Source organism: Sphingomonas sp. 1185 (assembly GCF_040544655.1).
In the GTDB taxonomy this organism is placed as follows: domain Bacteria; phylum Pseudomonadota; class Alphaproteobacteria; order Sphingomonadales; family Sphingomonadaceae; genus Sphingomonas.
This window is the reverse complement of the sequence record NZ_JBEPKL010000023.1, coordinates 1-56,863: the sequence shown is the minus strand read 5'-3', so window position 1 is coordinate 56,863 and position 56,863 is coordinate 1. Positions and strand designations below refer to the sequence as shown.

The 56,863-nt window shown below is 66.9% G+C and carries 51 protein-coding genes and 1 tRNA gene (1 of these 52 cut by a window edge); 28 read left to right on the top strand and 24 right to left on the bottom strand.

Annotated features, from left to right (window positions below; genetic code table 11):
* The 4 genes in view from egtB to gluQRS are tightly spaced (at most 40 nt apart) and all read right to left on the bottom strand, a layout consistent with a single transcriptional unit that may run on beyond the window.
* Positions 1-807, bottom strand: the 5' portion of a protein-coding gene (gene egtB, locus ABIC44_RS14480; RefSeq protein ID WP_354296247.1) for an ergothioneine biosynthesis protein EgtB. The gene continues 465 nt to the left of window position 1, outside the view; 807 of the gene's 1,272 nt are visible here — the first part of the coding sequence; it begins with the start codon at positions 805-807; its stop codon lies off the left edge, out of view.
* A gap of 40 nt (positions 808-847) precedes the next feature.
* The gene (locus ABIC44_RS14475; protein ID WP_354296246.1) at positions 848-1,411 is read right to left on the bottom strand and encodes a cob(I)yrinic acid a,c-diamide adenosyltransferase; all 564 of its coding nucleotides are present in this window, start codon (positions 1,409-1,411) and stop codon (positions 848-850) included.
* Positions 1,412-1,415: 4 nt separating this feature from the next.
* Positions 1,416-1,643, bottom strand: coding sequence for a twin transmembrane helix small protein (locus ABIC44_RS14470; RefSeq protein ID WP_307101213.1), 228 nt, complete (start codon positions 1,641-1,643; stop codon positions 1,416-1,418).
* A 10-nt stretch (positions 1,644-1,653) separates the two neighbouring features.
* Positions 1,654-2,520: a tRNA glutamyl-Q(34) synthetase GluQRS gene (gene gluQRS / locus ABIC44_RS14465; RefSeq protein ID WP_354296245.1), complete on the bottom strand. Its 867-nt coding sequence runs from the start codon at positions 2,518-2,520 to the stop codon at positions 1,654-1,656.
* A gap of 110 nt (positions 2,521-2,630) precedes the next feature.
* Between gluQRS and ABIC44_RS14460 the strand changes: the two genes are divergently transcribed.
* Together ABIC44_RS14460 and ABIC44_RS14455 are read left to right on the top strand one after the other, a co-directional pair.
* A complete protein-coding gene (locus tag ABIC44_RS14460; protein WP_261270221.1) occupies positions 2,631-3,197 on the top strand; it encodes an HNH endonuclease in 567 nt (188 codons plus the stop codon).
* Positions 3,198-3,242: 45 nt separating this feature from the next.
* Positions 3,243-3,662 (top strand): EF-hand domain-containing protein, encoded by a 420-nt coding sequence (locus tag ABIC44_RS14455; RefSeq protein ID WP_309737099.1) that lies wholly within the window; start codon positions 3,243-3,245, stop codon positions 3,660-3,662.
* A gap of 45 nt (positions 3,663-3,707) precedes the next feature.
* Here ABIC44_RS14455 and ABIC44_RS14450 read toward each other — a convergent pair whose 3' ends face one another.
* Together ABIC44_RS14450 and ABIC44_RS14445 are read right to left on the bottom strand one after the other, a co-directional pair.
* Complete coding sequence (locus tag ABIC44_RS14450; protein ID WP_354296244.1) at positions 3,708-4,325, bottom strand: DUF1826 domain-containing protein; 618 nt, start codon at positions 4,323-4,325, stop codon at positions 3,708-3,710.
* A gap of 10 nt (positions 4,326-4,335) precedes the next feature.
* Complete coding sequence (locus ABIC44_RS14445) at positions 4,336-4,800, bottom strand: metal-independent carbonic anhydrase family protein (protein WP_307101222.1); 465 nt, start codon at positions 4,798-4,800, stop codon at positions 4,336-4,338.
* 272 nt (positions 4,801-5,072) lie between these two features.
* Here ABIC44_RS14445 and ppc point away from each other — a divergent pair, with 272 nt between their 5' ends.
* A complete protein-coding gene (gene ppc / locus ABIC44_RS14440; RefSeq protein WP_354296243.1) occupies positions 5,073-7,748 on the top strand; it encodes a phosphoenolpyruvate carboxylase in 2,676 nt (891 codons plus the stop codon).
* A 4-nt stretch (positions 7,749-7,752) separates the two neighbouring features.
* Positions 7,753-8,157, top strand: a complete 405-nt coding sequence (locus ABIC44_RS14435) for an OsmC family protein (RefSeq protein WP_354296242.1) — start codon at positions 7,753-7,755, stop codon at positions 8,155-8,157.
* Between the two features lie 253 nt (positions 8,158-8,410).
* On the opposite strand, the gene ABIC44_RS14430 is transcribed toward ABIC44_RS14435, so the two are convergent.
* The 6 genes from ABIC44_RS14430 to ABIC44_RS14405 all read right to left on the bottom strand — a co-directional run bounded on the left by ABIC44_RS14430 (position 8,411) and on the right by ABIC44_RS14405 (position 13,751).
* Entirely contained in the window at positions 8,411-8,743 is a 333-nt protein-coding gene (locus tag ABIC44_RS14430; RefSeq protein ID WP_307101227.1) for a chorismate mutase, read from the bottom strand.
* Between the two features lie 120 nt (positions 8,744-8,863).
* The gene (locus tag ABIC44_RS14425; RefSeq protein WP_354296241.1) at positions 8,864-9,361 is read right to left on the bottom strand and encodes a methylated-DNA--[protein]-cysteine S-methyltransferase; all 498 of its coding nucleotides are present in this window, start codon (positions 9,359-9,361) and stop codon (positions 8,864-8,866) included.
* 50 nt (positions 9,362-9,411) lie between these two features.
* Positions 9,412-9,804 carry an acyl-CoA thioesterase gene (locus ABIC44_RS14420; RefSeq protein ID WP_354296240.1) on the bottom strand — a complete coding sequence of 131 codons (393 nt, stop codon included), beginning with the start codon at positions 9,802-9,804 and terminating at the stop codon, positions 9,412-9,414.
* Positions 9,801-10,406, bottom strand: coding sequence for a DedA family protein (locus ABIC44_RS14415; RefSeq protein WP_354296238.1), 606 nt, complete (start codon positions 10,404-10,406; stop codon positions 9,801-9,803). Before ABIC44_RS14415 ends, ABIC44_RS14420 begins: the two co-directional genes overlap by 4 nt.
* Positions 10,382-12,451 carry a S9 family peptidase gene (locus ABIC44_RS14410; RefSeq protein ID WP_354296237.1) on the bottom strand — a complete coding sequence of 690 codons (2,070 nt, stop codon included), beginning with the start codon at positions 12,449-12,451 and terminating at the stop codon, positions 10,382-10,384. The genes ABIC44_RS14415 and ABIC44_RS14410 overlap by 25 nt, the downstream gene beginning before the upstream one ends.
* Before the next feature lie 193 nt (positions 12,452-12,644).
* Entirely contained in the window at positions 12,645-13,751 is a 1,107-nt protein-coding gene (locus tag ABIC44_RS14405; protein ID WP_354296236.1) for a glycoside hydrolase family 43 protein, read from the bottom strand.
* A 133-nt stretch (positions 13,752-13,884) separates the two neighbouring features.
* On the opposite strand from ABIC44_RS14405, the gene ABIC44_RS14400 reads away from it, so the two are divergent.
* A complete protein-coding gene (locus tag ABIC44_RS14400) occupies positions 13,885-15,675 on the top strand; it encodes an aminopeptidase P family protein (protein ID WP_354296235.1) in 1,791 nt (596 codons plus the stop codon).
* A gap of 521 nt (positions 15,676-16,196) precedes the next feature.
* On the opposite strand, the gene ABIC44_RS14395 is transcribed toward ABIC44_RS14400, so the two are convergent.
* The gene (locus ABIC44_RS14395; protein WP_354296234.1) at positions 16,197-20,798 is read right to left on the bottom strand and encodes an NAD-glutamate dehydrogenase; all 4,602 of its coding nucleotides are present in this window, start codon (positions 20,796-20,798) and stop codon (positions 16,197-16,199) included.
* A 92-nt stretch (positions 20,799-20,890) separates the two neighbouring features.
* Positions 20,891-21,697, bottom strand: a complete 807-nt coding sequence (locus ABIC44_RS14390; RefSeq protein WP_354296233.1) for a PAS domain-containing protein — start codon at positions 21,695-21,697, stop codon at positions 20,891-20,893.
* A 144-nt stretch (positions 21,698-21,841) separates the two neighbouring features.
* Between ABIC44_RS14390 and ABIC44_RS14385 the strand changes: the two genes are divergently transcribed.
* Positions 21,842-21,917 (top strand) — tRNA-Thr (locus ABIC44_RS14385).
* Here ABIC44_RS14385 and ABIC44_RS14380 read toward each other — a convergent pair.
* Entirely contained in the window at positions 21,888-23,462 is a 1,575-nt protein-coding gene (locus ABIC44_RS14380; RefSeq protein ID WP_354296232.1) for a recombinase family protein, read from the bottom strand. The genes ABIC44_RS14385 and ABIC44_RS14380 overlap by 30 nt on opposite strands.
* A gap of 838 nt (positions 23,463-24,300) precedes the next feature.
* Positions 24,301-25,695 carry an aminotransferase-like domain-containing protein gene (locus ABIC44_RS14375; protein WP_354296231.1) on the bottom strand — a complete coding sequence of 465 codons (1,395 nt, stop codon included), beginning with the start codon at positions 25,693-25,695 and terminating at the stop codon, positions 24,301-24,303.
* Positions 25,696-25,925: 230 nt separating this feature from the next.
* Between ABIC44_RS14375 and ABIC44_RS14370 the strand changes: the two genes are divergently transcribed.
* The 9 genes from ABIC44_RS14370 to ABIC44_RS14330 all read left to right on the top strand — a co-directional run bounded on the left by ABIC44_RS14370 (position 25,926) and on the right by ABIC44_RS14330 (position 37,825).
* Complete coding sequence (locus ABIC44_RS14370; RefSeq protein ID WP_354296230.1) at positions 25,926-28,583, top strand: M16 family metallopeptidase; 2,658 nt, start codon at positions 25,926-25,928, stop codon at positions 28,581-28,583.
* A 72-nt stretch (positions 28,584-28,655) separates the two neighbouring features.
* Complete coding sequence (locus ABIC44_RS14365; RefSeq protein ID WP_354296229.1) at positions 28,656-30,956, top strand: TonB-dependent siderophore receptor; 2,301 nt, start codon at positions 28,656-28,658, stop codon at positions 30,954-30,956.
* Positions 30,957-30,973: 17 nt separating this feature from the next.
* Positions 30,974-32,776 (top strand): ABC transporter ATP-binding protein/permease, encoded by a 1,803-nt coding sequence (locus ABIC44_RS14360; protein WP_354296228.1) that lies wholly within the window; start codon positions 30,974-30,976, stop codon positions 32,774-32,776.
* Positions 32,777-32,815: 39 nt separating this feature from the next.
* Positions 32,816-33,142, top strand: coding sequence for a thioredoxin family protein (locus ABIC44_RS14355; protein WP_354296227.1), 327 nt, complete (start codon positions 32,816-32,818; stop codon positions 33,140-33,142).
* The gene (locus ABIC44_RS14350) at positions 33,139-33,996 is read left to right on the top strand and encodes a hypothetical protein (protein ID WP_354296226.1); all 858 of its coding nucleotides are present in this window, start codon (positions 33,139-33,141) and stop codon (positions 33,994-33,996) included. Before ABIC44_RS14355 ends, ABIC44_RS14350 begins: the two co-directional genes overlap by 4 nt.
* A gap of 510 nt (positions 33,997-34,506) precedes the next feature.
* Positions 34,507-36,114 (top strand): bile acid:sodium symporter family protein, encoded by a 1,608-nt coding sequence (locus tag ABIC44_RS14345; RefSeq protein ID WP_354296225.1) that lies wholly within the window; start codon positions 34,507-34,509, stop codon positions 36,112-36,114.
* The gene (locus ABIC44_RS14340) at positions 36,114-37,088 is read left to right on the top strand and encodes an amidohydrolase (RefSeq protein ID WP_354296260.1); all 975 of its coding nucleotides are present in this window, start codon (positions 36,114-36,116) and stop codon (positions 37,086-37,088) included. Before ABIC44_RS14345 ends, ABIC44_RS14340 begins: the two co-directional genes overlap by 1 nt.
* A gap of 82 nt (positions 37,089-37,170) precedes the next feature.
* Positions 37,171-37,482, top strand: a complete 312-nt coding sequence (locus ABIC44_RS14335) for a hypothetical protein (protein WP_354296224.1) — start codon at positions 37,171-37,173, stop codon at positions 37,480-37,482.
* A gap of 25 nt (positions 37,483-37,507) precedes the next feature.
* Positions 37,508-37,825, top strand: a complete 318-nt coding sequence (locus ABIC44_RS14330) for a 2Fe-2S iron-sulfur cluster-binding family protein (RefSeq protein ID WP_354296223.1) — start codon at positions 37,508-37,510, stop codon at positions 37,823-37,825.
* 460 nt (positions 37,826-38,285) lie between these two features.
* On the opposite strand, the gene hemA is transcribed toward ABIC44_RS14330, so the two are convergent.
* Positions 38,286-39,527 carry a 5-aminolevulinate synthase gene (gene hemA, locus ABIC44_RS14320; protein WP_373424665.1) on the bottom strand — a complete coding sequence of 414 codons (1,242 nt, stop codon included), beginning with the start codon at positions 39,525-39,527 and terminating at the stop codon, positions 38,286-38,288.
* A 146-nt stretch (positions 39,528-39,673) separates the two neighbouring features.
* Positions 39,674-40,471 (bottom strand): glutamate racemase, encoded by a 798-nt coding sequence (gene murI / locus ABIC44_RS14315; RefSeq protein ID WP_354296222.1) that lies wholly within the window; start codon positions 40,469-40,471, stop codon positions 39,674-39,676.
* A gap of 105 nt (positions 40,472-40,576) precedes the next feature.
* On the opposite strand from murI, the gene plsY reads away from it, so the two are divergent.
* From plsY to topA, 4 genes are all read left to right on the top strand, one after another.
* Positions 40,577-41,182 (top strand): glycerol-3-phosphate 1-O-acyltransferase PlsY, encoded by a 606-nt coding sequence (gene plsY, locus ABIC44_RS14310; protein ID WP_354296221.1) that lies wholly within the window; start codon positions 40,577-40,579, stop codon positions 41,180-41,182.
* A complete protein-coding gene (gene dprA / locus ABIC44_RS14305; protein WP_354296220.1) occupies positions 41,175-42,254 on the top strand; it encodes a DNA-processing protein DprA in 1,080 nt (359 codons plus the stop codon). Before plsY ends, dprA begins: the two co-directional genes overlap by 8 nt.
* On the top strand, positions 42,251-42,757 hold the full coding sequence (locus tag ABIC44_RS14300; RefSeq protein WP_354296219.1) for a GNAT family N-acetyltransferase: 507 nt from the start codon (positions 42,251-42,253) through the stop codon (positions 42,755-42,757). The genes dprA and ABIC44_RS14300 overlap by 4 nt, the downstream gene beginning before the upstream one ends.
* A 114-nt stretch (positions 42,758-42,871) precedes the next feature.
* Positions 42,872-45,463, top strand: coding sequence for a type I DNA topoisomerase (topA, locus tag ABIC44_RS14295; RefSeq protein WP_354296218.1), 2,592 nt, complete (start codon positions 42,872-42,874; stop codon positions 45,461-45,463).
* A gap of 127 nt (positions 45,464-45,590) precedes the next feature.
* On the opposite strand, the gene ABIC44_RS14290 is transcribed toward topA, so the two are convergent.
* From ABIC44_RS14290 to panC, 3 genes are all read right to left on the bottom strand, one after another.
* Positions 45,591-45,839 (bottom strand): hypothetical protein, encoded by a 249-nt coding sequence (locus tag ABIC44_RS14290; RefSeq protein WP_354296217.1) that lies wholly within the window; start codon positions 45,837-45,839, stop codon positions 45,591-45,593.
* 55 nt (positions 45,840-45,894) lie between these two features.
* On the bottom strand, positions 45,895-46,197 hold the full coding sequence (locus ABIC44_RS14285; RefSeq protein WP_354296216.1) for a hypothetical protein: 303 nt from the start codon (positions 46,195-46,197) through the stop codon (positions 45,895-45,897).
* A gap of 76 nt (positions 46,198-46,273) precedes the next feature.
* The gene (gene panC, locus ABIC44_RS14280) at positions 46,274-47,116 is read right to left on the bottom strand and encodes a pantoate--beta-alanine ligase (RefSeq protein WP_309691785.1); all 843 of its coding nucleotides are present in this window, start codon (positions 47,114-47,116) and stop codon (positions 46,274-46,276) included.
* Positions 47,117-47,191: 75 nt separating this feature from the next.
* Between panC and ABIC44_RS14275 the strand changes: the two genes are divergently transcribed.
* From ABIC44_RS14275 to pgmG, 3 genes are read left to right on the top strand one after another with little or no spacing between them, the layout of a single operon-like run.
* Positions 47,192-48,019, top strand: coding sequence for a division plane positioning ATPase MipZ (locus ABIC44_RS14275; protein ID WP_307102313.1), 828 nt, complete (start codon positions 47,192-47,194; stop codon positions 48,017-48,019).
* A 22-nt stretch (positions 48,020-48,041) separates the two neighbouring features.
* A complete protein-coding gene (locus tag ABIC44_RS14270; protein ID WP_354296215.1) occupies positions 48,042-48,311 on the top strand; it encodes a DnaJ domain-containing protein in 270 nt (89 codons plus the stop codon).
* Positions 48,304-49,677: a phosphoglucomutase/phosphomannomutase PgmG gene (pgmG, locus tag ABIC44_RS14265; RefSeq protein ID WP_354296214.1), complete on the top strand. Its 1,374-nt coding sequence runs from the start codon at positions 48,304-48,306 to the stop codon at positions 49,675-49,677. Before ABIC44_RS14270 ends, pgmG begins: the two co-directional genes overlap by 8 nt.
* 136 nt (positions 49,678-49,813) lie before the next feature.
* Here pgmG and ABIC44_RS14260 read toward each other — a convergent pair whose 3' ends face one another.
* Together ABIC44_RS14260 and ABIC44_RS14255 are read right to left on the bottom strand one after the other, a co-directional pair.
* Positions 49,814-50,920 carry a M14 family metallopeptidase gene (locus ABIC44_RS14260; protein WP_354296213.1) on the bottom strand — a complete coding sequence of 369 codons (1,107 nt, stop codon included), beginning with the start codon at positions 50,918-50,920 and terminating at the stop codon, positions 49,814-49,816.
* Positions 50,921-50,924: 4 nt separating this feature from the next.
* Entirely contained in the window at positions 50,925-51,542 is a 618-nt protein-coding gene (locus ABIC44_RS14255) for a DUF4136 domain-containing protein (RefSeq protein WP_307102305.1), read from the bottom strand.
* A gap of 187 nt (positions 51,543-51,729) precedes the next feature.
* Between ABIC44_RS14255 and ykgO the strand changes: the two genes are divergently transcribed.
* Positions 51,730-51,855 (top strand): type B 50S ribosomal protein L36, encoded by a 126-nt coding sequence (ykgO, locus tag ABIC44_RS14250; RefSeq protein WP_003046794.1) that lies wholly within the window; start codon positions 51,730-51,732, stop codon positions 51,853-51,855.
* A gap of 12 nt (positions 51,856-51,867) precedes the next feature.
* Positions 51,868-52,524, top strand: coding sequence for an HAD family hydrolase (locus ABIC44_RS14245; RefSeq protein WP_354296259.1), 657 nt, complete (start codon positions 51,868-51,870; stop codon positions 52,522-52,524).
* 100 nt (positions 52,525-52,624) lie between these two features.
* Here ABIC44_RS14245 and ABIC44_RS14240 read toward each other — a convergent pair whose 3' ends face one another.
* Positions 52,625-53,227 carry a L,D-transpeptidase family protein gene (locus tag ABIC44_RS14240; protein ID WP_354296211.1) on the bottom strand — a complete coding sequence of 201 codons (603 nt, stop codon included), beginning with the start codon at positions 53,225-53,227 and terminating at the stop codon, positions 52,625-52,627.
* Positions 53,228-53,425: 198 nt separating this feature from the next.
* Here ABIC44_RS14240 and ABIC44_RS14235 point away from each other — a divergent pair, with 198 nt between their 5' ends.
* From ABIC44_RS14235 to aac(6'), 4 genes are all read left to right on the top strand, one after another.
* On the top strand, positions 53,426-54,154 hold the full coding sequence (locus ABIC44_RS14235; RefSeq protein WP_354296210.1) for a murein L,D-transpeptidase catalytic domain family protein: 729 nt from the start codon (positions 53,426-53,428) through the stop codon (positions 54,152-54,154).
* Between the two features lie 178 nt (positions 54,155-54,332).
* Positions 54,333-54,995: an ATP phosphoribosyltransferase gene (hisG, locus tag ABIC44_RS14230; protein ID WP_261271083.1), complete on the top strand. Its 663-nt coding sequence runs from the start codon at positions 54,333-54,335 to the stop codon at positions 54,993-54,995.
* Positions 54,992-56,287: a histidinol dehydrogenase gene (gene hisD, locus ABIC44_RS14225; protein WP_354296209.1), complete on the top strand. Its 1,296-nt coding sequence runs from the start codon at positions 54,992-54,994 to the stop codon at positions 56,285-56,287. Before hisG ends, hisD begins: the two co-directional genes overlap by 4 nt.
* On the top strand, positions 56,284-56,700 hold the full coding sequence (gene aac(6'), locus ABIC44_RS14220) for an aminoglycoside 6'-N-acetyltransferase (RefSeq protein ID WP_354296208.1): 417 nt from the start codon (positions 56,284-56,286) through the stop codon (positions 56,698-56,700). The genes hisD and aac(6') overlap by 4 nt, the downstream gene beginning before the upstream one ends.
* Positions 56,701-56,863: the final 163 nt, after the last annotated feature.

Here is a 56,863-nt window from a genome sequence, read left to right as displayed (position 1 = left end):
GCGCTCTTCCCAATAGAGCGGCGCGGCGATCCCCTCTCCCTTGACCCAGGCCCAGCCGTCCGACAGCCAGAGCCGGGCATCGCGGTAGCCGCCATCGGCGATGAACTGCATCCATTCGGCATTGGTGACCGTGCGATCGGCGATGGCATGAGGATGGAGCAGGGCCTCATGGCGCGGCCCCTCGCAGTCGAAGGCGAAGCCCTGTCCGTCATGGCCGATCCGGACCACACCCGCCTGCCCCTCGATCCAGCCGATCGGGCCGGGCATCGCGACGGGGGCCTTGGGCTCGGGCGGGTAGAGCGCGGGCTCCAGCGGGTTTTCGGAGAAGAGGTGCAGGATGTCGGTGACGAACAGCTCCTGATGCTGCTCCTCGTGATGGCATCCCAGCGCGACCAGCTCGCGCGCCGCGTCGGGCAGGTCGGGCAGCGCCGCCAGGAGCGCGGCATCGACATGCGCGCGGTACGCCCGCACTTCGTCCAGCGTCGGGCGGGTGATCATCCCGCGACGATGGCGCGCGTGACGCTTTCCTTCCGCCTCGTAATAGCTGTTGAACAGGAAGGGAAAGCGCGGATCGTGCAGCCGATAGTCCGGCACATGGTCGCGCAGCACGAACGTTTCGAAGAACCAGGTCGTGTGCGCCATGTGCCACTTCGCGGGCGAGGCGTCGGGCATCGACTGGACGGTGGCGTCGGCGTCGGACAGCCGCGCGGCCAGCGACAGGGTCAGCGCGCGGACGGCGCGATAGCGGGATGCCAGTTCGTCGGCAGGCGTCGGGGCCGTCGCGGACGACGGTACGAAGGTCGGCATTGGGCTGCTCCCCGGATTGCGGGGAACAGCGACCGGCCCGTTACCGTCTCGCCCGCACCCCTCCTGGAACCCAAAGAACGTCCGATGCGCCGTTTTTGTTCACCACCCGTGCCGCGACGAACAGCCAGTCCGACAGGCGGTTGAGATAGGCGAGCGCGGACGGATTGGTCGCTTCATGCTCCGAAAGCGCGACGCCCGCCCGCTCGGCCCGCCGCGTGATCGCGCGCGCCAGATGCAGATGCGCCGCCGCGGGCGTGCCGCCGGGCAGGATGAAGCTGGTCAGCGGCGCCAGTTGCGCGTTCATCGCGTCGATCTCGTCCTCCAGCCGCGCGACCTGTTCGGGCAGGATGCGCAGCGCCCCCTCGATATGGTCGGGCGTGGCGAGATCGGCGCCCAGGTCGAACAGGTCGTTCTGGATCCGCGTCAGCTGCTCGGCCAGCGCGCCCTCCATGCCGAGCAGCGCGACGCCGATCGCGCTGTTCGCCTCGTCCACCTCGCCGATCGCGATCAGCCGCGCATCCGCCTTGGACCGGCGCGACCCGTCGACCAGCCCGGTCGTGCCCGCATCGCCGGTGCGGGTATAGATCTTCGTCAGCTTGACCATCGGATCAGGTCCGCCCCGCCAGGAACAGCAGCAGGACGACGATGGTGATCGCCAGCGCCTGGAAGAAGATGCGCTGCTGCATCATCCGGTTGGATTTCAGCTGCGACGCGGTCGGCCCCTCGCCCTTCGCCTCCGCCGTGGCTTCCTGCAGGAAGGTGATGATGCCGCGCACCAGCGCGACCAGGGTGGCGAGCATCGCCGCGATCAGCAGGATCACGAGAAATGTGGTCATGCCGCGGAGCTTACGCCTCCCCCAGCCGAAATCCAGCGGGAAGCATATTGCGGCGCAGCGCGTCCGCCAGCGCGCGACCATCCTCGCCGCCCTCGCGCATCGCCGCCAGCGCGGGCGCGCCGTGGCGCTTGGCGAGCCGCTGGCCATCGGCACCCAGGATCAGCGGATGATGATGATAGAGCGGCGTCGGCAGGCCGAGCAGGGCCTGGAGCAGCCGGTGGACATGGGTGGCGTCGAACAGGTCGAGCCCGCGCACCACATGGGTGACGCCCTGCGCGGCATCGTCGACCGTCACCGCCAGATGATAGCTGGCGGGCGCATCCTTGCGCGCCAGGATCACGTCGCCATGCGCCAGCGGATCGGCGGCGACGATGCCCGCGCGGTCGTCCCGCCAGCTCAGCGGCCCCGTGCGTCCGGCGGCCCGCGCCATGTCGAGACGCCAGCCATGCGGCATCGCCATCCGCGCGGCGCGCGCCTCGGGGGACAGATGGCGGCACGTCCCCGGATAGACCGCCACGGCCCCATGCGGCGCCGACAGGCTGGCGGCGATCTCGGCACGGGTGCAGAAACAGGGATAGAGCAGATCGGCCAGGCGCGCCTGCGCCGCCGCATACAGGTCCAGCCGCTCCGACTGGAAGGACAGATCGTCCCATTCCAGCCCCAGCCATTCCAGGTCGCGCAGGATCGTGTCGACATGTTCGGGTCGGCTGCGCGTGCCATCGATATCCTCGATGCGCAGCAGGAAGCGCCCGCCGCCCGCGCGCGCCAGATCGTGCGCGCGCACCGCCGACAGCGCATGGCCCAGATGCAGCCGCCCGGTCGGGCTGGGCGCGAACCGCGTGACGGGGCGGGTGGCGGGCGGGTGGGCTCCGCTCATCGCCCGCCCCCTTGACCGCGTTTCCCATCCCATGTTCTCATAGCGTCCAGTGTCATAGCCATGTCACGCGCCTGCGCGAATAGCGTCGGCGTACCACGAAGGGAGGAGCTGTGTTTCATCCCGACCTGATCCGACACCCGGACTCTTGTCCGGCACTCGTCCTGAATGCGGACTATACGCCGCTGTCCTATTATCCGCTGTCGGTCTGGCCCTGGCAGACCGCGGTGAAGGCCGTGTTCCTCGACCGGGTGGATATCGTCGCCCATTATGAGCGCGAGGTGCGCAGCCCGACCGCCAAGGTCAAGCTGCCCTCGGTCATCGCGCTGAAGCAATTCGTGAAGCCGTCGCAATTTCCGGCCTTCACCCGCTTCAACCTGTTCCTGCGCGACCGCTTCTCCTGCCAATATTGCGGATCGCATCGCGACCTGACCTTCGACCATGTCATCCCGCGCGCCCAAGGGGGCCGGACGACCTGGGAGAATGTCGTCACCGCCTGCGCGCCGTGCAATCTGAAGAAGGGCGGGCGCACCCCGCGCCAGGCCGGAATGCCGCTGCATATCGAGCCGATCCGCCCGACAAACTGGCATTTACAGGAACATGGCCGCAGCTTTCCGCCCAATTATCTGCATGAAACATGGCACGACTGGCTGTACTGGGACGTTGAGCTGGAAGCGTAACGAACCTGGGAGTCGGCGATGCGGGAATGGGCGATAGGCCTCGGGATGGTGGCGATGCTGGCGACGGCGGCGTGCGGCAAGAAGGAAGAGAATCGCGCCGAAGCCGATCGCGCCGCCGCCAAGGCGGGCTTCGTCCCCCCCTCGGTCACGTCCCGCGTCGATTTCGGCAGCATGATGGCGCGCCGCTTCCGCGAACTCGACCGCGACGGCAACGACATCATTACCGCCGACGAAATGCCCGCGAGCCGTTCGCGCCTGTGGGAGCTGGATCGCAACAAGGACGGCGAGATCACCGAAAGCGAGTTTTTCGAAGGGATGCTGGCGCGCTTCGACCGGATGGACCTGAACCGCGACGGCACCGTGACCTCCGAGGAACGCGAGGCGTCGCGCACCGAGCGCCCCGCCACCCCGACCAACCCGGTCGCGACGGGTGCGACCAGCGGCGCACCGGGTAATATGAACTGAGCCGAAGGGCGGCGGCGCCCGCTCGCCCGCCGCGCTGCTTACCCGTCAACAGGGATCGGCGCTGGGGAGGAACGGCCCCGATCGGTCCCGCTCGCCGTCATGCACCGGATCGATCGCCAGCATGAGGCGGCGACCGCCGCCGGGCGGTGCACGGTGGAGGACCCTGGGCGGGTCGAGCAGCATCCGCCCCTTGAACACGCCCACCGCCCCCGTCGGCACCTCGCAGATCGCGTCCGGCCCCTCGGCGCAGCACCATTGGAGGCCGGGGCCGATATAGGTGCACCGCAGCGCGATGGGGGTGCGGTCGGCGTGGAACTGGTGGGCGGACCCGCCCTGGCCGACCGCGAGCCGGACGCGCAGGCGATCCTCGCCGGTCAGCGCGGCGAGGCGCCGGACGAGACGGTCGATGTCCGCCCCCAGCATCTCGCGCACCGCCCGCGCATATCCCGCCGCGCGCAAGGCTACCTCCACCGACCCGCCGAGATCGGTCTCGACTGACAGGCTGTCGACACCGTCCAGGTCGAGCGCGCCCAGCGCTGCCCGGAGCGGCGGGGGCAAGCGACGCCACCAGATGGCCAGAGCCGTATCGGGCCGCGCGATATGATCGAGCAGCGCGCTACCGCCACCGATGGCGACCCGCCGCGCCATGCCGATCGCGGTCATCGCCCCGGCGTTACGGCTGATAGGGCAGCGACGACTGGTGAAGGATGATCCGCACCCTCCCATCCTCGCATTGCTTGAACACGAAGCTCTTGTTCACGAAGATATGGCTGTCATCCTCGCCGATGAAGTGCACGTTGCACTGCACGATCGCCAGGTCGCCGTGCAGGATATAGTCGAGCTTGCTGTACCAGACCTTCACCCAGGGCTTCAGCTTGAACCCCTTGTCGTCGGGAAAGTCCGCATTGCCGCCGATGAAATAGGCGAGCGCCCCCTCCTTGGTCGGGCGATAGGTCTTCGCGCCGAAGGTCAGCGTCGGCTTGAACAGCACCTTGCCATGGTCGTAATCGTAATTGTCGCTCAGGATCCGAGACGCGAAGGCCCCGACATCGCCGCCCTCGGCATGAACCCGGCCGACCGCCACCACATTGTCGCACCAGGTCTGTAGCGCCGTGTGGACCAGCTCTTCGGTGAACATCGTTCCTGCCTTTCTCCAATGGTCGGGATGCCGTTCGCGACCACGCGGGAGCGCGTCGATCGGCCGACATCCCGGCCCGCTTTTGCCCTTTATGATATTACATATCATCGCTGGTCTGTAAGGAAATCTTGCTGCGGCGGACACTTCGACAAGCGACGCGCCCCGCCGCATGCCAGCACGCAATTTTGCGGTCCGATGACACAGGATATTATACCAAAATTGCGGTCCGCAATCGGTTGACGCCCGCCCTATTGCGTTGCAGCAATGCGCGCATGACGAAACTGCCTCCCATCGCGAACAATCCCGATATCCGTTTCCTGGGCGCGCAGCTGGGCGACGTGATCCGTCGCTATGGCGGCGATGCGCTGTTCGAGGCGACCGAGGCGATTCGCCGCGCCTCGGTCGATCGATACCGGGGACTGGGGGAGGACGGCTCGGTCGACCTCCAGCTGGAACGCCTCGCGCTCGACGAGACGCTGGATTTCGTGCGCGGCTTCATGCTGTTCTCGATGCTCGCCAATCTGGCCGAGGACCGACAAGGCATCGCGCGCGAGCCCGGCACCGACATTGCCGAGGTGCTGGCGACGCTGGCCGACAAGGGCATCGACCGCGACGCCGCGATGGAGTTGCTGGGCCGTTCGCTGGTCGTCCCCGTCCTGACCGCGCACCCGACCGAGGTGCGGCGCAAGAGCATGATCGACCACCGCAACCGCATCGCCGAGCTGCTGGCGATGCGCGATGCCGGGCGCGACGTCACCCCGGACGGCGACGATGTCGAGGCCGCGATCGGCCGCCAGATCGCGCTCCTGTGGCAGACCCGCGTGCTGCGTCGCGAGCGGCTCTATGTCACCGACGAGGTGGAGACCGCGCTGTCCTATCTGCGCGACGTCTTCCTGCCGGTGCTGCCCGCGCTCTATCAGCGCTGGGACAAGGCGTTCGGCACGCGCGTCCCCGCTTTCCTTCGCACCGGATCGTGGATCGGCGGCGACCGCGACGGCAATCCCTTCGTCACCGCTGAATCGCTGACCACCGCGCTGGCACGCGCGGCCGAGGCGGTGCTGGGCCATTATTGCGACGCGATCCACGCGCTGGGGGCCGAGCTGTCGATCTCGACCGGCCATGCCGAGGTGGACGAGGCGGTGCTGGCGCTGGCCGAGGCGAGCGGCGACGAGGCGCTCAGCCGCTCGGACGAACCCTATCGCCGCGCGCTGTCGGGCATCTATGCGCGGCTCGCCGCGACGCATCAGGCGCTGACCGGCAAGCCCGCGCCGCGCCCCGGCCGCCTGACCGGCGAACCTTATCCCGATCCCAAGGCGCTGCGCACCGATCTGGTCGCGATCGCGCGCGGGCTGGCGGCGCGCGGCGACGGCGCGCTGGCGAGCGGCGGCGCACTCGGGCGGCTGATCCGCGCGGTCGAGACGTTCGGCTTCCACCTCGCCACGCTCGACCTGCGGCAGAATTCGGCGGTGCACGAACGGGTCGTGGCCGAGCTGCTGAAGGTCGCAGGCGTCGAGGCGGATTATCTCGCGCTGGACGAGGAGGCACGCGTCGCGCTGCTCCGCCGCGAACTGGCTAATGCCCGGCCGCTGTTCAGCCATTATGCCGAATATTCGGACGAGACGCGCTCCGAACTGGCGATCGTCCAGGCCGCCGCCGATGCGCATGCCCGGTACGGCCCCAAGTGCATCACCAACTATATCGTCTCGATGGGCAAGTCGGTGTCCGACCTGCTCGAGATCAACCTGATGCTGAAGGAATTCGGCCTCTACCGCCCCGGCGAGCCCGCCACCGCCGCGATCATGGCGGTCCCCCTGTTCGAGACGATCGAGGATCTGGAGGCGGGGCCCGAGATCATGCGCGCCTATTTCGCGCTGCCCGAGATCGCCGCCATCGTCCGCGCGCGCGGGCATCAGGAGGTGATGATCGGCTATTCGGACTCGAACAAGGATGGCGGTTACCTGACCTCCACCTGGTCGCTGTCCAAGGCGTCGAGCGCGTTCCGCCCGGTGTTCGACGCGGCGGGGGTGCAGATGCAGCTGTTCCACGGGCGCGGCGGCGCGGTCGGGCGCGGCGGCGGCAGCGCCTTTGCCGCGATCCGCGCGCAACCGCACGGCACGGTGCAGGGCCGCATCCGCATCACCGAACAGGGAGAGGTGATCGCGGGCAAATATGGCACGCGCGACTCCGCGCTGACCAATCTCGAGGCCATGGCCTCGGCCACCCTGCTCGCCAGCCTGGAACCCGAACATCTCTCCCCGGCCGAGAATGCGCGCTTCACCGCCGCGATGGAGCAATTGTCGGCGACCGCCTTCACCACCTATCGCGGCCTCGTCTACGGGACCGAGGGGTTCCGCACCTTCTTCCGCCAGATGACCCCGATCGCCGAGATCGCCGGGCTGAAGATCGGCAGCCGCCCGGCCAGCCGCAAGAAGTCCGACGCGATCGAGGACCTGCGCGCCATTCCCTGGGTGTTCAGCTGGGCGCAGGCGCGCGTCATGCTGCCCGGCTGGTTCGGCGTCGGCACCGCGATCGCCAATTTCGAGGACAAGGCGCTGCTGGCCGACATGGCCAAGAACTGGCCGTTCTTCGCCGCGACGCTGGCGAATATGGAGATGGTGCTCGCCAAGTCGGACATCGGCATCGCGCGCCGCTATGCCGGGCTGGTCGAGGACGAAGCCTTGCGGGATTCGATCTTCGGGCGCATCCATGACGGCTGGCACCGCGCGCGCGACGGGCTGCTGACCGTGACGGGGCAGACGCGGCTGCTGTCGGACAACCCGGCGCTGGAGGCGTCGATCCGCCTGCGCCTGCCCTATATCGAGCCGCTGAACCTGCTCCAGATCGAGCTGATGAAGCGCCACCGCGCGGGCGAGGACGATCCGCGCATCGGCGAGGGCATCCTGCTGTCGATCAACGGCATCGCCACCGCGCTGCGCAACAGCGGGTAAGAGCGTGACCGATTTCGTGGTCCGGTACGAGGGCGGCCTGCGCTGCCGGACCGAGCATCCCGAGTCCGGCGCGGTGCTGGTCACCAACGCCTCGCAGGAACTGGGCGGCAGCGGCGAGGGCTTTTCGCCGAGCGACCTTTTGTCGGTGTCGCTGGGCGGTTGCGTGCTGAGCATCATGGCGATGGCGGGGCGCGTCGCCGGGCTGGAACTGGCGGGCGCGACGGCGACCGTCACCAAGGAGATGGGCAACGCCCCGCGCCGGATCGCGACGCTGGCCGTGACGGTGCGCGTGCCGGGCCGCTATGACCCGGCCCAGCGCAAAAGGCTGGAAGCGGCGGCGGCGGCCTGCCCGGTCCATGCGGTGCTGGGCATCGACGCGCCGATCGCCATCCTGTGGGACGAGGACTGACGGCCCGGTGCCTTTCCGTCCCTCGCCCCTCGCAGAGGGGAGAGGGTTGCGCAGACTTGGTCTTTGCGAAAGCAAAGGCTTAGTCGGAGCTGGGTGAGGGGTGAATGCGCGCAGCGCGCGAGCCTTGGGCTCGCTCAACCCCTCACCCAAGCTGCGCTAGCCAGCAGGCTGGCAAGCTTCGCTAACCCTCTCCCCTGTCCAGGGGAGAGGGGAGGAAGAAGGCATCGCTCATATCGATCCGCCGGGAAGGAATTCAGCGCCCGACCTGCCGCGCTTCCTCGGCGGTGAAGCCCTCGACCATCGCGCGGAAGGTCGCCTCCGCCACATCGGGGTTCACCCCCTGCCGCGCGGCCTTTTCGCGGATGCGCGCCAGGATCTGGCGGATTCGCGCCTCATCGCGCACCGTCGCGGCGGAGGTCTTGAACCGTCCGGCCTGCGCGACATAGCGCGACCGCTCGGCCATCAGGCGCAGGATCTGGTCGTCGATCCGGTCGATATTGGTCCGCACCTCGCCCAGATTGCGGCAGCACGGCGTCGGCGCGGGGCTCGCGGCGGTCAGCAGGGCGGCCGCTACGGGCCAGAGCATCGATCGCATATCCGATTCTCCCGGTGGAAGCGGGCGGACGGATACGCCCCCAGGCTTCGACCGGCCAAGCCCGCAGCCCTTCGATCGGCCGCGCGGGCGGGTGCGGCCGTCGTGGATCGCTCAGGCGAGTGCGCGTTGTCGCTCGCCGCGTTCGTGCGCCAGCAGCCATTGCTTGACCGCCAGCCCACCCGCAAAGCCGGTCAGCGTGCCGTTCGCGCCGATCACCCGGTGGCAGGGGGTGACGATCGACAGCGGATTGCGGCCATTCGCCGCCCCCACCGCGCGCGAGGCTCCCGGCCGCCCGATCGCGGCGGCCAGCGCGGCGTAGCTGCGCGTCTCGCCGTAAGGGATGGCGTTCAGGCCGGTCCACACCGCTTTCTGGAAGTCCGTGCCCTCGGGATCGAGCGGCAGGTCGAAGGTGCGGCGCCGTCCCTCAAAATAATCGCGCAACTGGCGCACCGCCTCGGCCAGCACGGCGTGGGCGGGATCGTCGCGCCGTTCGGGCAGCCGGACCCGCCCCGCCCTCTCCTCGGCCCACAGGACAGCGCGCAGGCCGTGTTCGCTGGCGACAAGGGTCAGTTCGCCGACCGGCGAGGCCATGGTGCATTCGCTCAACATGGGGCCAACCCTAGCCGATCCCCACGCCCCGCGCGTCCCGCTTCTTGCGGTCAAACCATGAAGGGCGCGGCGATCTCGGCCGTGACGCGCAGCAGCCGACCGGTGGCGCGGTCGAGCAGCGCCCAGGTCGTCACCGCCTCCACCTTCACCTGCCCCTCGGCATCCAGAAAGCGGACATGCCGGTCGAACCGCGCGCCCTTGGGCGGATTGGGGACCCAGGTTTCCGCCGTCACCGTCTGCCCCGCCACGACATTGCCGCGATAGTCGATCTCGTGTCGCGTCACGACCCAGACATGCGCCGCGACATGTTCGGGCGGCGCGACCGCTTCCCAATGGGCGGTGGCGATCGCCTGAATCCACCGGACCCAGACGGCGTTGTTCACATGGCCCAGCTCGTCGATATGGTCGGGGCCTGCGGTGATCTGGATCGAAAAGCGGCTCATGCCTGTTCGTTCGGGTCCCTGTACCTTTGCCACAGCGCGCGGACGCCCCAGCCGATCGCGGCGGCGACCATGACCAGCGCCGCCGCCATCAGGATATGGCGCAGGCTGGGGCGATAGCGCGCCGCCAGTTCCTGGAACGCCTCGCCGAACAGATAACCGATGCCGACGAAGATCGAAGCCCAGCATGCGGCGGATGCGGCGTTGACCGCGACGAACAGCCGGGTCGACACCTGGCTGGTCCCGATCGCGACCGGGCTGATGGTGCGCAGGCCGTAGAGAAAGCGGAAGGCGAAGATGAAGCCGACCGGATAGCGCTCCATCAACCGGGTCACGCGGGCATAAACCCGGCGCTTCTTCAACTTGCCGACCCAGCGCCCGTCCCGCGACCGGCGACCGACGGTGAAGAAGATCTGATCCGCCAGGAACGATCCGATCGCCGCGGCGATCAGCGCGGCGGGCCAGCCGACCAGCCCCTGATGCGCCAGGATGCCGCCGGTGACGACCGCCGTCTCCCCCTCCAGCCCCGCGCCCAGCGCGATCGCCGCCACGCCGTAGCGCGCGACGATCGCCTCGATGCTCAGGACTCCACTCCCATCTGCCACAGGACGAAGGCATGTTCCTCCGCGCCTTCGCGCAAGGACTCGAACCGGCCCGACTTGCCGCCATGCCCGGCGCCCATATTGGTCTTGAGCAGCAACAGGTTGGTGTCGGTCTTGGTCGCACGAAGCTTGGCGGCCCACTTCGCGGGCTCCCAATAGGTGACGCGCGGATCGTTCAGCCCGCCCGAGATGAACATCGGCGGATAGGCCTGGGCCCGGACATTGTCATAGGGGCTATAGCTGCGGATCAGCTCGAACGCCGCCTTGTCCTCGATCGGATTGCCCCATTCGGGCCATTCGCCCGGCGTCAGCGGCAATTCGGCGTCCATCATCGTGTTGAGCACGTCGACAAAGGGCACGTCGGCGATCACCGCGCCCCAGAGTTCGGGGTCGGAATTGACCACCGCGCCCATCAGCTCACCGCCCGCCGAGCGGCCCGCAATCGCGATCTGCCCCTGGCTGGTCCAGCCGCCCGCGATCAGCCCCTTCGCCACGTCGACGAAATCGTGGAAGGTGTTGGTGCGCTTCTCCAGCTTGCCGTCCAGATACCATTGCTGGCCGAGATCGTCGCCGCCACGAATATGCGCGATGGCATAGGCGAAGCCGCGGTCGAGCAGGCTCATGCGGCCCGTGGAGAAGCCCGGCGGGATGGCATAGCCGTAGGCGCCGTACGCATAGAGGAACAGCTTGCCCGACCCGTCGCGCGGGAAATCCTTCGGATAGACGATCGACACCGGCACCATCGTCCCGTCGCGCGCGGCAATCTTCAGCCGCTCGGTCCGGTACTTGTCCGCGTCATAGCCCGAGGGAATCTCCTGGACCTTCAGCACGGTCAGCTCGCCGGTCGCCACGTCGTAATCATAGACGGTGCCCGGCGTGACCATCGATTCATAGCCCAGGCGCAGCACCGACACGTCATACTCGGGATTGTCGCCCAGGCCCGCCGTGTAGCTCGCCTCGGGGAATTCGATCCGCTGTGGCACGGTCGGCGCGTCGTAGCGGTGGATGGCGATCCGGTCCAAACCGTCCTCGCGCCCCTCGACCACGAAGAAGTCCTTATAGCACTCGACCCCGGTCATGTAGAAATGCGGGTTCGGCCCGATCAGCTCGTGCCAGTCGCCGGGTGCCTCGATCGAGGCGGTGCAGAGGCGGAATTGCGGGTCCACGTCATTGGTGTGGATGAATAGCATGCCGTCATGCTCGTCCACATCATATTCGCGGCCCTCCTTGCGGGGCGCGACCAGGATCGGTTCGGCGAAGACGTTATCGGAGGGGACCAGCCGCACCTCGCTGGTGACATGGTCGCCGGTCGCGATCACGATCCAGTTGCGCGCGGAGGTCTCGGCGACGGCGACGCGGTAGCCCTCGTCATCCTCGTGGAACAGCTCGACATCGTCCGCGACATCCGTACCCAGCCGATGGAAGCGCGCATTGTCGGTCCGCCACTGGGCATTGGCCACGCCGTAGAGGAACCCGCTATCGTCCTTGGTCCAGACGATCTCCGACAACATGCCGGGAATGACTTCTGGCAGGTGTTCGCCGGTGGTCAGGTCCTTGATCCGCACCTCGAACCGTTCGGAGCCATTGTCGTCGATCGCATAGGCGAGGTAGCGGCCATTGTTGCTGATCGAGAAGGCGCCCAGCCGGAAATATTCCTTGCCCTCGGCCAGCGCCGGTTCGTCGAGCAGCAGCTCGTCGGGACCGCCCGCGACCGGCTTGCGCCACCATTTGCGATATTGCCCGCCCGTCTCGAACGCGGTCCAGTAGAGCCAGTCGCCGTCCTTTTGCGGCACGGAGGATTCGTCCTCCTTGATCCGCCCCTTCATCTCTTCGTACAGCCGGTCGATCAGCGGCTGGCGCGGGGCCATGACCGCCTCGAAATAGGCGTTCTCCGCCTCGACATAGGACAGGACGTCCTTGTCGGTGACCTCCGGGTAGGCGGGGTCCTTCAGCCAGGCATAGGGATCTTCGATGGTGATGCCATGCGCGGTGAAGCTGTGGGCACGGGTTTCGGCAACGGGCGGAGTCAGCGCAACGGGTTCGGTCATCCCCCGGATGTAGCTAGGGTTGGGGTCTGCCGGAAGAGGCGGCGGGTCCGCTATTTCTCATGCCCCGCCATCCCCTCGCCACGTGCCTCCCCAACAGCCGTTCACGCTGAGCGAAGTCGAAGCGTATGTTCCGCGCGGCCACGAAGGGAATCCCGTGGCCTTCGACTTCGCTCAGGCTGAACGGCGGGCGGGGTTACCTGGCCTTCCACCCATCCGCCAGCGTCCAGCGATCCCGCCAGTGCAGGACCGGCGTCTCGCCCTCCCATTCCACCGGCAGCCAGATATAGCGCCCGTCGATCGCATTTTCCGGCCGCCAGCGATCCGCCATGAAGATGAAGCGCGGCTCGCCCCCCGGCCGCTCGGGCGGCAGGGGCAGGACGAAGGTCGATTGCGAGTGGAAGGTCGTCTTCCGGTCGACCTCGCTGCCGCGCACCGGATTGCCCAGCGAGCGCCACGGCCCCGTGACCGCGTCCGCGACATAGACCCGCCCCGGATTGGGCCGCCACCCGGTCAGGCCCGAGGCGAACATGTAATAGCGCCCCTTGGCCTTGAAGAGCGCGGGCGCCTCGTTCCCGCCATCGGGCAGCGCGCGGACATAATAGCCGTCATGCCGGGTCCAGTCGGGCGCCAGCCGCGCGATCTGCAGCGTCGCATTCTCTTCCGAGGCATAGATGTGCCACGCGGTGCCGCCGTCGACGAAGATGGTCATGTCGCGCGCCATCTGCCCGCCAGGAAAGTCGCGCGCCAGAATCGTGCCGGGCGCCTTGTCCTCGGCCGTCGCGTTGGCGGGCCAGATGCCGGGATTGACCCGGCCCGCGTGCAGGAAGCGGAACGGCCCCTGCGGCCGGTCAGCCACGGCGACGCCCGCCTGCGCGGCGCCATATCCCCGCCCCTTGAGTTCCAGATGGAACCACATCACGAATTTTCGGGTGCGCGGATTATAGACGACCTTGGGCCGTTCCAGGATACAGCCGCGCGCGATCGGGCTGGCGGGATCGTCGGACACGGACAGCGCGACCCCTTCGTCGCGCCAGTTCACCAGATCGGTCGAGCTATAGGCATGGACGCCGACCAGCGCGGTATTCCCCCCTTCGCCCTCGGTCTTGTGCTCGCCATGCCACCACCAACGTCCGCCGTGCCGCAACAGCCCGCCGCCATGGGCGTTGATCGCCACCCCTTTCGTGTCGTTCCACACCTCTCCGGGGCGGAAGGCGTCCAGCCCGGCCGCCCGCGCGCCACCGCCCCCGATCAGCGCCGCCGCGCCCGCCCCCACCAGGATGCCCCGCCGGTCGATCATCATCCGATCCTCCCAAATGCCATTCGCGGCGGATCGTATATCGTCTGACAAATTCCTCAAGCCCCCGAGAGGCTCGACGCTGTACGGGCGGAGGGCTAGACCGGCCCCGTTTCCCATTGCTGTCAGGCCGCTTCCCATGTCCCATTCCGCCCGTCTTGCCGCCCTTCGTGCCGAACTGGCATCCCTTGGCCTTGACGGTTTCGTCGTCCCGCTGACCGACGAGCATATGAGCGAATATGTCGGCGACTATGCGCAGCGGCTGGGCTGGCTGACCGGGTTCGGCGGTTCGGCGGGCAGCGCGGTGGTGCTGGCGGACAAGGCGGCGATCTTCACCGATGGGCGCTATACGCTCCAGGTGCGCGAGCAGGTGTCGGGCGACGACTATGCCTATATCCCGGTGCCCCAGGACAGCGTGGCGGGATGGCTGGGGCGCGAGACGGCGGCGGGGCAGCGGATCGGCTATGACCCGTGGTTGCACACCCGCCAGCAGGTCGCCGACATGACCGCCGCGCTGGCCGACCGCGACGCCGAACTGGTCGCGGTCGGCACCAATCCGATTGACGCGATCTGGACCGACCGCCCCGCCCCTTCGCCCGCCGCGATGACGGTGCAGGACGATGCGGTGGCGGGCGAGAGCGCGGCGGCCAAGCGCGCGCGGATCGGCGAATGGCTGGCCGAGCAGCGCGCCGATGCGGTGGTGCTGTCGGCGCTGGACTCGATCGCCTGGACGCTCAACGTGCGCGGCACGGACGTCGCGCATACGCCGGTCGCCTTGTCCTATGCGATCGTCCATGCGGATGGCGAGACCGACCTGTTCGTCGCGCCGGACAAGATCACGCCCGAGGTTCGCGCGCATCTGGGCAATGCGGTGCGGCTGCACGACCGCGCGGCGTTCGAGGGCTATCTGACCGGCTTTGCGGGCAAGCGCGTCGTCGCCGATCCCGAACGCGCGGTGGCGGCGATTGCGCAGGCGCTGGAGGCGGGCGGGGCCAAGGTGCTGGCGCTTCGCGATCCCGTCGTGCTGACCAAGGCGATCAAGAACCCCGCCGAGGTCGCCGGGCACCGTGCCGCCTCGGTCCGGGACGGCGCGGCGATGGTGCGGTTCCTGCGCTGGGTCGAGAGCGAATGCTCCAAGGGCGGGCAGACCGAACTGTCCGCCGCCGCGCAACTGCTGGCGTTCCGCGAGGCGACGGGGCTGCTCAAGGACACCAGCTTCTCGACCATCTCGGCGACCGGCGCGCATGGTGCGAGTCCGCATTACCATGTCACCGAGGAATCGAATGCAGCGATCGAGCTGGGCCAGCTCTTCCTGATCGACTCCGGCGGACAGTATCAGGACGGCACCACCGACATCACCCGCGTCATGCCGATCGGTGCGCCCACGGACGAGATGCGCGACCGCTTCACCCGCGTGCTGAAGGGGCATATCGGGCTGGCGACGGCGGTGTTTCCTGACGGGACGCTGGGCGGGCACCTCGACTCGCTGGCGCGGCGGCCGCTCTGGGAGGTCGGTCTGGATTATGCGCATGGCACCGGGCACGGCGTCGGCGCATACCTGTCCGTGCATGAGGGGCCGCAGCGTATCGCCGCGCCCAACTATCCCGGCGGTGCCGCGATGGAGCCGCTGCGCGCGGGCATGATGCTGTCCAACGAGCCGGGTTATTACAAGGCGGGCGAATATGGCATCCGCATCGAGAATCTGGTGTTGGTCGAACCGCGCGAGATTGCGGGCGCGGACCGCGAGATGCTGGGGTTCGAGACGCTCACCCTGTGCCCGATCGAGCGGACGCTGATCGTGGCGGACCTGCTGACGTCGCAGGAGCGGGAGTGGCTCAACGCGTATCATGCGCGGGTGGCGGAGGTGCTGGCGCCGGAGCTGGAGGGGGCGGATCGCGACTGGTTGCTGGAGAAGTGCGCGGCGATCTGATTTTTTCGCGCGAAGCCGCGAAGGCGCGAAGAAGAAGAAGGTTGGTTCGCGCGGAGGCGCGGAGACGCGGAGGTGTCTCGCCCGCCGCGCCAGCGGCCCTTTTATATCTGACGCTGACGAATAGAGGGCGCTGCGCGCGGCTTTATAGCAGGACGACATGAGATGAACTCACCCCTCCCCTTCAGGGGAGGGGCGCGGGGTGGGGCGCTTCCGCCAACGTGCGGCCTGTGGCGAGGCCCCACCCCAACCCCTCCCCTGAAGGGGAGGGGCTTACCCCGATTCAAGTCAATGTCATCCTGCTCCAAGCCTCTCTGCGTCCTCCGCGCCTCTGCGAATAAAACTTCTACTCCGCGTCTCCGCGCCTCCGCGTCTCCGCGCGAACCAACCTTCTTCGCGTCTTCGCGGCTTCGCGTGAACGAAAACGCCGCGCGGGAGAGGCCTCCCACGCGGCGTTTTGCGCGCCTCACACGGCAAAGGAACTGGGCCCCGGCCTCCGCCGGGGAACAGGTATTTCCCTCCCCTTACCGACCGAGCAGGACCCGCGCCTGGCCCGCGATCTGGGCCAGCATCGCGGCGTTGGGTTGGGCCGCCAAGCGGGCCCGGTCAATCACCGCCTTGAACTGGCCGACCCGCGCCGCATTGCGCTCCAGCCAGGCCTCGACCGCGGCTTCGGGGTCGGTCGCACCCGCCCGACCCAGGAAGTCCAGCCGCTGCTGCTGGAAATCGCGCGCCAGCCCTGCGATCAGCAGGCGCTCCCACGGATCGCTGGGGTTGATCCGCGCCGCCTGCCCCTGTGCCCAGTCGAGGCCCAGCGCTTGGCCCAGACGGGTAAAGGCATGGGTCAACCGCGTCTCGTCCAGCGACAGCCGCTGACCCAGATCGGCCAGCCCCACCGCACCGTCGAGTTCGGACACCCGCACCACCCGCGCCGCGAGTTCGGCCGGAGCCCCCGCCTCTTCGAGCACGGCGACGACCCGCGCGCTCTGCGCCTTGGCCTCGTCGCGTAGCAAAGCGGGCGTTTCGGCCGCCAGCCGTTCGATTCCCGGCTGCAACCGCTCCAGCGCCGCGCCCGGCGCCGTACCCGCCGGCATCGCGCGCAACAGGTCGGCGATCTGCGACCGGGTCGCCCGCGCCACCTCGTCGAACAGCGCGATGCGGGCGGCTTCGGGCATCGCCGCCGTCTCGATCGCGGTCCACAAGGAAGGCAGATCGAACAGCCGCTCGACGACGACGAACATCGCCGCGATGTCGGCCATCGCCGCGCCTTCCTCCTCCGCCAGTTCGAAGGGGTGGAGGATGCCCATACGGTTGACGATTCGGTTGGCGAGCTTGGTCGCCACGATCTCGCCGCGCAGGCGATGCTGGTCGATCGCCTCGCCGAACGCTTCCCGCATCGCAGGCGGGAAGGCCGCATGCAGATCGGGGCGCAGTTCGTCGTCCAGCGCCAGCGGGCTGGTCTCGATCGCGTCCTGCAGCGTCAGCTTCGCCGTCGCCAGCAGCACCGCCAGTTCGGGCCGGGTCAGGGGAATCCCGTCCTGCCCGCGCCGCAGCAGCACGTCGTTGCTACCCAACCCCTCGACCGCGCGGTCGAGCCGTCCGGCACTCTCGAAGATCTCGATGACGCGGACATAGCTGGGCATCGCGCCCGCCCCGTCCGCCTCGGCGATCGACAGGCCGAGCGTCTGGAGCCGGTTATCCTCCAGCACGATATGCGCCACGTCATCGGTCATCGCGGCGAGCAACCTGTTGCGGTCGTCCTCCGCCAGACGGCCCTCGATCATCTCGCGGTTGAGTGCGATCTTGATGTTGACCTCGTTATCCGAGCAGTCGACGCCCGCCGAATTGTCGATGAAGTCGGTGTTGATCCGCCCGCCCCGCTCGGCAAAGGCGATACGCGCGGCTTGCGTGACGCCCAGATTGGCGCCCTCGCCGATGGCGGTGACGCGCAGATCCTCGGCATCGACGCGCAGCCGATCGTTGGCCGGATCGCCGACCTGGACGTTATTCTCCGCCGCCGCCTTGATGTACGTCCCGATGCCGCCGAACCAGAGCAGGTCGGCCGGGGCCTTGAGGATCGCCGAGATCAGCGCCGCCGGTTCCAGCGACGTCGCGGTGATGCCCAAAGCCTCGCGGACTTCGTCCGACAACGCGATGGTCTTGGCAGACCGCGGGAAGACGCCGCCTCCGGGCGAGATCAGGCCGGTGTCGTAATCCGCCCAGCTCGACCGGGGCAGCGCGAACATGCGCGCGCGTTCGTCCCAGCTCGTCGCGGGATCGGGATCGGGGTCGAGGAAGATGTGGCGATGGTCGAACGCCGCGACCAGCTTGATCGCCTTGGACAACAGCATCCCGTTGCCGAACACGTCGCCCGACATGTCGCCGCAGCCGACGACGCGGATGGGCTGGCTCTGCACGTCCACGCCCCGCTCGGCGAAGTGGCGCTGGACCGAGACCCAGGCGCCCTTGGCGGTGATGCCCATCGCCTTGTGGTCGTAACCCTGGCTGCCCCCGGAGGCGAAGGCGTCGCCCAGCCAGAAGCCGCGCTCCATCGCCAGCGCATTGGCCACGTCGGAGAAGGTCGCGGTGCCCTTGTCGGCGGCGACGACGAAATAGGGGTCCTCGCCGTCCAGCACGCGCACGCCCGCCGGGTGCACCACCGCGCCCTCGACGATATTGTCGGTAATCGACAGCAGCGCGCGGATGAACACGCGGTAGCTTTCCTTGCCCTCGGCCGCCCAGCCGTCGCGGTCGGTGACCGGCGACGGGAGTTGCTTGGGGTAGAAACCGCCCTTCGCGCCCGTGGGCACGATGACCGCGTTCTTCACCCGCTGCGCCTTCATCAGCCCCAGAATCTCGGTGCGGAAGTCGTCGCGGCGATCCGACCAGCGCAGCCCGCCGCGCGCGACGGGTCCGGCCCGCAGATGGATACCCTCGACGCGGGGGCTATAGACCCACACCTCGCGCCAGGGCAGCGGCGCCGGGAGCCCCGGAATCCTGTGGCTGTCCAGCTTGAACGCCAGCGCTTCCTTGCCCGCCTCGGCAAAGGCATTGGTGCGCAGGGTCGCCGCGATCATGTCGCGGAAGCTGCGCAGGATACGGTCGTCGTCGATCGCCGACACGGCATCGAGGCCCGCCGCGATCGCGGCATCGGCGGCGGCGAGGTCGCCGGTCGCCTTCGGATCATGCGCAGCCGTGAAGCGCTCGATCAGCGCGGTCGCCAGTTTCGGCGCCCGGCGCAGCGCGTCGACCACGGTGGTCAGGCCGTAGGGCAACCCCGCCTGGCGCAGATAGCGGAACCAGGCGCGGAACAGCACCACCGCCTGCGGGCTCAGCCCCACATCGACGATCAGCCGATTGAACGCGTCATTCTCCGCCTTGCCTTCCAGCACGGCGGCAATCGCGCCCTCCAGCACCGCCGCGCCCTTGGGCTCGGTGGTCGCCTCGGTCTCGACGATGAAGTCGTGGACGAAGGGATCGGCATCGTCGCGCAACCGGGTCGGCAGCTCGCCGATCACGCGGAAGCCGAAATTCTCCAGCACCGGCACCGCGTCCGACAAGGGCAGCGCGCCGTTCAGCTTGTAGATCTTCAGCTGGCGATCCTGCCCCGGCTGGACCGGGAACAGGCGCACCGAGCGGCTGCCCTCATTCTCCAGCGACGCGAGACGCAGAATGTCGGCGGCGGCTTCGGCCGCGTCGCTGACATTGCGGTAATTGGTCGGAAAGCCATTGGCCCAGCGCAGGGCGAGGCGCGCCGCGCGCGGGGCGGGCACCTGCTCGGCCAGCGCCGCCTCGACATCGGGCATCCAGCCGCGCACCATCTTGCGCAGCCGCTCGGACAGCGCCGCCGTGTCGGGCAGGCGACCGTCCTGGCGCAGGTCGATCGTATAGCGGATCAGCGCGACGACGCCGTCCTCCAGCGCGATCGACCAGTTGAGCAGCGAGCCATTGGCCGCCTCGCCCAGCATGTCGCCGATCGCGACGCGCCGCGCGGTGGTCAGCTCGTCGCGCGGCAGCCAGACAAAGGCGAACAGATGCCGCTGCAACACCGAGCGGATCAGCACCAGCTCGGGCCGCGGCCGGTCGGCCAGCGACATGGCGGTCAGCGCCAGCTGCTCCAGCGCCTCGGCCGGGAAGGCCGTGACCAGATCATGCGGCAACGCGGTCAGCGCATGGGTCAGCGCCTTGCCGGTATGACCGCGCGGGTCGAAGCCGAACTTGGCCTGGAGCGCGGCGAGCCGCGTGCGCAGCACCGGCACCTCGTGCGGCGGACTGGCCAGCGCGGCGCTGGTCCACAGACCCGCATGGATCGACAGGCCGACGACGCGGCCCTCCTCCATCACCGGCACCAGCACCAGGTCGAGCGGTACCGAGCGATGCACGGTCGAGATCGCGTTGGACTTGAGCAGCAATGGCGCCGCCCCACCTTGTGCGAAATAGTCCAGTGCCCGCTGACGCGAGGTGTCGGCGAGCAGCGGCACCTTGTGCGGCGTCCGCGCCACACCCAGCGCGGGTGCGTCACGGCCATCCTCGAACCATTTCTCATGGCCCAGCAGCGTCAGCTTGCCGCCGAGGAACCACAGCAGCAGCGCGGCCCCCTCGCCATTCTTCTCGCCCAGCGTGGTCGCATCGGCGGCCAGCGCGTCCTGCAACCCCGACCAGTCGGCCACGGCGGCGCGGACATCGGCCAGCACGGCGCGCAGATCGTCGACCAGCCCGCGCCGGTCGCGCGCATCGGCGCGTTCCATTTCCAGATAGATGAAGGATTCGGACCGGCTGCCGGTGCCGATCGCCTGAAGCTCGCCCTCCGCATCACGGGTCACGGGCAGGACGGGGTGGATCACCCGGTCGATAGCGATCCCGTCCGCACCGACCATCGCCGCGATCGAATCGACCAGGAAGGGCATGTCGTCATTGACGATGGCCAGCCGCATCCGGCGATGCGTGTCGTCGCCCGACATCGGCTCCAGCGCGATCGACGGCTCGCCCGGCGACCGCTGCTGGGCCACGCCCGCGACGAAGGCCGCCGCGGCAGCCACCTCCGCGGGGCCGAACCCCTGCAATTCCGCCGGAAGGGCGCCCTGGGTCAGCCGTGCGGCAATCGCGTCGGCCATCGGATGCGACATATTCGGTGCCATGGGTGCAAGTCCTAGGCTTGGGCTTCGCGCCGCTCAACCCTTTGCCGACAGAGAAAAGATGTTGCGCCGCAGCGCAATTTTCATTGCGAGGCGCGCAATACCCTGTCGGCCAGCCGCTCGTCATCGACGACCGATCCCAGGACGGCGATCCGGCCGCCCTGCGTCACCCGCCCGACCAGGACGACCGGGCTTCGGACCGCCGCGCCGGTATCGAACGCGACATGGCCGAGCGGCGCGGGATCGGCGCGCGCGCGACGCACGGACGGCTCGGGCGCCTCGTCCCACAATGTCCCGCCCGTCGCTGGCGGCTCCGCCTGCGCCATCGAATCGAGCAGCGCGGAATCGAGCGTCGCCTGCAACAACGGATCGGCCAGCTCCTTCCAGCTGACGACGCCGTGGATGAAGTCGATCGTCCGGCCATCGGACGAATAAGGCAGCAGGATCGCACGGTACAGCGTGGTGCGGCCGCGCGCGTTGACGAACTCCGCCTCGAACCCGGCGGGCGCCTTGTCGCTCAGGATCTGGCTATAATGCCCGACCATCCGCGCGAGGAGCGAGCCCTGCGGCAGATCGGCAAGCGTTCCGGGCCGCCCGTCCAGATCGCCCTCCCCGCGCAGGGCCTGGCCGATATAGGCGATCGCCGGATCGCCCGACCGCCCCCGAAAATCCAGCAGCACCGAATTGCTGGCGAAATCGGCGATCGCCTCGGGATCGAGCGCGGCGATCGGCGGATAGGGCGCATCGCCCAGCAGCGAGGCCCAATGGTGATAGGCGCGCGCATGCAACCGCCGCTCCACCCCGCCCAGCGCGAACAGCACGTCGTCAGCCTCTCCCACCCCGCTCGCGTCGACGGGGAGAGCCTCGTTCAGATCCGGCCCGGTGGTCATGACTGTCATCCTCGCTATCCGGTCCAGTCATGGCGCCGTTATCGTTAACGACATGTAAAGATGCCAAAGCCGCTTGCCAGCCCCCAACAGACCTGTTAAGCGCCGCCACCTCGACCGGATACCAGCCGGTTCGACCGATGAAGGGCCGCTTTAGCTCAGCTGGTAGAGCATCGCATTCGTAATGCGGGGGTCACAGGTTCGAGTCCTGTAAGCGGCACCACTCCCGGTCAAAGATGGGCACCGCGCCCTCTTTGACGGGAAGTCCGACCGAGACCCCATTTTCCAAGCTAGACATGGGGCCCGAGATCACGATCTCGTGATCCGACACGCTGACGTTCGAGACGAACATTTTGAGGTAGGACGAACGGAGCGTGCTGTCGTCGCTTCGCATTTTCTTGCGAAGCATGTCGCCGAAACGGTCGATCGTTTGCTCGTCGATTCTGCGCTTGCCCTTCGCCAGTTGCGCTTCCAGCACATCGATCCGGCTTGATACCGCCGCCAGTGCCGCTCGGTTCGCCGCCATGCGATCGACAAATGCGGGATCTCGCGCGCTCATCGTCCCTTCTTCAATCAGAATCAGCAGATTGCTGATCGCAGTGTTGAGCCGCGTCCGCTCCGATCTGCTGCGAGTGAGGTCCGCCTCACGTTCCGCCTGCCTGCTTTGGGAAACATCGAGAACGCCAGCGAGCAATGTACGCAACCGATCACGCGCCAGCAGCTTTGCTTCGATCGCATCCAGAACCAAGCTATCCAGCCTCTCGCGCCGGATGCTTGGACAGGTGCAGGTCCCGCCACGGTTCACTTTGTCGTTGCAGACATAGTAGGTATAGCGACCACCTTTCCCCGTGCGGATCGTCATGCCGCTCGAACAGCCGGGCATGCCGCAGCGGGCGACTCCGGTGAGTAGCGTGGTGCCGGCAGCGACATGCGGTGCCATTCGCTTGGGATTGCGCGTCGCCCGCATGGCTGCCACGCGATCGAACTGATCTCGAGCAATGATCGACAGACAGGTAACCGCGATGGCGTCTTCCATATCCGGGGTAACACCATCGTCGTCGGCGGTACGATCGTGATAGACGCCGGTATAGACCTCGCGAGCCAGAATGCCGGCGACGTTGCTGTTGGCGAACCTTGCACCACGGAGGGTTCGCCCCGCTTCGTTCAACTGTTTGACGATCCAGCGCCCTCCACGGCCAACGTCAGCCCAATTGAAAATCTGGCGTACGATCGCCGCTTCGGCTTCGACGATCTCCAGCTTTCGCCGTTCCTTCTCCCCGTCCTGCCGGGCGACATAGGTTTGGTAGCCAAACGGCACCGGGCCGCCATTGTAGAAGCCCTGCCGTGCATTCTCCCTGCGGCTCTTCCGGGTGAGGATCGCCGCATCGCGCGCCTGCTCCTCGTTCATCATCGCCGTGATCGTCCGGCCGATCCGCTGGCCACGGCCCTGGCCGAAGTCCTCGGTGATCGACCGAACCTCAACGCCTGCGTCGTCCAGTTTGCCCACCACGTCGAAGAACAACCGCATGTTTCTGGCCATACGGCTAAACATGAACATCAGGACCAGATCGACCGGATGATCGGGCGCGGTGGCCCTCTGCACCAGCCGCTGAAACTCGGGTCGCTTATCGGTTTGACCGCTGAAGCCGGCGTCGGCAAACTCCTCGACGATCATAATGTCATGCTTGGCCGCATAGGCGAGAATGGCACTGCGCTGGGCATCAATGCTCTGAGGTGCGCCGCCCTCCTTATCGACCGACAACCGCATATACGCGAAAGCCCTGGTCCGGCTACGGTTGGCTTTTGCCAATTTTCCTGTCCCTATCTGTGTTCGAACAGTGAATCGAACTCACCGGCGAGCGCGTCGAGCACGAGCATGCATTCCCGCCGGGTGACGGCGGGTTGTCCAGACGAAGGCGGCATGTCGAGGCCGCATCGAAGCTGCGCTTCGACGTTCGCTACCTCTCGTTGTTCGTGATCGCTTTCGCCTGCCATCCGCTAGCGATGGCGGATCCCAAGATTCCAAGCGTCAACTCAGCCAGCCAAAAAATTGGTTCCGCTCGCACCCGCGTACGACGTCTCAACGGCACGACTTTATCTAGGTGAAAAGACCCACAAATGGACGTTCGGGCCACCTTGCTCGTCTCCTAACTTCAGACATTCGTTCATCGGGCTCGCGCGACCGACCGCAGGGGCGGAAGCTGGGACATAGCGGTCGTTCCTGAGCGAATCACAAAATGTCAGCTTTTGACAAGAGCCGACATTCGCATGCTCAGCAATCCAACCTTCGCGGATGCCTTGGCGGTAATATTCGTGCGCCTAGCGATTGAAATTTTGTTTCCAGTGAGCATCTGCTTAATCATGGATGGCGAGATGACCCACAAGGAAATCCTTTCTACACCGTTATTCGTCCTCAATTTCAGACGTTCTTTCAGGCGCCGTGCACTGCCATAAATGGCGCAGCCAAATTGGCATTATCAGTAGCGAGCGCTTGGCCCGTCATTTAAGCATTCTTATATCGATTGACCTGTGATTTACGAATTAAGCCCTACGCTTTGATCTCGACCATCAAACGATGAAGCTGAGCTGTTATCGCAGAAACACTGCTATAGGTTCTTTAGGCAGGCGACTAGTGCGTCGATCGCGGTGGGCGTGGTGGTCGTAACGTTGAAACGCATGAACGGTCGGCCAATCTTTGGCATCAGGAAATGAGACCCTGGCGCAGTCAGATAACCCTTGGCCAGCATCCGTTTGGCGACATGGCGTGAATCATTGCCCTCCCCGAGATTAGCCCACAGGAAGGTGCCGCCGGTCGCCGTCGGCTGTGCTGGCTCGACCGGCGTCGACGCCAGCAAATGGCGCAGCGTGACGCCGCGGCGCAACAACTGGGATCGGATTCGTTCGCAACGTCGGCGATAGAGTCCGTCGTGAAGGAAACGATAGAGAACACGCTCGGGGATCAGCATGTTTCCAAGACCTTGGACGGGCCGGAAGACGCGCAACAACGGCATGAAGCGTTCACCCGCAACGATATAGCCAACGCCTATCTCCGGCGCGAGGATTTGGGAGCAGCCGCCGATGTGGATCACATGCTCCAACTGATCCAGCAGGATCAGGGGCACCGCAGGGCGACCATCGGTCGCTGGCGCCAGATCGGCGTAACTGGCGTCGTCGACCAGCGCCATATCGAACTCAGCCGCAATCTCGAGCAGCTTTCGTGCCTTGTGCAACGAGATGCTGGTGCCCGTCGGATTCTGAAGCAGCGATGACAGCAGAAACATTTTAGGGCGGTGGCGCTCGCACATTAAGCGCAGCACGTCCAGGTTCGGACCGTCCGCCTCACGCGGGATACGGTAGATTTCCGCCCCTTGCGCCAGCAATGCCGCCACATGCGCGAAGGACGACGGATCCTCGATGAGGACCGGCGTCCGGTACCGCACGAACGAGCGGATGAACAAGGTCAAGCCGGCGATGCAGCCCGGAACCGTCATGATCGAATCGATCGGAGCATCGACGCCCTCCATCCGCAGCTTATTCTGCAACTCCTCGCGGAGCGGCGGATAGCCCGCCGGGTCGCCATATCGGCCCAGCCGCTTGCCTAAGGTCGCTGCCCCTTTCAGCACACGGGCAAGCTCGTTGACCGAGGCATCATCGTGATGCAGCAATCCGCTTCCCGGGACATGATCGGGCGGCAGATCAGAATGGATCAGCTGGAAGGCGTCGAGGTCGACAGTCGGCGGCATTTTGTTGCGAGTGGGTGGCGTCGTCGTGACGGCAACATAAAAGCCAGCCCCGCGCCGCGGATGGATGTTTCCACCGGCCACCAGCTTGTCATATGCGCGCTGTACGGTGTCGCGGCTAACGCCATGCTCGGCGGCCATGCCCCGTATCGAGGGCAAGCGCTGGCCAGGTGTGAGGCCGCCATCTGCCATTGCGTCCCTGACCGCCTGGACGATGCGCTGTACCTTGTTGCCCTCGGCCCCTGACGGGTCAGCTTTCATCGCTAAAGTGTCCTGATAATATAAGTGGGACAGGCTGGTCGTTTTTTCATACAGTGTCCGGAAGCCAGCGCTGCCGCAATTGCTAATGTCACGTGATGACGACCTTCTTTCCATTTGTTGCGCTGTCGATGATGGCGATGTCTTCAACGGGCATGGTAGATGGTCTTGTCCGAAAGAATCTGCCTCCTCTGGCCCGACAGGTGCCGATACAGCGCCCACAGCCGGCGGTCATGCCGCCCGTCATCAGTGATCCCGTCACGCGCTTTACCCTGCCCAACGGGCTGAAGGTCGTCGTCCAGACCAGCAAGCGCGTGCCGCTGATCACCGCAACCGTAGTGTATGATGTCGGGTCAAAGGACGAGAAGCCGGGGCAATATGGGTACGCTCACCTGTATGAGCATCTCATGCTCGATGGCAGCGCGCATTGGAACCAGAACGCCTTCGTCTCGCTGCGGGATCTGGGCGCGACCAACGTCAATGCCAGCACCAACCAGGACGCGACGACCCTGTTCGAGACGTTTCCGCGCGCCGCGCTGGAGCGGGTGCTGTTCCTCGAAGCCGACCGCATGGGCTATGTCGGCGAAGCGCTGACGCCCGAGCGGGTGAAGCGTGAGGTCGGGGTCGTGCTGAACGAAAAGCGCCTGCGCGGCGGCCGACCCGACGGCACAGACGAAGCGACGACGCTGGCGGATATGTACCCGGCGGATCACCCCTATCACCACAGCGTGATCGGCGAGGATGCCGATCTCGAGGCGGTGACGGTGGATGTCGCCCGCCAGTGGTTCGACGCCCATTATGGCCCGTCGAACGCGACGCTGATCCTGGCTGGCGATGTCACCGGGGTCGAGGCCAGGCGGCTGGTCGAGAAATATTTCGGCGGACTGGCACCCCGACAGCCGCTCGATCGGCTGCTGACGCGGACGTCGCCGATGACCGGACCGGTGCGGCGCGAGATTTTCCGGTCGGTACCGCAGGGGCGCATCTATGCCACCTATATCGCGCCGCCACAGGGTTCGCCGTCGATCGCCGCGCTGGACCTGACCGCGCAGATCATGGCGGCGGGGGCGCGGTCGCGGCTCAACCGCCGCCTGATCGAGGAACTGGGCATCGCCCGTTCCGCTTTCGTCACCTTCAACGAGGGACAGTTGTCGAGCCGGATGGGCTTCATCGTCGACGGCATCCCGGCCGACAAGATATCCCGCGCCGAGGCGGAGATTGATGCCGTCATAACTCGTTACATCGCCGAAGGCCCCACCCCCGATGAGCTGGAACGCGCCCGAGCGGCCCGCACGCAATATATGTTCGGGTTGCAGGACAGCACATCAGGCAAGGCGTTCCTGCAGGCTCGGGCGGTGAACCAGACCGACGATACCGACTATGCCGCGACTTACTTGCGCGAACTGCGCACGGCGACACCGGAGAGTGTCCGGCGTCAGGTGGAGGCGGTCTATGGGCGCCCCGGCTACCGGCTGATCGTCCGCCCCAAGCCGACGGCGCAGGCGACGCCGGGGGGCTATGACCTGACCCAGGGACCACCGCCGATGGGCCAGATGACGCCGATCGTGTTTCCGGCGGTGGAGCGCGCGCGCCTATTGAATGGGTTGAAAGTGGTGCTGGTCCCCCGGCCCGGCGCGATGACCGACAGTGCGCTGCTCCGCCTCGACGATGCGGGGCTGGCCGGTTCTTCACGGGTTATCGCACCGATCGCGCTCGACCTGCTGGCCGGAAATGGCACCACCCCGGATCAGCGCTCCCGCGCCGAACGCGCCGAGATGCTGAACGGTTGGATCAACAAGACCACCGACCTCGACCATGCCGACCTCAGCGTCGGGTGGGATGCGAAACGACTGGCGGACGGGGTCGCTTTCCTGGGCGATGCGCTGACCCGGCCCGGCATCACGCCGGAAGCGGTCGGGGCGTTGAAAAAAGCGGGCGTCGAGCAACTGGCCGCCCGGCGATCGAACAATTCCGCGCTCGCCGATCGGGCGCTGTTCAACGCCATATACGGCACCGGTCATCCCTATGCCCCCGCGCCGGATGTTGCGACGGACATCCAGGCGACGGAGGCGATCGATCCCGCTTCCTTGCGCGAATGGTATCGCGGTCATGTACGGCCCGATCGCGCGACGCTGTATATCGCGGGGGATACCAGCATGGCGGTCCTGAAGCCGCTGCTGGAAAAGGCGCTGGCCGGATGGACCGCGCAGGGTCCGGCGGCACCGGCTCCGACGATCCCGCCAGCGCATGGCACGCCGACGCCTTCCCTGACGGTGATCGACAAGCCGGGGGCGGCGCAGACCTTCATCATGGCGGGCAAGGTCATCCCGGCCGCCACGCCGGGCAGCGCGGAGGCGACCGCAGCCTGGACCGTCAACGAGGTCTATGGCGGCAATTCGACCGCCCGGATCGGCAGCAACCTGCGCGCCGACAAGGGCTGGACCTATGGCATCGGATCGGGCCTGTACGACACGCGCGGCGAGCGACGCTGGATCCTCGCGGGCTCGGTCAGCCAGGAGCATAGCGGGGACTCGGTCGCGGAACTGATCAAGGAAATGCGTGCCCTAAACGGCGATCGTCCGCCCGAGCAGCGCGAGCTGACCCGCATCGCGATCAGCATGGCCAACCAGAGTGCGGCCAAGCTGGAGGGGAATGCCAACCTGCTTCAGGCCATGGCGGACGCCGAGTCCGACGGGCTGCCCCATGACGATGTCGTGCGCGAGCCGATCCGGCTTCAGTCGCTGACGCTGGGGCAGCTGCGGGGCGCCACCGGAGCGTTGTCCGATCCGAACACGGTCCATTGGGTGCTGGTCGGCGACTGGCAGCGCATCCGCGACCAATTCACGAATCTCAAGCTTGGCGTGCCCGTGGTGATCCCCACGACGCGCTGAAGGGGGCCGCGCGGACTGCCCGGCAGGGCAGCCGCGCATTGTTATCCATCAATGACATGGGGGGAATTGAATATGGATACACGTGATTATATCGCCGCCAGCCTGTTGGCGCTCGTGGCCGCCACCGCACCGGGTGTCGCGTCGGCGCAGGACCGTGTGGTATCGCAACCCGCCCTGCCGCTAAGCGAGGCGTTGCAGCGGATCGCCGCGGAATGGGGCAAGCCGCTGAACATCGATCCCGACGCGGTGCGCGGGATCACCGCCAGGCCGGTCGTCAATGCCCGGTCGGAGCGTAACGCGGTGGCCCAGGCGACGCGCGGCCTGCCCGTGGCGGTCGATGTCAGCGATACGGGAGCGATCTCCATCCTCAACGACGTCGTCGTCACCGCACAGCCCAACGAAGCCGAAAACAGCGTGCTCGTTCGCGGCGCGACCAGCTCGTCGCGGCTTGGCCAGTCGCTGCGCGACCAGCCGCGAAACACCCAGGTCATCTCCTCCAAGCTGGTCGAACGACAGCAAGCGCAGACCATCGCCGAGGCCCTCGCGAACGCCGGGGGCGTGGTCGTCAACACCGCCACGGTGCAGGGCGGCATCAGCTATTCGGTGCGGGGTTTCGACTCCAACGGCGCTGTCAATGGCCTGCCTTCAGTGTCCAGTTCCAGCTTCGCGGCGGGCACGACCCAGTCGCTGGCCAATATCGAGCGGATCGAGGTGCTCAAGGGCCCCGACGCGATCCTGCTGGGCGGCGACAATCTGGGCGGCACGATCAACATCGTCACCAAGAAGCCGAATGCCGACGAGCGGCTGTACGCGTCGATGGATACCGGATCGTTCGGCCTGGTCCGGGGCACCCTCGACGCCAATCGCGCCCTGACCGAGGACAACCGCCTGAGCGCGCGCATCATCGCCACGGCGGCGACCGCCGACCGCAATTTCGGCGGCTATCGCGGCAATGAGGATTATCTGTTCGCGCCATCGCTGCGCTACAAAAACGGGACGAGCGACGTGATCGTCTCGGCCGTGGCGGGGACGCAGTATTTCGGCATGGTGCCTTATACCGTGCTGAACAAGGCCACGAAGACGCCCTATGACGTCGCCTGGGATCGGCCGCTGGTAGGTGGCAAGGGACAGTTCGTGCGTAACGGCACGACGCAGATCAATGCCGAGGTGACGCAGAAGCTGACCGACTGGCTGACCGTCGTGCTGCGTGGCCAGCATCAGAATGCGACGTTCGCACTGTCGCAATATTCCCCGTTCGCCGTCCTGAACAACAGCGGCCTGCTGCTCGTATCGCGTAGCGGGGTGCGCCAGACGTCGACCACGGACGCGGTGGACGGCTTTGCCCGGATCGCTTTCGACACCGGTCCCGTGACCCACAAGATCGTCGTCGGCGCGACCAATGTGAAGAGCGATACCGACGCGATCTATGCCGCCAATGGCGGTATGTTCCTGTACAACTTCCTCACCCCCAGCGGGGGCGCGCTGCCGCCTCTCGCCACCATCTACAGCGAACGCTCGACGGTGATCGGCAAGCAGCGCGGCTATTACGGCCAGTATCTGGTCGGCTTCGGTCCGATCCACCTGATGGCGGCGGTCCGTCGCAACGTCAGCGACTTCACCTCGATCGTCGCCCGCTTCGGACCCAGCTCCAACCATGCGACGGCAACCACCCCCAATTTCGGTGCGGTGGTCGATATTACCGATACGCTGTCCGTGTTCGGCACGTTGGCCTATGGTTATACGCCGACCTTCACGCTGAACGCCGCCAGGCAAAGGCTGGGCGACATCAAAAGCCGCAATGCCGAAACCGGCATCAAGTGGGACTTGTTCAACAAACGCATGCTGATCAACGCATCCTATTTCAGCATCCGGCAGAGCAACCTCATCGACCGTGATCCGGTCAATCCCGGTTTCTCGATCGCGCTGCCCGGACAGCTGGGCGAAGGCCTCGACCTGAACGTCAGCGGCACGCCGCTGACCGGCCTGACCCTGTCGGCGGCGTTCACGCGGACCAACTACAAGTTCCTGGCGCCGACGCCGACGATCGGCAACACGGTCAACGGCCAGCCGCGCGACGTGTATAATCTCTATGCGTCTTATGAGCGCAAGATCGGCGACGATGTGCGTGCGGGTCTGGGGGCCGGGGTGGCGGGCCGGTCGAGTTCAGCGATCGACCGCCTGAACACCTACCGGATCGCCGGTGCGGCGCTGGCCAATCTCAACGGGTTCCTGTCGATCGGCGACCTCGATATCAATGTCGGCGTCCGCAACCTGTTCGACCGCAAATCCTATGCGCCGACCCGGTTCGACAGCTATATTCCGCTCGGCGAGCCGCGCACTTGGCGGCTGACCGTCGGCTATCGCTTCTTCTGATCGAGGATGATGCGCCGATGATGCCGCAACCCACCCAGAGCGGGGAGGTCCGTCGCGAGACGGGCCTCGCCCCAACCCAGGCCGCCACCGCCCGCTGGGCGGACGCATGGCGGCTGGTCAGCGGCTATTGGCGGTCGTCCGACTGGAAGTTCGCGTGGTTCGCGCTGATCATCCTGTTCTTCTTCCAGTTCGGCACGGCGTTCATCATGCTGCGCGCCAATCGCTGGCAGCAGCATTTCTTCGACGCCATCGAACAGCGCGATCAGGCGCAGATGGTGCCGTTGCTGATCGTCTTCCTGGGCATCATGGCGATGCAGATCGCCATGATCCTCACCGAGAATTTCATCGACGGCCTGTTGTCGATCCGCTGGCGGACCTTTCTGACCCGCGACTATCTCGACCGCTGGATGAGCCGCAACCGCTACGCCGAGATCGAGCGATTGCGGATCATCGACAATCCCGACCAGCGTATCGCTGACGACCTGAACGCCATCACCGCGGCACTGGGCATGACGATCGGGGCGCTGCATATCGTCATGCGCCTGATCGGATCGATCGTGACCGGCGTCACCTTCGCGATGATCCTGCTGGAGACCGCGCCGCCGATCCGCTTCTCGCTGGGCGGCACCGCAATTTCCATTCCGGGCAGCACCGTCTGGTATGCCGTTGCCTATGCGATCATCGGCTCGTGGCTGACGGCCAAGATCGGCCAGCCCTTCGTCCGCGCGATGATGCGCCAGCAGCACCGCGAGGCGGATTTCCGTGCCGGGCTGATCCATGTGCGGCGCAATGCGGCGCAGATCGGGCTATCGGGCGCGGTCTCCACCGAGCGCGAGGCCTTGCATCAGGCGTTCGACGCAGTGCGGACCAATTTTCGCTCCGTCATCTACAGCTCGTTGGGCATCACCGCGGCGGGCAGCGTCTATGACCGGATGGGGACGGTCCTGCCGTTGTTCATCATGGTGCCGGGCTATTTCGCAGGGACCATGACCTTCGGCCAGTTGATGGCGGGCCGCGACGCCTTCGGGCAGCTGGGGATGCAGCTCGGCTATTTCGTCAAGAGCTATCAGCTGATCGGTCAGCAAGTCAGCTACTTCAACCGTATGAAGGGGCTCGACGACGCACTGGACGATGTGCGGCCTGCCGGAATTGCCGTGGGTACGGGCACCGCTCCGGGTGTCGTCCTGGCGACGCAAGATCTGGCGCTCCACCTCCCGCATGGCGAGGCGCTGGCGATCGTCGGCGACTGGACCGTGCGCAAGGGCGAACGCTGGGCGGTGCGGGGGGCCTCGGGCACCGGCAAGTCGACGCTCGTGCGCGCGCTGGCGGGGCTGTGGCCCGATGGGCAGGGCAGCGTTGCGCTGGCGCATGACAGCCGGGCGATGTTCGTGCCGCAGCGGCTTTACCTGCCGCAGGGTACGCTCAAGGCGGCGGTCTGCTTCCCCGATCGGCCCGAGGAGCATGGCGATGCCGAAATCGCCGCATTGCTCGGTCAAGCACGGCTCGGCCATCTGGTCGACGAGATGCATGCCCTGCGCCTGTGGCAGGAAGAATTGTCCCCTGGTGAGCAGCAGCGGATCGCCCTCGCCCGTGTCCTCCTGCACCGCCCCACCCTGCTGGTGCTCGACGAGGCGACGAGCGCGCTCGACGCGGGCAATGCGCGCCACTTCTATGACAGTGCCCGCATGGCCCTGCCCGACACCACGATCATCAGCGTGGTACATGACGAGACGCTGTTTGCGCACCACAGCCATATGCTGATCTTCGCCGACGGTGGTGCGATCGCCACTGTCATCGACCGGGCAATGACAGGCGACTGAGTTCGCCGCGACACGACGGCAGAGAGGATTTCCAACACAATGACGGGCAAGGTTATCGAAGTCACGGGCTCGGACGTCGCCGCGGTCATCGCGGAGCGAGACGGTTTGATCCTGTTCGATCTTTGGTCCCCGACATGCGCCCCGTGCCGAGCGCTAGCCCCGATCCTCGACGATCTGGCGGCCGACTTCGCCGACGAGTTGCAAATCTGCAAGCTCGACGTCGAGGCGGACAAGGCGATCGCCAAGCCGTTCGCGGCGAGGGCACTGCCGACCTTGGCGCTGTATCGCGCCGGCATGGAGATCGACCGGATGGTCGGCCTGAAATCGCGCGGGCAATTGACCGCTTGGCTTGAAAGCCATTTATGACTCGCGCCTTTGGGGGCGATCCCGCGATCAAGGCCGCACTGCTCGCCAGACTGGAAAGCCATATCGCCAATAGCACGCTTCGCTTCGGCGGCACATCCTGGGACGGCTCGGGGGGCAGCCCGTTGGGCGTGTCTACCGAAGGGGGGGATAGCGCCGACTATGCGACCCGGTTCGGCTACCCGCTCGCAATAGCCGGCTTGCTGGATCCGTTGATCGCTTATGCCGCGCCCGGCCAGATGAGCACCGTCGCGCTGCGCTGGGTAGAGTGCGTCGAGGTGGGCGCCGACCTCTCGCCGATCCCGCAAAGGATCGTCGACCATTTCCTGACAGCTATGGGGTCTGAGCGCCTCGCAGCATCGCCCTATGCCGAGGTACAGGCGCTGCACTGCGCCGAGGCATCGGGCGTTGCCATTCATCGCAGTGAATGGACCGCAGCACGCCGCCGTATCGAAGCGGCCGCGGAAGCGGCGTTACCGCAAAGCCCCGAGCGTGCCGCGCTCAACGCGTGCGCCACCGCGTGCTGGCCACTGCAAACGAGCAGCTCGATCTTGCCGACGCTGATCTTGGTTTGGCTTCATGACGTCAATCGGCAAGCAGATCCGGCGTTCGGAGAATTCGAGCGCAAGCGCGCCATGGCCATGCTTGACGAAATTTACCAACAAACTCAGCCCATGCGCGACAAAGGGGAGGCGGTCGACATTCCAGCCCTGTTCCGCATGCGCGATCCGGTCCTCGCGGCAGGCTTCGAGGCATCGCTGAAACGCGCGAATGCCCGCTACCTTGACCGTGCCCGGTCCGCTCCGGGCATAGTACTCGCCTATCTTGCCGCTGCCAAATTACGAAAGGCCCCTTGAAGGATGAGACGGGAGCCTTCAGCGATGATCGCTCCGATACTCTACGCGCTTCCCGCAGCATTCAATCGGCGCGCTACGCTCGGGATTTCGCCTCAACCATGACCAGCACGGCCTTCCGCGCCACGGGTTCCCGCGTCCACTATAGTTCTGACGTATCAAATCCCGGAACACTGGCTGGAAGCACCGCATACGGCTATTTCCAGCGTTGACGATCAGACATTCACAAGAGGCGGCCTGAACGGTTAGCATGGGTCGAATATTGCCGGGAATAACCGGCGCATCGTGGGACAAACCGGCCGTTCCCTGGCAACATGCAGAACGGCAGGTTCGTTCAACAGGCGACATTCGGCTCTGCTCGACGGGCGCGTCTTCGCTACAGCAATTGGGCCCGGAGCGGACGGGCAGCTTGGCCGCCGAGGAGGGGCAAGATACCCAGCGGGATTGCCGGGTCGCTATCTGGATCGTTATCTATGGTGTCAAAGCGCAACGCGGTTGGAGTGGGATTTTGGCATGAAGGTATTTTGGTCTTGGCAGAGTGATCGCGACCCGAAGCTCCACCACTACTTTGTACGCGACGCGATCAAGGAAGCGTGCAAGCTGATCGCGAGCGATCCGGACTACGAGGAGGCAGATCGCCCCGAGGTCGACCATGACACGAAGGGCGTAACCGGCTCGCCCGACATCGCGAGCACCATCTTGGGCAAGATTGCGTCGGCGAACGTCTTCATCGCCGACATGACGCCGGTGGGAACGACAGACCCCGCCGCGCTGCAGCCGGGTGTCGCAGAAGAGAAGAAGTCCGAGCCGAAGTTCCTGCAGAACCCGAACGTCATGTCCGAACTCGGCTATGCGGAGCGCGCTCTGACCACGAGCCGCATTCTCCTAGTGGCAAATGGGGCTCACTACCCGGGCGCGCAGGCACTGCCATTCGACTGGCGCCATCGAAGCGGGGCCAAGACCTACATGCTCGCAGATGGTGCCACTAATGCTGAGATCGCTACAGAGCGGAAACGGTTCGCCCAAGTGCTGAAGGCGTGCATACAGCCGATCCTGCTAGCGCAGATGGCGGCGAAGCCCGAACCACGCGAGGTCATATGGCAGCCGGCGAGTCCGTCCGATCCCGCGGTATGGGAGGGCGCGGACGCCGGGCTGCAGTTCCGCAACCGGTCGATGGAGGAGGGCCGCCGCGAGGTCCGGCTCTCCGATGGAAAGCGCATCTTTGCCCGCCTCGTGCCGACGGAATGGACGGTGCCGCCGCGTGCAGACCTCGAGCCGCGCGTCAGTGGGGTCGGGCTCGTCGTTCGCAGCCGGGATGGCGACTGGGGGCTGAACGCTGAAGGCGCCCTGTCGGTATGGGGCCGCATCGACGGCGAGCGCAACGAGATGCGGGTCTGGAACGCCACCCAGTGGTTCCGCACCACCGGCGAGATCTGGGCGGTCAACGCGATCGGGTTGCTGTTCCTGACGTTGCTGCCCTCGACGGTGCAGTCGTCGATCGCGCTGACCGCCGTCGCGCGCGGCAATGTGGCCGGCGCGGTATGCAGCGCATCGCTTTCCAACGTGGCAGGCATTTTCGTCACGCCCCTGCTGGTCGCATTGCTGATCGGCGGCGGGCAGCATGGCTATGCCTTCGGATCGATCACCCCCATCGTCGCGATGCTGTTGCTACCGTTCGTTGCGGGGCATTTGTCCCGGCCGTGGATCGGTACCACGACCGAACGACATCGGCGGGCAACGACGCTGGCGGATCGCGGATCGATCCTGCTGGTGGTCTATACCGCATTCAGCGCGGCGGTGGTCGGCGGATTATGGCACCGGGTGTCGCCCGGCGACCTCGCGGCGGTCGTGGCGCTATGCGCGCTGGTGCTGGCCGCCGTGCTGCTACTGAGCGCCGCGATCGGGCGGTGGTGCCGCTTCGACCGGGCGGACCGGATCACGCTGCAATTGTGCGGTTCGAAGAAGAGCCTGGCGGCGGGCGTGCCGATGGCGGGCGTCTTGTTCGCCATGCCGCAGGTCGGGGCCATCGTGCTGCCGCTGATGCTGTTTCATCAGATGCAGCTGATCGTCTGCGCGATGCTGGCCCGGCACTATGCGGCCGATGCGGAGCGCCCGCTGTGATGCCGGCGACCGTGCCGATGCTGACCGCGGTGATGATGGCCGCGGTCCCGGTATCGGTAGCCGCCGCGGCGCCGACGAGCGATGCCGATCGCCGCGCGATCCTCGCCGAGGTCGCTGCCACCGCACCTGAAATGGAACGCGCGGCGCTGGCGATCTGGGACTATGCCGAGCAAGGATTTCAGGAAACGCGTAGTTCGGCGCTGTTGCAGGCGCAGCTGCGTGCCGCCGGCTTCACGGTACAGGCTGGGGTGGCCGGCATGCCCACCGCATTCGTCGCCAGGTTCCGCACCGGCGATGGTCCGGTGATCGGCCTGCTCGCCGAATTCGACGCGCTGCCCGGACTAGCGCAGGCCGCCCTGCCCCACCGCGAGCCAATCGCCGGTCGGGACGCAGGCCATGCGTGCGGTCACAACCTGCTGGGCGCGGCGACGGTCGCGGCTGCGGTCGCCGCGCGGCGCTGGATGGCGGCGAATCATGTAGCCGGGGAGCTGCGCGTCTATGGCGCCCCGGCAGAGGAAGGCGGGTCGGGCATAGTGTTCATGGTCCGCGCCGGATTGGTGCGCGATATCGATGCCATGCTCCACTGGCATCCCGGCGACCGCAATTTCGCGTCGCAGGGACGGACGCTGGCCAATATCAGCGGCACCTTCCGGTTCACCGGCATCGCCAGCCATGCCGCGGTCGCACCCGAACGCGGCCGATCGGCGCTGGACGGAGTCGAGGCGATGGACTTGATGGTCAACCAGATGCGCGAGCATGTGCCGCAGGAGACCCGCATCCACTATGTCATCACCAATGGCGGGAAGGCGCCCAATGTCGTGCCCGAAACCGCCGAAGTCTATTATTACGTCCGCCACCCCGATCGCAGGTGGTACGCGACGTCTTCGACAGGGTGGACAAGGCCGCCCGGGGCGCGGCACTGGGCACCGGCACCACGGTCCGCTTCGACCAAGTCGGCGGTGTTTTCGGGCTGATGCCGAACGACACGCTGGGGCGGGTGATGCTCGCCAATCTGACCCGGGTCGGCGGCGTTACCTATTCGCCGGCGCATCGGGCATGGCATCCACCGATGTCGGCGACGTCAGCCATGTCACGCCCACCGCCGGGATAACCGCCGCGGCATGGGTGGCTGGAACCGCGCCACACAGCTGGCAGGCGACTGCCGCCAGCGGATCGCCGGTCGGCATCAAAGGCGCGGACGTCGCGGCCCGGACGCTGGCGCTCAGCGTCGCTGACCTCTTCAACACGCCCGCCACGCTGGCAGTGGCACGTGCCGAACCCGATCGGCGGTGCGGCGCCCGGTTCACCTATCGCGCACTGCTCGGCAATCAACCGCCGCGACTGGACTATCGTCGGCCACTGCGCTGATACACATTCTTGAAGGAGACGGGGTTTGGGTTGGATCATCCTGCGCACGCAAGACGGCAGGGAACGTCGGATCGAGGCGGCATATGGCCTGACGGTCATGGACATTCTGAAGGATGCCGGCGTCGACGACCTGCTGGCACTATGTGGCGGCTGCTGTTCGTGCGCGACGTGTCACATTTATGTCGGGGACAATCGATCGGGCAGGTTGCCACCGATGAGCGAGGACGAGAACGACCTGCTCGACAGCACCGACAATCGCACGGCAGGTTCGCGCCTATCCTGCCAGTTGCCATTCGATGAATCGCTGAACGGCTTGCGCATATCAATCGCCCCGGACGATTGATACGGCGGTCTACCGTATGACTTGGCAAGATCATGGCCGCAAATTATTCTAGCATTACAGTTGGGTTTTGATTGGACATGTGACCGTTAACAGGCGACTTGATGACAATACGACGGATTTCTCGTGAACTGCCCGCGATGACTGGTCGGTTGCGTAGTTAGTTGATACGAGCCTGTGATGCCAGCCTGGGCGGGAGGCGGAGCGTAGGTGTTTGATCCCACAGTTTGATGGTGTGATCCTTTCGTTGGAATGGAAGGATGCCGTATGGGCCAGGTACGTCATAGGTGCGCCACGACTAGCTCCGGACGCACCTCGCCGACTTCATAGCCGCCTGCAACCTCGCCCGCCGGCTCAAGACGCTCGACGGGCTCACACGCTACGAAGCCATCTGCAAAGCATGGCAGAACGAGCCAGACCGCTTTACATCAAACCCGCACCATCAAATGCCGGGATCAAACACCTAGGCCGCCATCTTGAGCTCAAGGCGTTCCCAGATCTCGACCAGGGCCGACACCAGTTCCGCCATCATCGCCTCGTCATGCGCCGGGCCCGGCGTGAAGCGCAGGCGTTCGGTGCCGCGCGGGACGGTCGGATAATTGATCGGCTGGACGTACATGCCATATTCGGCGAGCAGGATGTCGCTGATCTTCTTGGCCTTGACCGGGTCGCCGACCATCACCGGCACGATATGCGTCTCACCCAGCATCACCGGCAGCCCCGCGTCGCGCATCATCGCCTTCAGGCGGGCGGCGGCAGCCTGCTGGCCCTCGCGCTCGACCGCGCTTTGCTTGAGGTGGCGGACGCTCGCCAGCACGCCCGCGACCAGCACCGGCGACAGCGAGGTGGTGAAGATGAAACCCGGCGCATAGGAGCGGATCACGTCGACGATCATCCGGTCGGCCGCGATATAGCCGCCCATCACGCCGAACGCCTTGCCCAGCGTCCCCTCGATCACGGTCAGCCGGTGCGCGACCCCGTCCCGCTCCGAAATGCCGCCGCCGCGCGCGCCGTACATGCCGACCGCATGGACCTCGTCCAGATAGGTCAGCGCATTATACTTGTCGGCGAGATCACAGATCGCCGCGATCGGGGCGACATCGCCCTCCATCGAATAGACGCTTTCGAACGCGATCAGCTTGGGCACGCCCGGATCGGCCGCCGCCAGCAGTTCCTCGAGATGCGCCAGGTCGTTGTGGCGGAAGACCCGCTTCTCGCACCCCGAATTGCGGATGCCCGCGATCATCGAGGCATGGTTAAGTTCGTCGGAGAAGATCACGCAACCGGGCAGGATCTTGGCGAGCGTGGCCAGCGTCGCCTCGTTGGAGACATAGCCGCTGGTGAACAGCAGCGCGGCTTCCTTGCCGTGCAGGTCGGCCAGTTCGCCTTCCAGATCGACATGATAATGGGTGTTGCCGCCGATATTGCGCGTGCCGCCCGATCCCGCGCCGACATCGTGCAGCGCTTCCTCCATCGCGGCGATGACCTTGGGATGCTGTCCCATCGCCAGATAGTCGTTGGAGCACCAGACCGTGATCGGCTTGGGTCCGTTATGACCGGCAAAGCAGCGCGCATTGGGGAACATGCCCTTGTTGCGCAGAATGTCGATGAAGACGCGGTAACGTCCCTCGGCGTGCAGGCGGTCGATCGCCTGGGTGAAGACGCGGGAATAATCCACGCGCACGTCCGTACCGTCCATGCTCATGGGTTGGGAATGTAGGACGATGCGGCGAGCGATGCGAGTCGATAACCGCGATGACTGTGATCGATCATGGTGGACATATTGTCCCAGCGCCCCCACGGTTCCCGATGCGGATGGCTCGCAAGCCCCGTTCGGGCGGGCGAGCGAAGCTATAGCGCCTCGATCTGCGAAAAGCCGCGCGCCGCCAGTCCCGGTCGCAGGGCGGCCTCGCGCTCGCCCAGATGCGTGAACACCGCCACCCCCTCTCCCGCCGAGTCGGGCCAATCCTGCCCCTGGGTCAGAAACGCGATTCGCCGCGCGATTCCCGGCCCGCCATCGACGAAGCGCACCGGACGCGGTGCCGCCGCCGTCAGTTCGGCCTCGACCAGCGGGAAATGGGTGCAGGCGTTGACGATCACGTCGATCGCCTCGCCCCCCGGCTGGCCGAACAGCCCATCCAGCACCGCCGCGAAGGATTCGGACGATGGCGTCTCGCCGCGCAGCCTGGCCTCGGCCAGTTCGACCAGCTCGGCCGAGCCGTGCCGGATCACCCGGCAATCGCCCGCGAACCGCGCCGCCAGATCGTCGACATAGGCCTGTCGCACCGTCGCGCGCGTGCCAAGCACGCCGATCACCCGCGTCTCGCTCATCGCCGCCGCCGGCTTGATCGCGGGCACGGTGCCCACCACGGCCACGTCCAGCGCGGCGCGGACCGCGGGCAGCGCGATGGTCGAGGCGGTGTTGCAGGCGATGACAATCAGCCTTGGCCGATACCGCTCCGCCAGCCGCCCCAGTAGGGCGGGCACCCGCCCGGCAATCTCCGCCTCGGTCTTTTCGCCATAGGGAAAGCCCGCGCTGTCCGCGACATAGACGAATGGCGCGGTCGGCAGCAGGGCGCGCGCGGGCCCCGCGATCGACAGTCCGCCGACGCCGGAATCGAAGAACAGGATGGGACGCGCATCGCTCATCCCGCCGTCTTTAAGCGCCCCCCGACGCCGAGGCCAGAGCGGGCCGCGATTGGACAGGCCGGGATCGCTGTTCTATGTCTGTCCCGGAGAACCGGGGGAAGACCATTGCCGACCGACATCATCTGGGGACCGCCGAGCTGGGCCTTGCTGATCGGCTATCTGCTGGGGTCGATTCCCTTCGGCATCATCCTGACCCGGATGGCGGGCGCGGGCGACCTGCGCAGCATCGGATCGGGCAATATCGGCGCGACCAATGTGTTGCGCACCGGCCGCAAGGGACTAGCCGCCGCGACGCTGATCCTCGACATGTTGAAGGGGGTCGCCGCCGTGCTGCTGGTCCGCCACTGGCTGCCCGGCCAGGAGGCCCTGGCGGCGGCGGCGGCGTTCGTCGGCCATTGCTACCCGGTTTGGCTGAAGTTTCGCGGCGGCAAGGGCGTCGCCACGCTGATGGGCGTCGTCACGGCGCTCTACTGGCCGCTGGGCCTGGTCTATGCGGTGGTCTGGCTGGGCCTGCTCGCCACCATCCGCATCTCGGCGGTGGCGGGGATGATCGCGGCGATCAGCGCGCCGCTGGCCGCCGCCGTGCTCGGCCGGTTCGACCTGGTCCTGCTGCTGATCGCGCTCGCGCTGATCGTCGTGTGGAAGCACGGGTCGAACATCGAGCGGCTGCTGGCGGGCACCGAGCCGCGCATCGGCAAGACGCGTGGCTGACGCCCGGTTCGCGCAGCTCCGGCTGCTGCGGACGCACGGCATCGGTCCCGTCACCTGGCGACAATTAATGGCGCGCTTCGGCGCGGCGGAGGCGGCGCTGGACGCGGTGCCGATGCTCGCCCGGCGCGGCGGCGGCGATGGCCCGCGCATCCCCGATCCCGCGCTGATCGCCCGCGAGATCGAGGCGGTCGCACGGCTCGGCGCGCGGCATGTCCTGCTGGGCGAGGCCGAGTATCCGCCGCTGCTCGCCGAGCTCGACACCGCACCACCCGCGCTGATCGTGCGCGGCGACATCGGGCTGGCCCATCGCGGCGGGGTGGCGCTGGTCGGCGCGCGCAACGCCTCGGCCGCGTCCTGCCGCTTCGCGCGCGGGCTGGCACAGGATCTGGCGGCGCAGCATGTGCCCGTCACCTCGGGCCTGGCGCGGGGGATCGACACCGCGGCGCATCTCGGCGCGCTGGAGGGCGGCACGATCGGCGTCATCGCCAGCGGCATCGACATTGCCTTTCCCCCCGAAAATGCCCGGTTGCAGGAAGAGGTGGCGACGCGTGGCCTGCTGATCGCCGAACAGCCGCCGGGGACCCAGCCGCTGGCCCGCCACTTCCCCTCGCGCAACCGGATCATCGCAGGACTCGCGCAAGGCACCGTGGTGGTCGAAGCCGCGCCGCGCTCCGGCTCGCTCATCACCGCGCGGCTGGCGGGCGAGGCGGGGCGCGAGGTGATGGCGGTGCCCGGCCATCCGGCGGACCCGCGCGCGCAAGGCTGCAACATGCTGATCCGCGAGGGCGCGACGCTGATCCAGTCGGCGGGGGACATTCTCGAACAGATCCGCCCGATCGACCCGCGCATGGTCCGCGCACCGGACAGCGCCTACACCCCGCCGCCGCCGCAGGAGGCGAGCGATGCCGACCGGCGGCGGGTCGGCGACCTGCTCGGCCCGGTGGCGGTGAGCGTGGACGAACTCATCCGCCAGAGCGGCCGCCCGCCCGCCATCGTCCAGACGATCCTGCTGGAACTGGAGCTGGCCGGACGGCTGGAGCGCCATGCGGGCGGCCGGGTGGCGCTGGCATGATCCAGACCGAACGCCTGGCCCTGCGTCCCTATGAGGTGGCGGATTTCGACGCCTATGCCGCGATGGTCGCCGATCCCGTCGTGGTCCGTCACGCCGGTCCGCCGATGTCGGGCGAGGAAGCGTGGATGCGGCTGTTGCGCTTTATCGGCTATTGGTCGGTATTCGGCCATGGGATGTTCGCGGTGTTCGACCGGGCCACCGGGCAGTATCTCGGTGAGACGGGCTTCATGGATTTCCGCCGCGAGGTCGTGCCGAAACTTTCACCCTCTCCACCGGAAGCGGCCTGGGTCTTCACCAGCGCCGCGCATGGCAAGGGCTATGCGTTCGAGGCCGCGACCGCCGCGCATCGCTGGATGGAGCAGCATCATGCGCCCGCCGCGACCCAGTGCATCATATCGCCCGTCAATCTCGGCTCGATCCGCCTGGCGGAGCGGCTGGGCTATGCTTTGCACGACCGGCCGACCTATCGGGGGGAGGCGCTGCGTTTCGTTCGAGAGCGTTGAACGGGGCACCCGCCCCCGCCCGAACCTCCACCGCCAACGACCCAACCCCGCTTGACGGCCCCCCGCCCCCTCCCCATCCTCGCGTACGCACATAAGGGACGCGTTTCACCACTCATGCAGCTTGTCATCGTCGAATCGCCGGCCAAGGCGAAGACCATCGAGAAATATCTGGGTTCGGACTACCGCGTCCTGGCGAGCTATGGTCACGTCCGCGACCTGCCGCCCAAGGACGGCTCGGTCGATCCCGACCAGAATTTCGCGATGGAGTGGGAGAATTACGCGGACAAGGCGCGCCAGCTCAAGGCGATCGCCGACGAGGCCAAGAAGGCCGACCGCCTGATCCTGGCCACCGACCCTGATCGCGAGGGCGAGGCGATTTCGTGGCATGTGCAGGAGGTGCTGAAGAACCGCAAGGCGCTGCCCGACAAGGTCGAGCGGGTGACTTTCAACGCGATCACCAAGCCCGCCATCCTGCACGCGATGCAGAATCCGCGCGAGCTGGATACCGACCTGATCGACGCGTACCGGGCGCGCCGCGCGCTCGACTATCTGGTGGGCTTCACCCTGTCCCCGGTGCTGTGGCGCAAGCTGCCCGGCGCCAAGTCGGCGGGGCGCGTGCAGTCGGTGGCGTTGCGCCTGATCGTCGGGCGCGAGCGCGAGATCGAGGCGTTCAAGCCCCAGGAATATTGGTCGGTGACGGCCGATATGGAGCAGGACGGCACGCCCTTCGTCGCGCGTCTGGTCCAGTGGGAGGGCAAGAAGCTCGACCGGCTGTCGATCGGCACGCAAGGCGACGCGACCCGCGCCAAGGCGGATGTCGAGGCGGGCCGCTTCCAGGTCCAGTCGGTCGAGACCAAGCCCGCGACGCGCAACCCGCCGCCGCCCTTCACCACCTCCACGCTGCAACAGGAGGCCGCGCGCAAGCTGGGCTTCTCGGCCGATCACACCATGCGGATCGCGCAGCAGCTCTATGAGGACGGCGCGATCACGTACATGCGTACCGACGGCGTCCAGATGGACGGGTCGGCCATCTCGGCGGCGCGCAAGGCGGTGGCCGATCGCTATGACGCCTCCTATGTCCCCGACAAGCCGCGCGTCTATCAGTCCAAGGCGAAGAACGCGCAGGAAGCGCACGAGGCGATCCGCCCGACCGACTTCTCGCGCGATCGTGCGGGTTCGGGCGATCATGGCCGCCTCTACGACCTGATCTGGAAGCGTGCGCTGGCGAGCCAGATGGCCTCGGCGCGGATGGAGCGGACCACCATAGACATGGCCGACGGCACCGGCCGCCATGTCCTGCGCGCGACCGGCCAGGTCGTGCTCTTCCCCGGCTATCTGGCGCTCTATGAGGAAGGCCAGGACGACAGCCAGGACGAGGAGGCGCGCCGCCTCCCCCGCCTGCGCGAAGGCGATGCGCCCGCCAAGAAGGAGGTCAAGGCCGAGCAGCACTTCACCCAGCCGCCGCCGCGCTTCTCCGAGGCGTCGCTGGTCAAGCGGATGGAGGAACTCGGCATCGGGCGTCCGTCCACCTATGCGTCGATCATCAAGACGTTGAAGGACCGCGCCTATGTCCGCGTCGAGAAGAATCGCTTCTTCGCCGAGGAGAGCGGGCGTCTGGTGACGGCGTTCCTGGAACGCTTCTTTGAGAAATATGTCGGTTACGACTATACCGCCGAGCTGGAAGAGGAGCTGGACGACGTGTCCGGCGGCCGCGCCCAGTGGCAGGCGGTGCTCGACGCCTTCTGGCGCGACTTCAAGCCGCGCACCTCGGAGGTGATGGAGCAGCAGCCCTCGGCCATCACCGCCGAGCTGGACCAGTTTCTCGCGCCCTATCTCTTCCCCGAAAAGGCCGATGGCTCGGACCCGCGCCTGTGCCCCAATTGCGGCGAGGGCAGGCTGGCGCTGCGCGGCGGCCGGTTCGGCGCGTTCATCGCCTGCTCCAACTATCCCGAGTGCAAATATACCCGCCGCTTCGCGCAGGGGGGCGAAGGTGCGGGCGAGGATTCAGGGCCGGAAACGCTGGGCCAGGACCCCGAAACCGGACTGCCGGTCGAGCGCAAGTCGGGACGCTTCGGTCCCTATATCCAGCTGGGCGAGGGCAAGGACGCCAAGCGCGCCTCCATCCCCAAGGATGTCGATCTCGATCTGGAATGGGCGCTCAAGCTGCTCAGCCTGCCGCGCACCATCGGCAACCACCCCGAGACGGGCGAGCCGATCACCGCGTCGATCGGGCGCTATGGCCCCTATCTGGCGCATAGCGGCAAATATGCCCGCCTGACCTCGACCGCCGAAGTGTTCGAAACGGGCATGAACGCCGCCGTGGTCAAGCTGGCCGAAGCGGCGGCGGGCGGCGGGCGCGCCGCGCGGGGCACGGCGTCGCGCGAACCGCTGAAGGTGCTGGGCAAGCATCCGCGCACCGAGGCGGAGATCAAGCTGATGGAGGGGCGCTATGGCCCCTATGTCACGGACGGCGAGACGAACGCGACCATCCCCAAGACGGTCGACAAGGACCAGCTGACGCTGGAAGAAGCCGCGCAGCTGATCGACGCGCGGGCGGCGGCGGCTCCGGCCCGCAAGAAACCCGCGAAGAAGGCCGCGGCCAAGAAGGCGCCTGCCAAGACGGCGGCCAAATCCGCGACGGAAAAGAAGGCCCCGGCCAAAAAGGCCGCGCCCAAAAAGACGGCTGCGAAAAAGGCAGCGGACTGATCGCGATTGCATGACGGCGTAAATGGTCGGCGGGGATTAAGCCTCGTCGATCATTCCCGTCGGCCGATGACGGAGCCGTCACCGCCCCTGCGATCCCGAATGCCCCATGTCGCGGACATGGCGGCCTCTACGCTCCGCCTTTCCCCTGCACCGGGAATATCTTGTTCAGCATTCGCCGTGCGAGAAGACCGAGCAACAGCCCGATCAGCCAGACGAACGACCTGCCTCTTGCGTTATTGACCACCATCCCGTGCGGTAAATGGCCGTATCGCTCCAGCATGATCGTGACCGACATGCTTACCAATGTCGCGACCCCGACATGAACGGCGACGCGCCCGAGACTGAGGGTCACCTGGCCGTCAATCTTGTCGTCCATCGCCCCCCCCAAATCGAAAACGATCAGGGCCATTTATCGGCGGGGTGTCAGGACCTCAAGCCGCACGCATCTGCGGGAGATGGCCGTAGAGCATGGCGCGGGCCTGGCGCTGCGCTTCGGCGATTTCGCGCGCGGTCATGTCTTCGGCCACTTCGGACCGTGCGATCTGCGCGGGCAGGAAGCCCGCGACCGCCGCCAGGTTGAACCATTTGTGCGCTTCGATCAGGTCCAGGCGGGCGCCGCCCGAGCCAGTCGAAAAGGCGACGCCCAGATCGTACATCGCCGCGCCGTCGGTCGCCATCTGGTCGGCGATCCGGCTTTCCATCAGGAACTGCGCGGATTTGCTGCTATTGGCCATATCCATGCCCCTCTTGCGGACACCGTGTCCACGAGCATGGGTCTATGGCCATAACGGTCACAAATTGGTTAATTCATTAACCGAGTGTGATAGCGATATTATCGATCAGTCTGGTCGATCCCATACGCGCGGCCGCCAGCAGGCGACGGGGGCGGTCGGCGGCGGGATCGGGGGCCAGCGTCTCGGCATCGGCCAGGGCGACATAGTCCACCTCGAACCCGGCGGCGGTCAGCGTGGCGCGGGCATCGGCCAGCACCGTCGCCACCTCCTCGCCCCGCCCGATCGCCCGCGCGGCGACGCCCAGCGCGCGGGGCAGCGCCACCGCCTTGGCCCGCTGTTCCTCGTCGAGATAGATGTTGCGCGACGACAGCGCCAGACCGTCATCGTCGCGCTGGGTCGGCACGCCGACGATATCGATGGGGAAGTCGAGATCGGCGACCATGCGGCGGATCACCGCCAGCTGCTGGAAATCCTTTTCGCCGAAATAGGCCGCGTCGGGGCGGACCTGGTTGAACAGCTTGGCGACGACGGTGGCGACGCCGTCGAAATGGCCGGGACGCGCCTCGCCGTCAAAACCCTCGCTGACGCCCGCGACATGGATGGTGGTCGCATGCCCCTCCGGATACATGGTCTCGACGCTGGGCATCCAGACGGCATCGCATCCCGCCTCGGTCAGCATGCGCAGGTCGGACGCCTCGCGCCGGGGATAGCGGCCCAGATCCTCGCCCGCGCCGAATTGCCGGGGATTGACGAAGATCGACGCGACCACCTTGGTGCCCGGCCGCTTCGCCGCCTCGATCAGCGCGATATGCCCGGCATGGAGCGCGCCCATGGTCGGCACGAACGCCACGCGCGCCCCCTCGGCCCGCAACGTGCCGAGCGTCGCGGCCAGCGCTTCGCGATCCCGAATGACTTCCACTGATTTTACCCCTCGTTCCCCACGCCGAGGGCTTCTATGAAGGGTGGCAACGGGGATCAATAAGGAAGCGACGAGTTGCCGGAGCGGCTATCTTCAACCCACGTAATTGTTTTTGCCAATGAAAAAGGTGGCACTGGCAAATCGACGACGGCGGTCCATGTCGCCATCGCTTTGGCCGCCAAGGGGGCCCGAGTCGCCTGTCTTGATCTGGATCATCGCCAGCGCACCGTCGGCCGGTATCTGGAGAATCGCGCCGAGACGATCCGGCGTACCGGCCATGCCCTGCCCATGCCGGTCCATGCGACCCACACCACCCAGACCGAGGAGGGGTTCGAGGAGCTGTGGTTCGGCCTGTCGCAGGATGCCGACTTCCTGATCGTCGACACGCCGGGCCGCGACGACCATTTCGCGCGGACGGCAGCGGCCCTGTCCAACACGCTGGTCACGCCGATGAACGACAGCTTCGTCGATTTCGACCTGATCGGCCAGGTCGATCCGGAGAGTTTCCAGGTCACGCGCCCCAGCTTCTATTCCGAGCTGATCTGGGACGCGCGCAAGCAGCGGGCGCGGGCCGACGGCACCACCATCGACTGGGTCGTGCTGCGCAACCGGCTTCAGCATATCGAGGCACGCAACATGCGCCGCGTGTCGGACGCGCTGACCCAGTTGTCGCGCCGGGTCGGCTTCCGGATCATTCCGGGGCTGGGCGAGCGGGTCATCTATCGCGAGATGTTCCCCAACGGCCTGACCATGATCGACTCCAAGGAATTCGGCGCGATGGGGCTGGGCCATGTCGCCGCGCGGCAGGAACTGCGCGAGATGATGGCCGCGCTCCAGCTGCCCGAGCCGGGCGAGGACGGTTCCGCGCTGGGCGGCACGACCGAAACCGACGCGGCCGCATGATCGGATACGGGATGCGGACGGCGTGAAATGGCTGATCGCGCTGGCGGTGATCTGGCTGGTGTGGCGCTACATGCCCCGCCCCGCCAGGACGGCGCGCACGCCCCGCCTGCCGCGTGACGAGGCGGAGGCGCTGGCGATCCTCGACCTGCCGCCGCATGCCGATGTCGAGGCGATCCGCCAGGCGCATCGGCGGCTGGTGAGCCAGGTCCATCCCGATCGCGGCGGTTCGGCCGAACTCGCGCGGCGGGTGAACGCCGCGCGCGACCTGTTGCTGGACCGGCGTGGTGGCTGAACGCGCCGCCGCGATCCATCCCAGCGCGTGCCGCGAATATGACGTGCGCGGCACCGTGCCCGAGACGCTGGACGAAGCCGCCGCCTATGCGGTCGGGCGCGGCTTTGCCAGCCGGGTGCGGCGCGCGGGCGGCTCCCGCGTCGCGGTCGGGCGCGACGGCCGGCTCAGCTCGCCCGCGCTCGAGGCCGCGCTGGTCGAGGGGCTGTGCGAAAGCGGCGTCGATGTCGTCCGGCTGGGGCTGGGCCCCACCCCGATGGTCTATTTCGCCGAGGCGACCCTAGGGGTGGACGGCGCCGTACAGGTAACGGGCAGCCACAATCCCCGCGACGACAATGGCTTCAAGATGGTGCTGCACCACCGCCCGTTTTTCGGCGAGGATGTGCAGGACCTGGCGCGGATGGCGCGGACGCGCGACTGGACCATAGGCCAGGGGCGGGTGAGCGAGCACGCCATTCTCGACGCCTATGTCGACCGGCTGATGGCGGGCTATGCCGGGGGTGCCTATCGCATCGGGTGGGACTGCGGCAGCGGCGCGGCGGGCCCGGTCATCGAGAAGCTGGTCCAGCGCCTGCCGGGTGAGCATCACACGCTGTTCACCGATGTGGACGGTCATTTCCCGCATCATCACCCCGATCCGACGGTCGAGGGCAACCTAGACGCGCTGAAGCGACTCGTGGCCGAGAAGTCGCTCGACTTCGGATTCGCTTTCGACGGCGACGGCGACCGGATCGGCGCGATCGACGGGCTGGGCCGCGTGATCTGGGGCGACCAGATCCTAATGCTGCTGGCCGGGCCCGCACTCGCCGAGCATCCCGGCGCGCCGATCGTCGCGGACGTGAAGGCCAGCCAGGCGCTGTTCGACCATATCACGACGCTGGGCGGCCAACCGGTGATGTGGAAGACCGGGCACAGCCTGATGAAGACCAAGATGGCCGAAACCGCCGCACCGCTGGGCGGCGAGATGTCGGGCCATATGTTCTTCGCGGGCGAATGGTACGGCTTCGACGATGCGCATTATGCCGCGATCCGCCTGATCCGCGCGGCGCATCTGGCAGGCCGCTCGATGACCGAGCTGCGCGGGGCGATGCCCGCGATGGTCGATATTCCCGAAACGCGGATCGTCATATCCGAATCGGACAAGTTCGCGATCGTCGACCGGGTGGCGGCGGCGCTGGCCCGTGACGGGGCCGAGGTCAACGACACGGATGGCGTCCGGGTGCGGACGGCGGATGGCTGGTGGCTGTTGCGGGCGTCCAACACGCAAGCCGCGCTGACCGTGCGGGCCGAGGCCGGGGATGCGGCGGGGCTGGAGCGGGTGCTGGCGGAGCTGGACCATTACCTCGCGATGGAGGGGGTGCGCCGGTAGCGCCGGGCCTGGCCTTCGACTTCGCTCAGGCCGAACGAAGGTTGGGGAAATCGGCGTAACGTCCGTCGCTCCGTTCAGCCTGAGCGCAGTCGAAGGCCAAGGGACGCCCCTCCGGAGCGCCCCCCCCACTCCCCGATCAGATGTCCCCGATCATCTCCGACAGCACTTCCAGGCACGACACGCCCAGCTTCGCCGACCGCTCGCCCGACCAGCCATGGACCGCGTCGGGATTGGGATCATGGTCCTTGAACGGCATTTCCAGCGTCACCGACACCGCGCCGAACCGCTCGGCGAGCTGGTTGGTGGACATGGCGAGGTTGGCATTGCCCGCGCTCGCCTTTTCATAGCCCATCTGGGTCTGGAAATCGGGGGTGTGCGCGGCCAGGCGGCGACCGAATTCATAGAATTTGGCGCCATGCTCCTCGGTCCAGCTGGGAATCCCCTCGAACCCGGCGATGAAGTTCGCCGGGATCGCTTCGTCGCCATGGACGTCGATCGCGAAGTCGACGCCGGTCCGGTCCATGCGGTCGCGCACGCACAGCACTTCGGGGCTGCGCTCGGGGGTGGGCGCGTGCCATTCGCGGTTGAGGTTCACCCCCACCGCATTGGTGCGCAGATGCCCGCGCCGCGTGCCGTCCGGATTCATGTTGGGCACGACATGCACGGTCGCCGCCGCCAGCAGCGACTCCGCCGCCGGGCTGGTCAGCCAGTCGAGCGCCCCCTCCATCCACCATTCGGCCATCGATTCGCCCGGATGCTGGCGGGCATAGAGCCACACCTGCTTCGCACCCGAACCGAGGCGGAAATAGTCGATCGGCTGGCCGTCGAGCGTCTGGCCGATCTCTTCGTGATGGACGCCGCGCGCGGCGATCCGCGCGACCAGATCGTGGTGGCGCTCCATCGTATAGGGCTCGAAATAGGCGAACCAGACCAGGTCCGACTCGCCCGTCCACTGCCATTCGATCACCCCGTCGGCATAGCGGGTCGGGGTCATGCGCCAGTCCTGCCGGTCAGTCGAGGCGCGGACATGATAGCCCGGCCAACCATCGGCAAAGGCCGACCCGGCACCGTTCAGGATACGGAAGGTCAGCGTGCGCCCCTTCACCCCACCGGCCCGGAAATAGAACCACTGGTAGAAGTCCGAATCCCGGTCGTTCACGATCTCCAGGTCGACCCGGTCGCCCTCGATCCCGACAAGGCAGATATTGCCGCCGTCGAAGGCGGCGTTGATGGTCAGCGTCATCGCCTTACTTCACCTCGATGGTGCGGCCCGACTCGCCGGGGAATTTGGTGAACAGCGCATCGGCCAGCTTGGCGGCCTGGGCCTGGGCATCGACCTTCGCCACCGCCTCGATCGGGGCGATGTTGCGCGCGCTGCCTTCCCAGATCGGCGACTGGTCGGCGCGGCGCTTGATCTGGACCGACAGCTCGGTGCCGATGATCTCCTGCGGACGGCTCTTGCCGATCGGGAAGCTGACGCCCCCGCCCAGCCCGACGCCACCGCCACGACCGCCCGAGAAGCTGCCGCCGCCCAGGCCGATCGAGAAGGGCGACGGGCGCGGCGGGCCCAGCCGGTTGGCGCGGGTGAAGGCCACGGTCGCGATATAGTCGGGCTGCGCATCGCCCTGGGGCAGCGTATAGCCGTTGCGGAGCAGCGCGGTTTCGACCGCGGCGGCATAGGTCTTGAACTCGATGCTGGCCGGGCCGGTGTTCGACAGCGGCTCGACCCGAACGGTCCCGCGCGCGATCGGCTCGCCCAGATGATAGCGAATCACCTCGGTCGGCGGCAGGCGCCCACCCGTGGTGGAACAGGCGGCCAGCGTTCCGGCGGCGGCCGCGAGGATCAGGAGCGAGCGGGCTTTCATGAGTGGGGGGCACCTTGAAGATGTTACGGATGGGCAACGCATGACATATGGGGGTTGATCCAGCGGCGGAAGAGGCCGCGTGGCGGATGACCCTCATGTCATGCCCCAACCTTGACTTGGCCGCCCTTTGCCACTAGGCGGCGACGCTTTCCAGATCACCCTCCAGTTCAAAAGAAGCGAATCGATCATGAAGATCCGCAATTCCCTGAAGTCGCTCAAGGATCGCCACCGGGACAACCGCGTGATCCGCCGTCGCGGCCGCACCTATGTCATCAACAAGACCAACCGTCGTTTCAAGGCGCGCCAGGGCTAATCGCTCTTGGGGCTGATCGAACAGGACGAGGCTGGCGGCGTGTCCGCGGCCCGTTCCGATCGGCCGACCGCCGTCATCTTCGACGTCGGTCGCGTACTCTACGACTGGGATCCCCGGATCCTGTATCGGCGCCTGATCGCGGACGATCGGGCGCTCGATGCATTTGTCCGCGATGTCGTCACGACCGAATGGCATTTCCAGCATGATGCGGGCCGCGACTTCGCCGACACCTCGGCGGAGCTGATCGCGCTATACCCGCAGCATCGCGACCTGATCGCCGCCTGGGGCCCGCGCTTCGGCGAGAGCATCGGCGATCCGATTCCGGGGATGCACGAACTGGTCGCCGAACTCGATTCGGCGGGCGTCCCGCTGTTCGCGATCACGAACTTCAGCCATGAATTCTGGCCGCCCTTCCGGGCGCGCGAGGCGGCGTTGTTCGATCGCTTCCGCGCCATCGTGGTGTCGGGCGACGAAAAGCTGGTGAAGCCCGACCCCGCCATCTACGCCCTCGCGCTCGCCCGGTTCGGGCTGGAGCCGGGGCAGGCGGTGTTCATCGACGACAATCGCGCCAATATCGATGCGGCGGCGGCGATGGGAATCCATGCGCTGCATTTCACCGACGAGGCGACGCTTCGGCCGCAGCTTCGGGCGTTGGGGTTGGTGGCATAGGTCTTCGCGTGGCCTTCGACTTCGCTCAGGCTGAACGGGGTTTGGGGGTCGATACCAACGGCCGTTCACGCTGAGCGAAGTCGAAGCGCACGGGAATCCCTCACCGCACCAGCGACGCCAGCTGCGCCTGATTGGCCTGGCTCGCCTCGGTATCCAGCAGCGCCGGATCGAGATGATCCCCGACCATCTGGTCGGTGACGATCACATTGGTCCCCACCGTGGTGATCGAGAACAGCTTCTTGGCGAAGGCGCTGGGCAGCCGGATGCAGCCATGCGAATCGGGAAATCCGGGGTTGTTGCCCGCGTGCAGCGCCACGCCGTCCCAAGTCAGCCGCTGCATGAACGGCATAGGCGCCGAATTGTAGAGATTGCTGCGATGCATCTCGCGCTTCTGCAGGATCGGGAAGATGCCGACCGGCGTGTCCTTGCCATCCTTGCCCGTCGACACCGACGCCGCCGCGATCATCGTGTCGCCACGATAGACATAGGCGCGCTGCATCGGCAGGCTGACGACGACCGTCACCGGCTGGACGACCGGATCGACCGCCGCCATTTGCGGATCGGCCCAGACGAATCGGTTGGGCGCCAGCGCGGCGGCGGCCTGGGCGATGGTGGCGGTGGCAGGCCCCTCTTCGGCAAAAGCGGGTGCGGCGAAACCCAGAGTGGTCACCCCGAGCAGGGCGGCAAAAGCGAAAGCCTTCATATCCCTTTTCCTTGGCGAGTTCATAATTTCTTAAACACGTCAAGCCACATTTGGTGCCGAGCGAAATTTTTTACGCTGAGCCGGAACTTTCGCCGAATCGATGGAACCAAGCGATCAACCGATAGGGGGAAGGGCAGAAAAACGGACCCTTCCCTGCTATCTAGGAGTCGCGGGAATTCTGGGGTTTGAAGGATCATAATGCTCGAAAATCTGGACGCTGCGCCGGGTCGGCGCGCGCTGTTGAAGAACGCGCTGGTGTTGGCCGGGGCGCTCGCGGTTCCGGGTGCGGCAACGGCCCGGGGTCGCCTGACCGCGGGGGATCTCCGCCCACTTCGCCAGCCGCCGGTTCCGAAACATCCCACGCTGCCCGGTGCGCCCGATCCGATCCCGGCACAGCCGATCCTGGCCTCGTCGCGGGTGGTGCGTCCGGAACTGCTGCGCGCGGCGATGGCGTCGCTGCAACGGCATAACGGGCGGATCGGCCAGCGCGACCGGATGGCGATCGTCGACTTTGCGGTCGGCTCGTCCGAACCACGCCTCCACCTGATCGATCTGGTCAGCGGCAAGAGCCAGTCGCTGCTCGTCTCGCATGGCAGCGGGTCGGACCCGTCGCACAGCGGCTATCTCCAGCGTTTCTCTAATGCGTTCAACTCGAACGCCAGCAGCGAGGGCGCCTTCCTGACCGACGACTATTATGTCGGCAAGCATGGCCGGTCGCAGCGTCTCGTCGGGCTGGACCCGACCAACGACAATGCGCTGGGCCGCGCGATCGTGATCCATTCGGCCTGGTACGCCAATCGCGACATGATCCGCACCCATGGGATGCTGGGCCGCAGCCAGGGCTGCTTCGCGGTCGGCGAGAACGACTTGGACCGGGTATTCGCCAATCTCGGCCCCGGCCGGATGATCTACGCCGCGAAGGTGTAAATCCAATCCTCCCCAAGCTTTGCTTGGGGAGGGGGACCGCCGCGAAGCGGTGGTGGAGGGGCAGGGCGTTCTCGACAGGGTGACACCCCTCCGTCATCGCTGACGCGATGCCACCTCCCCTTGCAGGGGAGGATAAGAATTGCGATCCCCGATGGCGGGGGTTAAGCCCCCGATCCTCATGGTCCAGCCGCTCATCATCGCCGTCCCCAAGGGACGCATCCTGGCCGAGGCGCTGCCGCTGCTCGCCGCCGCCGGCATCCGGCCCGAACCGGCCTTCACCGACAAGGACAGCCGCGCGCTGCGCTTCGCGACCGATGTCCCCGGCATCGAGCTGATCCGCGTCCGCGCCTTCGACGTCGCCACCTTCGTCGCGCATGGCGCGGCACAGCTGGGCATCGTCGGATCGGACGTGCTGTCCGAATTCGGCTATTCCGAGCTGTATGCGCCCGTCGACCTGAAGATCGGCCATTGCCGCATCTCGGTCGCCGAGCCCGTCGCGATGGCGGAGGGCGACGATCCGCGCGGGTGGAGCCATGTCCGCGTCGCGACCAAATATCCGCATATCACCAGCCGCCACTTCGCCGCGCGGGGCGTGCAGGCCGAGTGCGTCAAGCTGAACGGCGCGATGGAGCTGGCCCCGACGCTGGGCCTGGCACCGCGCATCGTCGACCTGGTGTCGTCGGGCCGCACGCTGAAGGAAAACGGGCTGGTCGAGGTGGAGGTGATCGAAGAGGTCACCTCGCGCCTGGTCGTCAACCGCGCCGCGATGAAGACGCGCAGCGCCGTGGTGCCGCTGGTCGAGGCGTTCCGCCGCGCGGTGGCCGAGAGGGAAGCGGCATGATCCGGCTGAACACGCAAGAATCGGGCTTTGCCGCCGCGTTCGACGAACTGGTCGATGCCCGGCGCGAGAGCGATGCCGATGTCGCGCGCGACGTGCAGGTGATCCTGCGCGCGGTGCGTGACGATGGCGAGGCGGCGGTGGCGGCCTTCACCAAGCAGTTTGACGGCCACGACCTGGCTGAAACCGGCTGGCGGATCGAACCGGCCGACTGCCGCGCCGCCTATGAGGCACTGGAGCCCGAACTGCGCGCCGCGCTCGACCTCGCCGCCGCGCGCATCCGCGCCTATCACGAAAAGCAGAAGCCGACCGACACCGACTATGTCGATGCGCAGGGCGTACGGCTGGGCGCGCGCTGGACGGCGGTGGACGCGGCCGGGATCTATGTTCCCGGCGGCCGCGCGGCCTATCCCTCCTCGCTGTTGATGAACGCGATTCCTGCCAAGGTGGCCGGGGTCGAGCGGCTGGTAATGGTCACGCCGACCCCGAAGGGCGAGATCAACCATCTCGTCCTCGCCGCTGCGCATCTGGCGGGCGTGGACGAGGTTTGGCGGGTCGGCGGCGCACAGGCGGTGGGCGCGCTGGCTTATGGTGCGGGCCGCATCCAGCGGGTCGATGTCGTTACCGGCCCCGGCAATGCCTGGGTCGCGGAGGCCAAGCGCCAGGTGTACGGCATGGTCGGCATCGACATGGTCGCTGGCCCCTCCGAGATCGTCGTGGTGGCCGACGGCAGGAACGACCCCGACTGGATCGCCGCCGACCTGCTGAGCCAGGCCGAGCACGACACCGTCACCCAGTCGATCCTGTTCACCGACGATGCCGACTTCGCGACCCGCGTGGCCGAAGCCGTCGACCGGCAGATCCCCGAACTGGCGACCGCCAGCGTCGCGCGCACCGCCTGGGATGCGAATGGCGCGATCATCGTGGTCGATTCACTGGAGGCCGCGATGCCGCTGGTCGACCGGCTCGCGCCCGAGCATCTGGAGCTGGCGGTGGACGATCCGCAGGCCCTGTTCGACCGGCTGCGCCATGCGGGCTCGGTGTTCCTCGGCCGCCATACCCCCGAAGCGATCGGCGATTATGTCGCCGGGCCGAACCATGTCCTGCCCACGGGACGCCGCGCGCGCTTCGCCAGCGGGCTGTCGGTGCTCGACTTCATGAAGCGGACCAGCTTCCTGGGCCTGACCGAGACCGCGCTGGCCGAACTCGGCCCCGCGACGGTCGCGCTGGCGCATGCCGAGGGGCTTCCGGCGCACGCCAAGTCGGTGGCGCTGCGCCTGCGGCTCAACCGATGATCGTCGCGCCCGCCGCGCCGGAGCATCGGGAAGGATGGCTGGCGTTGCGGGCGGGGCTTTGGGGCGAGGAAGCGGGTGATCCGGCGGATTTGCCCGAGGGTGACGGCAATTTCGTTGCGCTGCTGGACGGCCGGGTGATCGGCTTTGCCGAGGCGGCGGTGCGGCGGGATTACGTCAATGGGTGCGACGGCTCGCCGGTGCTGTTTCTCGAAGGGCTGTATGTCGATCCGGGCCATCGCCGCCAAGGAGTGGCCGGGGCGCTGGTCGCGGCGGTGGCGGGTTGGGGCCGGGCGCAGGGCTGTGCCGAGTTTGCGTCAGACGCCGAGCTGGCCAATACCGACTCGCATGCGATGCACCGCGCGCTGGGGTTCGTCGAAACCGAGCGGGTGGTGTATTTCCGTAGGGAGTTGTGAGGGTTTCGGCCCTTGGCCTTCGACTTCGCTCAGGCTGAACGGAGGGTGGGAAACGGGGCTGGACACCAAACCCCGTTCAGCCTGAACGAAGTCGAAGGCCACGCCCCGCACCCCCCGCCCCCCCCCCCCCCCCCCCCAAAAAAGAACACAATTTGGGCACCCC

What these genes read in the sequence shown, in the direction of transcription:
- ABIC44_RS14475 (WP_354296246.1), bottom strand. Translation starts at nt 1,411, where the DNA reads ATGGTCAAGCTGACGAAGATCTATACCCGCACCGGCGATGCGGGCACG.
- ABIC44_RS14470 (WP_307101213.1), bottom strand. Translation starts at nt 1,643, where the DNA reads ATGACCACATTTCTCGTGATCCTGCTGATCGCGGCGATGCTCGCCACC.
- gluQRS (WP_354296245.1), bottom strand. Translation starts at nt 2,520, where the DNA reads ATGAGCGGAGCCCACCCGCCCGCCACCCGCCCCGTCACGCGGTTCGCG.
- ABIC44_RS14455 (WP_309737099.1), top strand. Translation starts at nt 3,243, where the DNA reads ATGGTGGCGATGCTGGCGACGGCGGCGTGCGGCAAGAAGGAAGAGAAT.
- ABIC44_RS14450 (WP_354296244.1), bottom strand. Translation starts at nt 4,325, where the DNA reads ATGACCGCGATCGGCATGGCGCGGCGGGTCGCCATCGGTGGCGGTAGC.
- ABIC44_RS14445 (WP_307101222.1), bottom strand. Translation starts at nt 4,800, where the DNA reads ATGTTCACCGAAGAGCTGGTCCACACGGCGCTACAGACCTGGTGCGAC.
- ppc (WP_354296243.1), top strand. Translation starts at nt 5,073, where the DNA reads ATGACGAAACTGCCTCCCATCGCGAACAATCCCGATATCCGTTTCCTG.
- ABIC44_RS14430 (WP_307101227.1), bottom strand. Translation starts at nt 8,743, where the DNA reads ATGCTCTGGCCCGTAGCGGCCGCCCTGCTGACCGCCGCGAGCCCCGCG.
- ABIC44_RS14425 (WP_354296241.1), bottom strand. Translation starts at nt 9,361, where the DNA reads ATGTTGAGCGAATGCACCATGGCCTCGCCGGTCGGCGAACTGACCCTT.
- ABIC44_RS14420 (WP_354296240.1), bottom strand. Translation starts at nt 9,804, where the DNA reads ATGAGCCGCTTTTCGATCCAGATCACCGCAGGCCCCGACCATATCGAC.
- ABIC44_RS14410 (WP_354296237.1), bottom strand. Translation starts at nt 12,451, where the DNA reads ATGACCGAACCCGTTGCGCTGACTCCGCCCGTTGCCGAAACCCGTGCC.
- ABIC44_RS14405 (WP_354296236.1), bottom strand. Translation starts at nt 13,751, where the DNA reads ATGATGATCGACCGGCGGGGCATCCTGGTGGGGGCGGGCGCGGCGGCG.
- ABIC44_RS14400 (WP_354296235.1), top strand. Translation starts at nt 13,885, where the DNA reads ATGTCCCATTCCGCCCGTCTTGCCGCCCTTCGTGCCGAACTGGCATCC.
- ABIC44_RS14395 (WP_354296234.1), bottom strand. Translation starts at nt 20,798, where the DNA reads ATGTCGCATCCGATGGCCGACGCGATTGCCGCACGGCTGACCCAGGGC.
- ABIC44_RS14390 (WP_354296233.1), bottom strand. Translation starts at nt 21,697, where the DNA reads ATGACCACCGGGCCGGATCTGAACGAGGCTCTCCCCGTCGACGCGAGC.
- ABIC44_RS14380 (WP_354296232.1), bottom strand. Translation starts at nt 23,462, where the DNA reads ATGCGGTTGTCGGTCGATAAGGAGGGCGGCGCACCTCAGAGCATTGAT.
- ABIC44_RS14375 (WP_354296231.1), bottom strand. Translation starts at nt 25,695, where the DNA reads ATGAAAGCTGACCCGTCAGGGGCCGAGGGCAACAAGGTACAGCGCATC.
- ABIC44_RS14370 (WP_354296230.1), top strand. Translation starts at nt 25,926, where the DNA reads ATGCCGCCCGTCATCAGTGATCCCGTCACGCGCTTTACCCTGCCCAAC.
- ABIC44_RS14365 (WP_354296229.1), top strand. Translation starts at nt 28,656, where the DNA reads ATGGATACACGTGATTATATCGCCGCCAGCCTGTTGGCGCTCGTGGCC.
- ABIC44_RS14360 (WP_354296228.1), top strand. Translation starts at nt 30,974, where the DNA reads ATGATGCCGCAACCCACCCAGAGCGGGGAGGTCCGTCGCGAGACGGGC.
- ABIC44_RS14355 (WP_354296227.1), top strand. Translation starts at nt 32,816, where the DNA reads ATGACGGGCAAGGTTATCGAAGTCACGGGCTCGGACGTCGCCGCGGTC.
- ABIC44_RS14350 (WP_354296226.1), top strand. Translation starts at nt 33,139, where the DNA reads ATGACTCGCGCCTTTGGGGGCGATCCCGCGATCAAGGCCGCACTGCTC.
- ABIC44_RS14345 (WP_354296225.1), top strand. Translation starts at nt 34,507, where the DNA reads ATGAAGGTATTTTGGTCTTGGCAGAGTGATCGCGACCCGAAGCTCCAC.
- ABIC44_RS14340 (WP_354296260.1), top strand. Translation starts at nt 36,114, where the DNA reads ATGCCGGCGACCGTGCCGATGCTGACCGCGGTGATGATGGCCGCGGTC.
- ABIC44_RS14335 (WP_354296224.1), top strand. Translation starts at nt 37,171, where the DNA reads ATGGCATCCACCGATGTCGGCGACGTCAGCCATGTCACGCCCACCGCC.
- hemA (WP_373424665.1), bottom strand. Translation starts at nt 39,527, where the DNA reads ATGAGCATGGACGGTACGGACGTGCGCGTGGATTATTCCCGCGTCTTC.
- murI (WP_354296222.1), bottom strand. Translation starts at nt 40,471, where the DNA reads ATGAGCGATGCGCGTCCCATCCTGTTCTTCGATTCCGGCGTCGGCGGA.
- ABIC44_RS14300 (WP_354296219.1), top strand. Translation starts at nt 42,251, where the DNA reads ATGATCCAGACCGAACGCCTGGCCCTGCGTCCCTATGAGGTGGCGGAT.
- topA (WP_354296218.1), top strand. Translation starts at nt 42,872, where the DNA reads ATGCAGCTTGTCATCGTCGAATCGCCGGCCAAGGCGAAGACCATCGAG.
- ABIC44_RS14290 (WP_354296217.1), bottom strand. Translation starts at nt 45,839, where the DNA reads ATGGACGACAAGATTGACGGCCAGGTGACCCTCAGTCTCGGGCGCGTC.
- ABIC44_RS14285 (WP_354296216.1), bottom strand. Translation starts at nt 46,197, where the DNA reads ATGGCCAATAGCAGCAAATCCGCGCAGTTCCTGATGGAAAGCCGGATC.
- ABIC44_RS14260 (WP_354296213.1), bottom strand. Translation starts at nt 50,920, where the DNA reads ATGACGCTGACCATCAACGCCGCCTTCGACGGCGGCAATATCTGCCTT.
- ABIC44_RS14255 (WP_307102305.1), bottom strand. Translation starts at nt 51,542, where the DNA reads ATGAAAGCCCGCTCGCTCCTGATCCTCGCGGCCGCCGCCGGAACGCTG.
- ykgO (WP_003046794.1), top strand. Translation starts at nt 51,730, where the DNA reads ATGAAGATCCGCAATTCCCTGAAGTCGCTCAAGGATCGCCACCGGGAC.
- ABIC44_RS14240 (WP_354296211.1), bottom strand. Translation starts at nt 53,227, where the DNA reads ATGAAGGCTTTCGCTTTTGCCGCCCTGCTCGGGGTGACCACTCTGGGT.
- ABIC44_RS14235 (WP_354296210.1), top strand. Translation starts at nt 53,426, where the DNA reads ATGCTCGAAAATCTGGACGCTGCGCCGGGTCGGCGCGCGCTGTTGAAG.
- hisG (WP_261271083.1), top strand. Translation starts at nt 54,333, where the DNA reads ATGGTCCAGCCGCTCATCATCGCCGTCCCCAAGGGACGCATCCTGGCC.
- hisD (WP_354296209.1), top strand. Translation starts at nt 54,992, where the DNA reads ATGATCCGGCTGAACACGCAAGAATCGGGCTTTGCCGCCGCGTTCGAC.